Genomic DNA, 45360 nt, shown 5'->3' on the forward strand with positions numbered 1-45360 from the left:
AAAAAGTGCCAGCCGTTGCGGGGATCGGGGGGAAAATTCAGGTACTTTTTCCCTGAAAATTAGGTAATTGACTACCTCAAAATCGGTAAAACCCCACACCCCACACCCCACACCCCACACCCTGCCCCCAGGAAAAGCTTTTTCAGCAAACCCTACCTATTCTCAACAAGCTCTGCTTTTTGCTGTGAGCAGTTACGGGGTGTGGCAAGAGGCAGTGGAAGCTGATAGGCACATCGCCATTCTGGGCCATTACCGACCTGAACAAGGAAATTACAGATTTTTTCAAGCTAGGATCAAAGATTTTGTATCGAAAAATACAAAACTGGACAAAGTGACTGTTTAGGATGGTTTTTTTGAGAAGCTTAAGAACCGATCCATACGTCAAAGGAGTTTTCCATGCCCGAAACGCCACAAGAAGTCTTAAAAATGATTCAGGACAACAATATTAAGATTATTGACCTGAAATTTATTGATATGCCTGGTATCTGGCAACATTGCTCGTTCTACTACGACCAAATCGATGAAAGCTCTTTCAGCGATGGTGTTGCCTTCGATGGTTCCAGTATTCGCGGTTGGAAAGCAATTAACGAATCCGATATGGCCATGGTTCCCGATCCTACCACTGCTTGGATCGATCCCTTCTACAAGGAACCTACCCTAAGCATGATCTGTAGCATCAAAGAACCAAGAACCGGTGAATGGTATAGTCGTGATCCTCGCTCTATTGCTCAGAAAGCGATCGATTATCTGAGCAGTACCGGTTTAGGTGATACTGTATTTTTTGGACCAGAAGCAGAATTTTTCCTTTTTGATAGCGCTCGTTTTGACCAAACCGCCAACTCCGGCTATTACTACATGGATAGTGTCGAAGGTCGTTGGAATAGCGGTAAAGACGAAAAAGACGGAAATCTTGCCTATAAACCCGCCTACAAACAGGGTTATTTCCCCGTTAGTCCCACCGATACCTCTCAAGACATTCGCACGGAAATGCTCTTAACCATGGCCGACTGCGGAGTTCCCATTGAAAAACATCACCATGAAGTCGCTACCGGTGGTCAAAACGAGCTAGGGATTAAATTCTCTACCCTAGTACGGGCCGCCGACTACTTGATGACCTACAAATACTGTATTAAGAACGTGGCTAAGAAATACGGTAAAACCGTCACCTTTATGCCCAAACCCATCTTTGGCGATAACGGTTCCGGGATGCACGTTCACCAGTCTATCTGGAAAGATGGTCAACCCCTGTTCGCCGGGGATAAATACGCCGGACTCAGCCAAATGGCACTGTACTACATCGGTGGTTTGCTTAAACACGCTCCCGCACTCTTAGCTTTAACTAACCCCACCACCAACTCCTACAAGCGTCTCGTCCCCGGTTTTGAGGCCCCAGTAAACTTGGCCTACTCCCAAGGTAATCGCTCCGCTTCGATTCGGATTCCTTTATCGGGAAGCAACCCGAAAGCCAAACGTTTAGAATTCCGTTGTCCTGACGCGACTTCTAACCCCTACCTCGCTTTTGCAGCTATGCTCTGTGCTGGTATCGATGGGATTAAAAATCAAATTGAACCGGGAGAACCTCTCGATGTGGATATCTACGAACTCAGTCCCGAAGAATTGTCAAAAATACCCTCTACCCCCGGTTCTCTAGAAGCAGCTCTAGAAAGTCTCGAAAAAGATCACGCTTTCTTGACCGATTCTGGTGTTTTTACCGAAGACTTTATCCACAACTGGATCACCTACAAACTCGATAACGAAGTTAACCCGATGCGCTTACGTCCCCACCCCTACGAGTTCTCTCTCTACTACGATGTCTAAGGTTTGATTGATAATTAATCCTAGGGTAGGCTTTTGCCTGCCCTTTTTTTCGGAATCAGCAAGGGGTTGGGGGTTGAGCGGTAATAGGGAAGTGGGGAGTTTTTTGCCGTGAACAGTAAACAGTAATCAGTGAACTGAAAACTCGGCTCTTCTCGACTTTGTGTGATAATTTTTGCTTATGAAATCGTGAAATGTTTACTGGGAAAGACTTTTAGGACTATTTTGTTAAATAAACTATCAGTATAGACCTCGTTTCTACACAGAAACCAGAAGAGCCAAAACTCACATCTGATAACTGATAACTGATAACTGATAACCGCCCAATCAAACAACAATCTTAAGCTTGATCTCCTCAGTCGTCAACAGTGATACAATTGCCGTCATAGCTAGGGGTGTCTGGGATAATCAGGCTGAGAAAGACCCTTAGAACCTGAGACTGGGTAATTCCAGCGTAGGGAAGCTGTTTACAGAGGAAATAAAATTATGAGACAAGAATGGGTTGCCCCCCGGCGCGGACAAGCAAATGTATCGCAAATGCACTACGCCCGTCAGGGGATAATTACCGAAGAGATGACGTATGTGGCAAAACGGGAAAATCTCTCTCCCGAATTGATTCGCAGCGAAATCGCCCGAGGAAGACTGATTATTCCCGCTAATATCAATCACCTCAACCTCGAACCCATGGCGATCGGTATTGCTTCTAAGTGTAAAGTTAATGCTAATATCGGGGCTTCCCCTAACTCCTCGAATATTAACGAAGAACTGGAAAAATTACACCTAGCGGTCAAATACGGCGCGGATACGGTGATGGATCTTTCCACCGGTGGCGGTAATTTGGACGAAATTCGCACCGCGATTATCAATGCTTCTCCGGTCCCCATCGGTACTGTACCCATCTATCAAGCGGTGGAAAGCGTTCACGGCAATATTGAAAAGCTCACCCCCGAAGATTTCCTCCACATTATCGAAAAACACGCCCAGCAAGGGGTAGATTACATGACGATTCACGCGGGAATCCTCATCGAACACCTGCCTTTAGTCAAAACTCGTCTGACCGGGATTGTCTCCCGGGGCGGTGGTATTATTGCTAAGTGGATGCTGCACCACCACAAGCAAAATCCTCTCTACACCCATTTCGACGAAATTATCGAGATTTTCAAGCGTTATGACGTTTCTTTTAGTCTCGGTGACTCCCTACGTCCCGGTTGTACCCACGATGCTTCCGATGCAGCCCAATTAGCGGAATTGAAAACCCTCGGCCAACTGACGCGTCGCGCTTGGGAACACGATGTACAGGTGATGGTGGAAGGACCGGGCCATGTTCCCATGGACCAAATTGAGTTTAATGTGAAAAAACAGATGGAGGAGTGTAGCGAAGCACCTTTCTATGTTCTTGGTCCCCTTGTCACCGATATTGCCCCAGGGTACGATCATATCACTTCGGCGATCGGGGCGGCTCTGGCGGGTTGGTACGGGACGGCGATGTTATGTTATGTCACCCCGAAAGAACATCTCGGTTTACCCAACGCTGAAGATGTGCGAAATGGCTTAATTGCCTACAAAATAGCGGCTCATGCGGCAGATATCGCCCGTCATCGTCCGGGGGCGCGGGATCGTGATGACGAACTCTCCATCGCTCGTTATAATTTTGATTGGAATCGTCAATTTCAGTTATCTTTGGATCCCGATCGCGCTAAGGAATACCACGATGAGACTTTACCCGCAGATATCTATAAGACTGCGGAGTTTTGTTCGATGTGTGGACCGAAATTCTGTCCCATGCAAACTAAGGTCGATGCCGATGCAATTACGGAATTAGAGAAGTTTCTCGCTAGTCAGAATCAAGACAATTTAACCCCAGTTTAAAGGGGAGTTATGGGAAGGGCTGATTTGATTTCAGCCCCATTCCTAGGATAGAAGTCAAAATTATGGGAATAGCCGCCATTTTTTGACTAATTGACCCGTTTTTCTAGATATTGACCGATCATCAATTCTTGACCGGCGCGAGAGATAATAGTTTGTCGGGTGCGATATTGTTGACCGATGAGTTTAATTTCTTCTTCAAAGACAGAACCGGCGTATTCTGTTCTCAGACAGAGAGTAGAGGGGTTAGGAAAGGTATAAATGGCACTAACGGGTTTATCCGTCGCAAATCCCCGATCGCGATAGAGAATATTATCTAAAATACCGAATATAGTGGAACCGTTGGAGGGTTTTTTACTCTGGGGACGGAGATAATTACTTTGCCAAGTCACTTCCGTACCACCTAATAGAACTGTATCTTCCAGATTATGTAAACGGGCCAGTTGAATTAATGGTTCGCTGCCTTGGGGTAAATATTTAATCTCGATGGCGCTGATAACTTCTTGGGGTTCCGTTTCTTGGGTGAGGGTGTAATAACGTCTCTGGGATTGCCAGCGTCCTTCTGTCTGCTTAAAAAAGGCTAAAGCCAAAGTTTCTAGCGATAATTGGGCGGTTTGAATTAATGTCATAGAAATAAAACCTTTCCTGTTTTTTGGGAGAGCAGATTTGTTATCCTTTGTCAAGAGTTTGCCAGAGAACTGTTACACATCTTAATACAATTATAACTCTGCGGGGAAATTAAGTGGTAGGGCTGTTGAGGGAGATAATTGGGAAAAAGCCGCATAGATACAGCAGTTACAGGGAAAAAACGGGATAACATTGCTAAAACCTGCGAGCTTATCCTAGTTACTTCCATGTACCCCTATCTATCGATTAATTCTGTCAAATTGGCTACAGTGAGGCCGAGGTGATTCCCCCAACCCCCTTTTTTACCTGTTACTTTTCACCCGATCTGCCCAGTCTTGGTATTGTTAAAAATATAGAACCTCCGAACCAGGTCTCAACTCCGTGCAGTTAAAACAAGTAATCATTGCTCATAAGGCCAACCATCCCCAAAGTAAAGCATGGGCGGAAAAATGCGCTAAACAGTTAGAAGCCCGTCAGTGTAAAGTTTTAATGGGACCCAGTGGCTTTAAAGATAATCCCTATCCAGTATTTTTAGCCTCAGCATCGGAAAAAATCGATCTCGCCATCGTTTTGGGGGGAGATGGAACCATTTTAGCCGCCGCTCGCTATTTAGCTCACGAAGACATTCCAATTTTAGCGGTGAATGTCGGCGGCCATCTGGGATTTTTAACGGAACCTTTTGAGATTTTCCAAGATACGGAGACGGTCTGGGAGCGTTTACAATCGGACCACTATGCGGTACAACAACGGATGATGTTAAAGGCCAGAATCTATGAAGGGGATAAAAGAAACCCCCAGGCAGTGAGCGAGGCATTTTATGCCCTGAATGAGATGTGCGTGAAACCCGCTAGTATCGATAGGATGCCCACCTCAATCCTCGAAATCGAAGTGGACGGGGAAATAGTAGATCAGTACCAAGGAGACGGTTTATTAGTGGCTACTCCCACGGGGTCCACCTGTTACACCGCTTCCGCTAATGGCCCGATTATACACCCCGGCATGGAAGCGATCGCTGTCACCCCGATTTGTCCCTTGAGTCTCTCCAGTCGGCCGATTGTCATTCCCCCGGCATCTCTGGTCAGTATTTGGCCCCTGGGAGACTACGAATTAAATACTAAACTCTGGATGGATGGTGCTTTAGCCACTTCCATTTGGCCCGGGCAATGGGTGGGAGTTACTAAAGCTGAAAAATTCGCCCAATTTATTATCCTGCGGGAGAGCTATTCTTTTTATCAGACTCTACAGGAAAAATTGCAATGGGCTGGGGCGAGAATTCATTATGATGGCAATCGTCATAATTAGGGTTTGCGGCAAAAAGTTTTTCGTGGGGACAGGGTGTGGGGTGTAGGGTGTAGGGTTTTACCGATTTTGAGGGGGTCAATTACCTAATTTTCAGGGAAAAAGTCCCTGAATTTTCCCCCCAATCACTCCAAAGGTCGGCACTTTTTGAGGTCAAAAAAGTCTAAAAACCTTATCCAACAAGGTTTTTAGATTTATTGAACAAGCCCTAAGTATATCTTCTAAAATTGGTCATTACTTCCGATTTTATAAGTAAATCTAGGCTTTTGGGGGTAGAACCCCCCAAACCCAGCAGCGCATTTGCTGATTGTCGGTATTTCTGCAAGAGAGGGTCAAAAGCTGTCAAAATATTTGACAAAGTTGCCACTTTATGGTAGGAAGTTGGGTTATTATTACCGCGTAAATTTTAAATTTCATCCCATCCAGTTAAGCCGGAAGACATAACATAACTGGTAACGGTTGCTTCAAAAAAGTTAGCTTTGGTGTGGCCTTCTTTTTTGGTATCGGAGAAGCGTTCCAGATGGTTATAGGGACTTTTGTTATACTTTTCTTCCCTGTATAAAGGCTCAAGTCCGATCGCTTTTAGCCGAATATTAGCGAGGTATTTAGTGTACTGTTCGGTACTGTATTCGGTAATACCTAAAATGTCGTTGCCAACGATGTGATTTGTCCAGCGACATTCGTGTTTAACGGCACTATCGAACATCTCATAAATCTGTTCAACGGAATGGGGAAAAATTGCCATGGCTTCAGGAATAAGTTTTTGATACAAACGGACGTGACTTAATTCGTCCCGGTTGATCATTTTGAAAACGTCAGCGCTACCGGACATTAGCTGTCGAGAAGCGAGATTATAGAAAAATATAAAGCCGTTATAAAAATACAAACTCTCTAGCAAATAATCGGCGACAAGGGCGATAAAATAGCTTTCAGTAGTTTGTTTATCGATGTATTGCTGGTAGAGACTAGCAATAAATTCACAGCGATCCTTGAGAACTTTATCGGTGCGCCAAAAGTCATAAACTTCGCCTCTACGATCCGAGGGAATAATCGTTTCAATTAAGTATTGATAACTTTGATTGTGCATGGCTTCTTGAGAAATTTGTTCCGCCATACAAAGACTAATTTCTGGCGCGGTGACGCTACCTTTGAGGTGGGGAATATTACAGGTTTGCACGGAATCAAGAAAAGTTAGATAGGACAAAATACCATCATAAGCATATCTTTCTTCGTCGGTAAGATGCCCGTATTCAGTCACGTCTTGAGTGATATCTAAGCGTTGGGGGATCCAGAAATTTTCCCGCATTTGTTGATATAAACCCACCGCCCAGGTGTAGCGGACATCGTTTAATTGCATCAGGTTGGTGGTGTTACCAAACCAGATCGAACGGTTTTCGATCGCATCATCTCCCGACGGATTGAAGATCGGGGAAATGGGCATCGAATGGCAAGAATTAACCAAATGTAAGGACATGATTACTTGGATATTATGGCACTTTTAGGTTATAGTAGGTTTTTGGTAAAAAGTCAAATGTTTTGATTAGGGATAAATTCAAAATCTAGGGCTTCTGCCAAAGTAAATGGGCAATCCTTCGGGAATTTCTCCAAGTTTATCCCTGTTTCAATAGCGGCTTTTTGTCTGGCTTTATTATAGCATTTTTTAAAATCATCTTCTGTTAAAAAACTCTTAAGACTAGGGCTATTTTCTAAATCTTCTTCGATTCTCTCACGATGCTCAAAAAGAGTTAATGCCCAGCTTCTGGTTTGTTTTTCTGGCTCTTGTAAGTATTTTAGTAAATGCCATAAAATCACGATCAGATTGCTTTTTAATGCTTTCTGTTGACTGATAGACATAGATTTTATTTCGTCAATTAAATTCTCTAAATCTAAATCAGAAAATTGATGATTTTTCAGTGAATTAATGGTTTTATCTAACCAGAGATAGTAATCTTTTTCGTATAAGTTCTTTTCCATAATTATCCTCATTATTTTGATATTTCAGGAAACCAATCTTCATTTAACGCCTGTTCTATAGTGCAAATTGGAGCTAAACTGACCAAATTTTCAGCCATTCCCGATAATTCGATAAAAGAAATACGAGCTTCTTGAAAAGAGTTGTTAAAAATTTCAATCGGATAAGGCTGTAAACTAGGACTATCGGCAATAATTCTTTTTATGGCACGACGGAAATTCCTGATTTCATTTTTCCATCCTCTTTGATTATATTCTAATTCCGACTGCCAGTAAACCAGTTTCAGCAAATGTTCTAATAACCGAGTTAAATAACTTTCTAAACTTCGTTTCTCACTTTTCCCCATGCTGCTAATTTCTTCAATTAAATTCTCTAAATCTAAATCAGAAAATTGACGATTTTCTAGTAAAGATATGGTTTTCTCTATCCAGAGATAGTAATCTTTTTCGTATAAATCACTCTTCATTGCTTAATCCTCTCCGAGAAACTCAGGAAACCAATTTTCATCTAAAATTTGGTCGATTGATCCAATAGGTGTAGCACTTAAAAGTCTTTTATCGATGCCAGAACCTTCGACAAATAGATGGCAAGCATCCTCATAACATGGCTCAAGAATCTCGGTGAGGTAAGATGCTAAGTTTGTATTATAAGTTCCATCCTTTTTGTTGCTAATAATTCTTTTTATTTGAATGCGAAAATTTAAAATCTCACGTCGCCACTTGTTTTTATTGTAATCGCGCTTAGATTGCCAATAAGTTAATTTAAGTAAATGCTCCAAGAGTTTAGTTAGTAAACTCTCTAACTTCTGACGTTCTCTTCTGGACATATCTTTTATTTCTTCAATTAAATTTTCTAAATCCAACTCAGAAAACTGGCGATTTTCTAGTAAAGATATGGTTTTCTCTAACCAGAGATAGTAATCCTGTTCGTATAAAGTCTTATCCATAGCTGTGATTAGGTGATGAATAAGACTTATCTTAGCCTTAATTAGCGCAACTAGAACAACTATCGTCAGACTCTCGAAAATTGTCCTTTTGTACGGTGCGGACATAATAAATCGCTTTACACCCCAATTCCCACGCCATGATTAGAGTATCAAAGATATCTTTAGCAGTGAGACAACGGTTAGGTTCTGCGGGGAAATAAACCCCTTCATTGAGGTTGAATAATAACTCCATAGAAATCCCCGTATCAATCCATTCTTGCATAGTAGCGATCGCTTTTACCACCTGCTGCTGTTCGAGATTTTTATTCTCTGGATAAAACCAGAAAGCTTCTTCAATAAAAGGTGGCGCGATGGGAACAGTTCCCTTTGCCCATTTATCGTAGAAAAAGCGACTATAAACCGGCAAAACACTGGCAGTACATCCCTGTACCAAACTGGAGGAAGTATTAGGAGCAATGGCGGTAATATGGGAATTACGGATGCCAAATCGTTGAATATCTTCGGCTAATTGTTGCCATCTTTGCGGTTGCACCGCATTATTTAAAAACCATGCCACTGGTTTGGCACCGATTAATTTACCTTGACTCCATTCACTACCCAAGAAAGCTTGATAAGCACCACGTTCTTTGGCTAATTCCATCGAGGAATAGGTACACCAATAGCCAATTTCTTCAAATAAATTACTAATTTCTGACAGGTTATTGTAGGATAATTTTCGTTTCGCTAACCAGTCAGCCAATCCCATTGCCCCTACCCCAATAGTGCGATATTTATCGTTGTGGTTTTTAGCATTATCAAAGGGAGGATTAGTGATATCGATAGTATTGTCGAGAATCCTGACAGCGATTTGACAATTAGACTCGATTTCTTCCCCGTCGATGTTGGCTAAATTAAGGCTAACTAAATTACAACAATGGGCAGTTTTATCGGGGGTGACATTTGAGAAGCTCTCCGTGCATAAATTTACACCGGGGATATAGCCATCGTGTTTATTAGGATTAGCGCGATTGATGGTATCTTTGAAGGCAATGTAGGGCATTCCTGTTTCCACTTGGGAACGCATGATACTTTTAAATAAGTCCCGGGCATTGATTTTTTTATAGAGAACAATCTCTTTATCTAAATTAGCTTCTACTAAACGATAAGCCTCTTCAAATTCTTCCCCCCACAGTTCCGCTAATTCTATACCTAATTTTGTGCGAACTTCGTAGGGATCTACTAATGTCCACTCGGCTTTAGTTATCACCCGACGCATGAATTCATCGGTGATAACTAATTGGGGAAAAACATCATAAGCTTTGCGTCTTTGATCGCCGTTTTCTGTCTGCATTTCCAGAAATTCTGGCACATCTAAATGCCAGATGTCAACACCGATAGTTACTGCCCCGGCGCGTCTTCCCCCCTGATTTACTGCAATAGCTGTATCGTTGAGTAATTTAATCCAAGGAATAATCCCACCGGAAGCATTAGCTTTCCCCATTACCCAGCTACCAGTGGCGCGAATTCTACTCACATTCACCCCGACACCGCCACCATTTTTGGAGATGCGGGCAGCATTAGTAATCTCGCTGAAAATGCTTTCTAAACTGTCGTCAATGGAGAGGATAAAACAACTGGTTAGGGAACCTTTGGGTGTGCGTAAATTGGCTAAAATTGGGGTGGCAAGAGAGATTTTTCTTTGAGCAATTGCTTGATAAAATTTCTTAGCCCAGGGGAGTCTATTAGCCGGCTCTTCCACAGTGGCAAGCAGTAAGGAACAGGTTAATAATGCCTCTTGGGGTAACTCATTTTTGAGTAAATAACGGCTAGTGATTAACAATGCCCCAGCGTAATCATAATCGATATCCCAATCGGGATTAATCCAAGAACCAGCTTCTTTTAATTCTGCTTCGGAATAGATGAGAATCCTTTCGTCGTACAGCTGATTTTTAACTTGAGTTTTGACAGTTTTCTCGTAATTTCCGTATTGATAACCCCGCACTACTAATGTATCTTTCCACAGACTCCAAATATGCAATCTTCCGGCTACATAGCGCCAATCTGGTTCCTCGGGACTACACATTTCTAGGGCGCAATTGATTAAATTATCCTGTATTTCCCTAGTGGTAATCCCATCCCGCAGCCGTGTGGTTAAACCCGCTTCTAAGGCAATAGAATTGACTTTTTTGCCCTCACAAGCCCACTCTACCACGTCGCGAATTTTGCCGATATTTAAGCTTGTGGTGGAACCATCGCGCCGAATCACTCTAATTGCATGGCTGCCCATATTAGCTAAAGGGGTAGAACGAAAGGGTATTACTTCGTTATTTTTGTGAATGGAAACGGCAGTAGTCAAGGGCTTCGATTGCATAATTGGGAAATTGCGGCGTTAAAAAAACTTGACAAATTAATCTATTTGTACTAGAGTATTCTATCAGATTTTCGGGGAAAACACAACATCTAGCGTGTTAAATAATTTTATAACCCTATATGTAGTAGAGCGAGGATTGTTTTGTCCCCCAAAACAGTGTTTTCGATGACATTTTTCGCAAAAAATTCTCAATTTTCTCGGAAAGATAGTTTTTTTGTACGCTTGACAAAAAGTTTATTCTTTGATAGGAAAAACAGATTGACAAAATATTTCCGATCCCATTGTGCTTGACTGCTGAGGAGGTTGTGGTGAGACTTTATTTGTTCTTAACTTTTCGATAATCTAAGACAAGAGTGGATTAAAAGTCAAATTTCCTCCGAGAACCTCTGAGAGAGTAAATTTTCTCTTTTCGCTATTTAGTGGCTTACCGCTAGAATAATAGGACAAAAACGCTATATATAGCGTCTAGCCAGTAGAGGACAAGGATGAAATATTTAGAAGAATGGCGTGGTAGCGGGGTGGATGCGGAGTTAATCGCTCTCAATGTCACCGGTTTAGCGGGGCTATCTCCCAGTGAATACCTACTCTACTCCCAAGAATTACCGCGACGCAATGATGGCAGGGTTAGGGATAGTATTCTCAAGCGTTATGAACATACCAGTCAAGGAGGTTGGTGGTGTTCAGGAATTGACTTATTAACGGGCAATTATGACCCTTGGGGCTGTTTTAAGCCCGATTTTCCCCGTTTAAGCTTCGATAAGGCTAAACCGATTAAGTACGAACATCCTCCCCAAACCCCTACGGGAGTCTTTGCTTTGCGGGTTCCCCTGAAAATTTGGCAAAAGATAGCCCAACATATCAGTATTAATATTTTAACTGAAGAAGTGGATAATAAGCAAGAGGATCTCGGTTTTTGGTCCTGGGTAATTAAACATCCAGAGATACCTATTTGTCTTACGGAAGGAGCGAAAAAAGCGGGGGCATTACTAACAGCAGGTTATGTGACAATTGCCTTACCCGGGATTCACAATGGTTATCGTACTCCCAAGGACGAATTAGGGAGGAGAATCGGTAAATCTCATTTAATTCCGCAGCTAGAAAAATTAGCTAATTCAGGACGAAAGATTTATCTAGTTTTCGATCAAGAAACTAAACCGAAAACCCAGCAAGCGGTTAATTTAGCTTTACAGAGAATGGGTTATCTATTCAGTCAGGCTAACTGTGAGGTAAAGGTAGTTACTTGGGATGCTGCTGACGGTAAAGGGGTGGATGATTTACTAATCAATCGAGGAGAAGATTACTTTAAACAAGTCTATCAAAAAGCTACCTCTTGGGAAATTTGGAAAGCAGCGAATTTAAATAGTTTAACTCTCTCACCTCATCTAGAATTAAATAGCCGTTACTTGCCAGATATTTCTATTCCTACATCAGCGCATTTAATGGCGATTAAATCTGCTAAAGGTACGGGAAAAACTGAGTTTTTAGCCAAGATAGTTAAACAAGCTATTGCCAATCAACAAAAAGTTTTAGTTATTGGTCATCGAGTGAAACTGGTAGAGGAGTTATGTCAACGCTTTGGTTTAAACTATATCAGCAAAATTAGGGATAATCCTGCGGCACAAATTTACGGTTATGGTTTATGTATTGACTCTCTTCATCCCCAATCACAAGCTAAATTTCAAGCGGAAGATTGGCAAGGAGCTATTATTATTATCGATGAGATTGAACAGGTTCTATGGCATGGGTTAAATGGGGATACTTGTAAAACTAATCGCGTGGCAATTTTAAAATCCCTAAAGTCCTTGCTGCAAACTGTGGTCAGCAGTGGGGGTAAAGTCCTAGTTGCTGATGCTGATTTAAGTGATATTTCCCTAGATTATTTAACTTCTTTAGCTGCAATTAAACTAGAAACTTTCTTGATTAGTAACGAGTGGAAACCTAGTTATCAAGAAGCTTGGCGAGTTTATAACTACTCCGATAATACTCCCCAACGGCTAGTTAATGATTTAGTTAAACATATTAAAGACGGAGGAAAACCTTTTGTTTGTCTATCAGCACAAAAATTAACCAGTAAATGGGGAACAATTACCCTAGAATCCTATCTAAAAAAGCAATTTCCTCATAAGAAAGTTCTGCGGATAGACTCAGAGTCCTTGCAAGATTCTAGTCACGCTGCCTATCAAGCGATTGGCAATTTAAATCAGTTGTTGCTTAACTATGATATAGTTCTAGCTAGTCCCGCGATCGAAACGGGAATTAGTATTGATATTCAGCAGCACTTTTCTTCAGTTTGGTGTTTAGCACAGGGAATTCAGAATCCCACTTCTATCGCTCAATTTTTAGGGAGAATTAGAGAGAATATTCCTCGTTATATTTGGTCAGCAGTGTACGGATTTAATCAGGTGGGCAATGGGTCCACTTCTATCCCCAAACTTCTCACCTCTGGACACCGATTAACCGAGGTTAATATTCGCTTACTACACCAATCAGATTTAGAATCTCTGGAGGATTTAGATACAACTTTTCAAGCGGAATCTCTTCTTTGCTGGGCTAAAATGTCCGTGCGAGTCAATGCTTATATGCTTAATTATCGTCAGTCAATTCTAGGAATTTTACAAGCAGAAGGTCATAGAATTAAAGAACGAAATCAGGAAGAAGAACTAGACATAACTAATCAGTTAACGGAAGCAATTGAAGAAATTATGGAACATAATTATCGTTCTGAATGTGATGCGATTGCCAGCGCAGCTGAGATAACGGAATCAGAGTGTCGTCTGCTAAAAAAACAGTTAATTAAGTCAGTAAAAGAAAGGAGAATTCTTAGAAAATATGACCTATACAAACGCTATGGAATCCCCGTCACACCGCAATTAGTGATTAAAGATGATCAAGGATGGTATCAAGAACTACGCCTACATTACTTTTTGACAATTGGGCGACAATTTTTGTGTGATCGAGATGCTTTAATTGCGCGTAAACTGATAGAATCAGGTCACGGAAGTTTATTTATTCCCGATTTTAATAGTAGTCAATTAGGAGTGATTATCGGGACGTTAGAATTGTTGGGAATTCCCGTATTATTAGCTAATCCTGAAAGAGAATTAAATAATCATGATGCCGATTTACAAAAAATGGCGGAAATTGCCGTTAAAAACCGTAACGAGATTAAAACTATCACCAAGATTAACCTCGCTAATACTTCCCGTCCTCTGACGATTATTCGTAATTTTTTAAACTTGTTAGGTTATAAATTAACCGACAAGGGCAGCCAGAGAATTGCTAAAAAATTCCTAAAAGTTTATCAGATTGTTGCACCTTATGATGGTAGAGAACAAGTGTTTCAACAATGGTTATTTAGAGACGAAAAATGTGCGGGAAGTTCCGAGTTTTGGTATGAATAAGGTTCTTAGGGACTTGTTATACAATTAACCAAGGCAGGATTCCGTTTTTGTAACGGGGATTTATACCCCGCTCCAAAAACTTTTCCACTTAAAAGGCAAGGTTTTAGACCCAGTTTTTTTCGATAATTAATTAAAAGAATCCTCTAGGTTATTTTTCGGTACATTCAAAACAGGATTTTGGTCAAAGAAACCCCAAGACATAATCTTAAAACCTGCTGGATGTACGGTCATAATTGGCCATTCTTCCGGACGAGGAATATGGGTAACACCGTAGGTGTACCAGACGACTAAATCCTCATTGTCGAGAGATTCATTATCAGCAGTATATTGTGGTAAACCTCGACCTTTTTTGCCTTGATTGGGGTAATCTCCCGCTGCATAAAGTTCGTTCGCTTTGTAACGAGTTGCCCAAAAATGATGGGTAGCAAATTCACCCCGTTGACGAGAATTCGCTTGGAAATTGGGATAATAAATTGAATTTGTCGATGGCATTAACATATAACTTGTCGGCATTCCGAGGGAGTTTTTCTGATTCTTATTCATTACCATCCAAGCGCGACTTTCAGCTAAATTCACATCACGAATTGCCTCGGATTCTTGCTGAAGATTTCTTTCGGACATAGTGAAGGCATTACCAAAGGGATTCTTTTCTGGTGATAAAGTAGAAACCTTCATTTCAGTAACAGAATTTTTAACCCCATCCACATCGAAATCAAGACGAAAATTTAAGAAGTGCTGATGATTAATCGCTTCCACATTTGCCGCTACTAATGTCCCAAATTGGTCGCCATGATTATGAGCATTAGTGACATCATGAGTCGCTTTAGCTAACATAATTCCCGTTAAATCGCTGCGCTGTTCTAAAGTACCATCTTCATGAAAAATCCAGTTAATTCCATAGTCATAATTACCAATAGCAGCCACGGTACTAACCACTAATTGACGGGCGCGACGACCTTCAAAAGTTTCCGTGTTAAAATCATAATGTCGCCAGAGAATTCCCGCATCTTTTTCGTAAATACCTATGATATTTTCTCCGATATAAGGTTCCCCATTATCATCAGCAAACAAGGTATTTAACAAGACAGTATTTTCAGGAACATCATTACCTTTATCCAAGGGAGTCGATAGCCAACCAAAACGATATTCTCCCACATCAAAAGCACTACGAACCGCCCATTCTCGCGAGGTATCGGAGTAGGGAACTAGCATTTCTGACAGTCCTGCACGATACAAAATCATTCTATCTTTACCTTTATCATTGTAGGTAACTAGATAAAGAACTAACCCCTCTCTTGGGTGCATGAGATAACGAAATTTCCAATTTTGCCAGCTAACTTCGTTACCCTTAATCTGAAAAGTTGTCCCCTGCGGTTGTTGAATTCTTAAAGGTTTTAGGGCTTTTTGAAGGGGTGAAAGGGTTTTTTCATCGTAATCAAAATTGGCTTTTGAGAAAGGTACAATCCCAGTATCTCGCACTTCAAATACTTGGCGATTATTTAAATCTACCGTCACTGACAAACCTTCGATTGGTGCGCCATAATAATTATTACGATCCTTGCCTTTATAGTAAGTAATCCCGCGAATTAAGCGCTTTCCCGATGCTTGTTCTTTCTCGCTCATCATCCCAGTAGCCCAACCGTCAATGATGACGTTTTCAAAGTCAGTAATCCCGCGTTTTTTCATAGCTTCTTGCCAACGAATATCAGCTTTAGCTACTTGATCAAGAATTTCGTATTCTTCATCTAACAATGGTGGTTGTCCCGTCGATACTTCTTGCCATGAGATAATTTTACTCGCTTTGGTATCGACAATAGCCTCATAGGTTTTATTCAGTCTGGGTTCCAGAATTACTAAAAAAGCCTGACGAGGAATAGCATCTCCTTTTTTAAAGTTTAAAACAGTTTGCTTATCGGGTTCTTGTAAAGAAATATTAGGAAATCTGGCGAACTCTGTCAGGGATTTGTCTTTTTTCACCACAGTTACCGCCATTTTAATCTCATTTTCTGTGAGGGGATCGAGAGGATGGCTAATCCCCGGGGATTGGGCGAAAGTTTTCCCAAAAATTAAGATCACTCCGCAGCTGATTACAAATAAAATCGTCAGTGGTCGCCACCATGAGTATTTTTTCAGCATAGAAATCCCTCGATAAGGCTAAAAGATGGTCAATCCTAGACATGATAATCTGGGATGTCATAATTAACCTTATATCTTTTCAAAAAATTAAGATCGATGTCGGCAGTATTAGCGCAGCTTGATGCAGATTAAATTGTTAATTTTGCCACAATACAAGGCGTTGCTGAATCAAGCTATGAATGCCAACCGTGCCATCCTATCTAAAAGTTAGTTTGCCAGAAGCTTCCTATCTCAAATCAGCAACGCCAACCCCTGCCAACCGAAACCGATAGCAACTCCTCAACTACCAGCCAAAACAGCGATCCAAACGAGATTAAATCCAGTTAATAGAGTTCAGACTTGATAGGGATTACCCAAGCGATCCACAAAAACGTTGTAATCTAAGGGTAAACGCCCCGGATTAAGCCGTGGTTCCGCTGCGTAACCGATGGGAACGACAACAGCGATCGCCAGATCGGGATGATCGGCAGCACCGATCACAGCTTTTACCTTGTCCTCGATCCAACCGTTGAGAAAACAACTAGATAAACCGAGACTTTCGGCAGCTAAAACCAGATGAGTAGCGGCGATCATGGCATCTTTAATCGCATATTCCCGGTTTTTTTCGCCCAAATCCTTTTGAAATCCCGGGATTGCCTGTTTGAAATATTTTACCGTGCCTTCGCTCCAGGCACCTGTACTGAGAGCCTGTTCATAGATGGGAGTTAGATCTCCTCCTCCTGCGGCAGCATCGGCAGCAAAAACAAAAGTAACCGGCGCTTGGATAATTTGCTTTTGTCCCCAAGCGGCCTCGGCTAAAGCGGCCTTTTGTGCCTCATCTTGTACTAAAATAATTCGCCAATCTTGGATGTTGAAACTACTAGGTGCGGCAACGGTTAATTCTACTAGGGTTTTCAGCAGTTCCGGAGCGATCGGATCGGTGGTAAAATTTTTAATAGAACGACGTTGATTAATCGCCGTGGGAACATCGAGAGGCAAGGTCATAAAGTCAATGGATCAAGTTAAATACTTCTAATTATTATAAGGTCAGGTTATCAGCCCCAGCCTTCGGTGTGACAAAACAGAAATGGGGTGCATCTCACATTTGCAGAAATACCGACAATCAGCAATTATCAGTGACTTTTAAATGATGACAAATGTATCAGCATCTCCGTGTAAGCATCCCACCGAAAAACTAATGCGCTTCGGGGTTTGGGGGGTAGAAGCCCCCAAAAGCTGGGATTGAGTGATAAAATCGCAAGTAATGCCCAATTTTAAAAGAGAGTTTCCCCTGAAAAATCCCAACTTAGTAGATTGACAAAAATGAGATGCACCCACAGAAACAGTAAAACATCGGGGTTAAATTGTGGCAGTCAGGAAAAGATCGACTATACTGTTAAACTTAAACAGGTCATAACCCAATGACCATCTAGCTATCATCATGTCACCGCCACAAAGATCATTTTATGCTTTCTGAGCCGGAACCGAGCGACACCCTCACCACTGCCACCGTCAATATGGGCGATCAAACTACCGATATCAAGCCAATTTTAGCCTTAAAAGAGTTGGTCGCCAGTTTATATCGCGAACAAAACAAAGTTCAAAATCTCTTAAGTTCCCTCGGTTTTGCCCTGCGGAGTTTCAATAATTTAAACCAATTCCTCGATCTTACCCCCTTGATGGCCGCACGAGTGGCAGACGCGGAGGGTGGGGCGTTGATTTTGAGCAAAAATAACGGTCAAGTAGCCCTCGATCAACTCCATTGCCAAGATAATCAAATTAATGGGGAACTACGCCGACAATTAGAGGCAATTATCCGACAATTAAACCAAGAAGCGACACTTGAGAACAAAAATAATCGATCGCTTCTCGATAGTCTCGATCATCAGATCCGGCAAACTCTCGGACAGGGTACGCAGATTTATAGTACGCCTGTTTTGGTAAAAAATAGTGAGCGGGGACGTTTATACGTTTTCAGTCGCGATCCCGATTATGGTTGGACCCCCACCCGTCGTAAACTGTTGCAGCTAGTGGCCGATCAAACGGCGGTAGCTATAGCTAATAATGAATTAACGGTCGAATTACGGGCCAAGGAACGTCAGGATCGAGAGTTAGAAATCGCTTCCGAAATCCAAAATCGTCTTTTACCCCGGCAATGTCCGAAAATTCAGGGGGTAGAATTGGCAGCCCACTGCAAAACAGCCAATCGCGTTGGTGGCGATTATTATGATTTTATCCCCTGCAACTACGATCAATTTAAACCAGCAACGGAGGCGGAAAGGGAAGCTAGTACCGCTCCTTGGAGTATAGTCATCGGTGATGTTATGGGTAAAGGTGTCCCGGCAGGATTATTGATGACCATGACCCGGGGAATGTTGCGAGCGGAAGTGTTAAATCGTCACTCCCCGGCCCAGATTTTGCGTCATCTCAATCGGGTTATGTATGCCGATCTCGATAATTCTCATCGTTTCGTGACATTATTTTATTCCGAGTATGATCCCCTGACGCGCCGTCTTGGCTACAGTAATGCTGCCCATTATCCCACCCTCTGGTGGCGGGCTAAAACGGCAGAGTTAGAGTCTCTTGACACGGAAGGAACATTAGTGGGTTTAGAGGCCGATTCTATCTATGATGATGCCCAAGTGCAATTAGAAGCGGGAGATACGCTAATTTATTATACCGATGGCTTTACCGATGCAGTCAACTCGAAAGGGGAAAGATTTGATCAGAAAAATTGGCTATCGGCAGTTAAAGAAGCCTGTCAACAGTACACCGATCCCGAACAGATTCTAGAATATTTATTTGGAAAAGTGGCCGCTTTTACCGGTTTAGGAAATGACAGTAGTGACGATATGACTTTAGTAGTTATGCGAGTGAAATCGGAGGAATAAATCATCAATTAGCTCAATTCTCCTCTTGCCAAGGAGCAAATAAAGGCAATAAAGCTAACCCGGGTAAAGCGGCAATTACCGTGATTAAAAAGAACCACTGCCAACCGATCGCTGCAGCTAAAACTCCGGCGGGAGCCACCAAAATATCGCGACTAAAGGCCATTAAACTTGATAAAAGGGCGTACTGAGTAGCGGTAAAACGAGCATTACAAAGACTCATTAAAAAAGCCACAAAAGCGGCAGTGACTAAGCCACCACAGAAGTTTTCAATATTAATAGCTAAGACCATAAAAGGATAATTTTGCCCTAAATTTGCTAAAATAAAATAGACTAAATTACTAATAGCTTGCAAGCCGCCAAAAATCCAGAGCGATCGATTAATTCCCCAACGACTTAACAGGGAACCACCTAATAAAACTCCCACCATAGTTGCTATCATGCCCATGCCGCCTTGGATCGCCCCGATAGCGGTTTGACTGAAACCAGTTTTTAAGAGAAAAGGAGTCACCATATTATTAACTAAAGCATCCCCTAAACGATAGAGAACAATAAAGGCGAGAATGCTGATTCCTTGACCTATTTGATAGCGTTGAAAAAACTCTTGGAAAGGCAACCAAACCGCCTCTAAAAGGGTTTGAGGAGTATCATTCCTAGGGGGAGTAGCTGGGGCGAAAAAAGACCAAATAATCGTTAAAGCCATCAATCCAGCTAGGAAAAGATAGACAAGGGGCCAGGGAAATTGATCGGCTAAAATTAAAGCGATCGAACCAGTTAAAATTAAAGCCAAACGATAACCTAAAACCCCGATCGCTACCCCGGCACCCATCTCCCATTTTTCTAAAATATCTGTGCGATAGGCATCGTAGGCAATATCTTGAGTGGCACTAAAAAAAGCGATCAGTAGAGCATTAATTGCCAATAATTCCAAAGATTGTTTTGGTTGTTGAAAAGCCATAAAACCAATCGCTAAAGTTAAACAAATTTGAGCGATTAAAATCCAACCGCGACGACGACCAAGAAAAGGAGGAATATAGCGATCGAGCAAGGGAGACCAAAGAAATTTGAGAGAGTAGGGGAGGGTAACTAAACTAAATAAACCGATCGATTTCAGATCAACTCCTTCGGTGGTCATCCAAGCTTGCAGGGTGCGACTGGTGAGCAACAAGGGCAATCCGGAAGCAAAACCTAAGAATAACAAAGCCGCCATTTTTTGACTGCGGAACACTTGCAAATAAGCGGAAATTTCTTTGATCATAGAGAGGATAGGAGGATAGATTAGATTAAAGAATATAGTTAATTGACCCAAAAAGAAAGAGATTAGTTCTGACCGGCATCATTCCATCTTAACCATGGCCCGGCGATCAAAAAAAATTCCCGAAAAATAGCGGTCTTTCCCCCAGCGGGGGCTATAGGCAGTAGAATAGATGAGATTTTGATTCAGTAGTCTTGAAAAATTGCGGTCTTCTCCCTAAGATAGATGCTTGATTCCCCCAACTAAATCCCACCCCTATTTACCCTTCCCGGATAAGGACCGCCATCCCCATCTTCCCTCCCGACTCCTGTGATTAAAGTGGACTCCTGTTTTATCTCATACCTATTGTCTCATCCCTCCGACTCGGAAGCGACCGGTGACACTGCCGCCATTACCGTCGAGGTGCGTTTGGCCCAAAGCCAAGATCTCAAAAGCTTGGCGGAGATTCTCGCCGATAGTTTTCTCCCCACGGCCAATTATTGGTCTTTTCTGCGTCCTATCTTTAAATTAGGCATTTACGAGGACTTACGGGGACGATTGCGCGGTGATACCCCTTACTATCACTGTCTGGTAGTCAGTCAAACCAGCGTCACTGCTACGGGTTCTCAGGAAATTATTGTCGCTACGGCGGAAATCAGCTTAAAATCCAGTTCTTTTTTGGCTGTTCCCATTCCTTATATTTCTAATTTAGCCGTTAGTCCCGATCGCCGGCGTGCCGGTCTGGCCCGGAGATTGCTGCTCAAGTGTGAACAGATCGCTAGAGAATGGGGTTTTGAGGAACTTTCCCTCCATGTTCTCGATAATAACCTAGCGGCCCGGTCACTGTACTTAAGTAGCGGTTATCGTCTGCAAAAAACCGACGGTTGGTTGGTCAATTGGTTATTTAATCGACCACAAAAGTTATTTCTGCACAAAAAAATCAGCCAATGAGGAGATAGGAGACAGGAGTCAGGAGATTATTTTTATTTATTCTCCCCACTTCCCCACACCCCACACCCCACACCCTACACCCCACTCCCCACACCCCACCAGCAAACCCTAGTATAGATATTTCTGCAAAATTGCGATGCAGAACAACGATAAGGAAAAATTCTGCTATATTATCTGCTAACTCTCTAAAAAACCCAATTAGTTTAATAATCTTTTCCGGGTATCTGAGAAAACAAATAGTTGATCTCTTTAAATATGGTTTTAGGGAGATAATTAGTGACTGTGTGAGGCAATTTGTGGTTAATAAGACAAAATCAAGACTTAAAAGCGGAAAATCAGGGAAATTAGCAGCTAAACCTGTGAAAAAGCGGCGATTGTCCAGTAAATGGTTCCTGACAGCCCTAGGCTTAACTGGCTGCGCCCTAGTTTCCGCTACGGCGGGGGCTATGTTGGCTGTGTCTCTCTCCTCCACACCTTTGCGACAAGCTGCCCTTAGTCCCGAAGAAGCCGCCGCTTTTAACAATCAGCAGGCCATATCCTATGAAAATCTGCAACTTCCCGCCCTCAACCGTCCCGTTAATATTCTGGTGGTGGGTGCGAAAGTGTTGACATCCGATGTCAAGGAGGCACAAACCCCAGATTTGGGTTATCATGCCCCGGTTAATTCCTTGGAGGGTTTAACCGATACCATGCTGTTACTGCGTTTTGACCCCCAAAGACAGAAGTTAACCATGCTTTCCATCCCCCGGGATACCCGCACCGATATCGAGGGTTACGGGGAGAAAAAAATCAATCAAGCTAACGCCCTTGGGGGACCTGCTTTAACGGCGGAAACGGTTAGTCATCTTTTAGAGGGAGTCGCTATCGATCGCTATGTTCGCATTAATGTGCAGGGTGTGGAAAAATTAATTGATGCTTTGGGGGGAGTGACGATATATGTTCCCAAAGACATGAAGTACCAAGATTTTAGTCAACACCTCTACATTGACCTGAAAAAAGGGGAACAACACCTCAACGGCGAGAAATTCCTCCAGTTTGCCCGTTTTCGTTACGATGCTAAAGGCGATATCGGTCGTATCCAACGACAACAGCAATTAATGCGGTCTTTAGTGGAACAAACCCTAAAACCAGCAACTTTATTGAAAATTCCCGATATTATCGAGGTTATCCGCACCCATATCGATACTAATCTCAGTTTAGAGGAGTTACTCGCCCTAGCCGGTTTTGCCTCCAAAACTCAACGCGCTGATGTGCAAATGCTACTGCTACCAGGAGACTTTAATGGTGATGGTCGGCAAGGGATCAGTTATTGGTTGCCCAATCAAAGTAAAATTCAAGAGCTAGTGGCTCAACATTTTAACCACGGCTCTTTTATGGCTGACATTGAGGAAACCACGCAACCGACTCGCATAGCTGTGGAAGATAGCATCGATAATCCAGAAGCGGTGCAAACTCTAGTCAGATATCTGCACTCATTGGGTTATGAAAATGTTTTTGTCTCTAAGTCTTCATCGCCAATTCTAGAAACTACCAGAATTATTGCTCAAAAAGGGGATGATTCCCTGGCTGCTGCCCTGCATAATAGCCTTGGTGTCGGGGAAGTTTTGGTGGAAAGTACAGGGAATCTCGCTTCTGATGTGACGATTAAAATTGGTCAAGATTGGCAAGAAAAATCAGCTAATCTTTCTGATCTATCCCCTGGCAACTAAGAGAAAAATCAACTTTATCTGAGTTAGGAGTTACCCATTGACAAAAAACTCATCCATTATCAGTTATCATTGATTAATGATTGGTCACTGATTACTGATTACTTTTTACTCTCCCATGACTCCTTTTGTCGAGACACTGAAAACTCCTTTAACTAAGCAAAAAATCTCGGTTCTGCAAATTAATTTAGGGAAAAGATGTAACCTTGCTTGTAGCCATTGTCATGTGGAAGCTAGTCCAGTTCGCTCCGAAGAAATGACTCCAGAAGTGTGCGAACAAATTATCGAACTGATCGAAAGATTTCCCCAAATCAAAACCGTCGATATGACCGGTGGCGCTCCCGAAATGCTCTACGGTTTTAAACCAATTGTGGAAACCTCTAGAAAAGCAGGAAAAGAGGTAATTGTGCGCTCGAATTTAACTATTTATTTCGAGAAAGGATTTACTGATATTCCTGAATATTGCGCTGCCCATCAGCTGCGGGTGGTGGCTTCTTTACCCTGTTATCTTGCCGATAATGTGGATAAAATGCGCGGTCTGGGAGTCTATGATCGATCGATTGCTGCTTTACAATGGTTAAACCGTCTCGGTTACGCTCAAGAGCCGAATTTGATGGTCGATTTAGTCTATAATCCCCAGATTCCTAAGTCAGAGAATTTTTCTCTTACACCGGATCAGGTATCCCTAACACGGGATTACAAAAAGTTCTTGCAAGAACATTTTAATATTTCTTTTAACAATCTGTTGACTATCACTAACCTACCCATTGGAAGGACGCGCTTCCATCTGGAACACCAGCAACTCTATCAACCCTATCTTCAATTCCTCGAAGACCATTTTAATGGCGATACTGTCGAATATTTGATGTGTCGTAATCAGCTTTCGATCGATTATTTGGGTAATATCTATGACTGCGATTTTAATCAGATGGAGGCTCTTGCTGCTTGCACCAGTCAAGGCCGAAAATTAACCCTGCTAGATTTATTACAAGCGGGTAGTTTAGATGTAATTGCAGAGGTACAAACCGCTTCCTATTGCTACGGTTGCACTGCCGGCAGCGGTTCCAGTTGTGGGGGAGCTTTGACTTCAAACTGAACAAGTGTACTGGAAATAGTCAAAAGTTTGGCCGATGATTAGGGACCAGAAAAAACCGCCGATTCGATATCTTGGCGACTAAGGGAGTATTTAAAAGCGCGATTGATGTCACTGCCGTCATTGGCTGCCCGAAGGTAACGAACGGTGATTTCTTCGATATCGAGGCAGATTTCCGCTTTCCATGTCGGTTTTTCCACAGTCCAACAGTGGACATTCTCGGTATTTTTCCGACAACCTAACTTAACTAGCCATGCTTCGATCGCCGGTAAGGGATGATTATAGAGGGGAGTATCAGCAGTGGGAATCTTCATCGCATCTAAATCAAAAATAATTGGGCTACAGTGACAGCATTCTCTCCTCGAAGCATAGCAATAATCACCGCCAGTAACAAGCAGCCGAGCAGGGTGAGTGCCAAGATAAACAAAGCAAAAATCTCTCCCGAAGATAGGGGGCGATCAGTCGGATCGAGATAGGCGCTACGATTAGCTATGGGTTCATCGCCATCGGGGATGGTTTGGATGACATTCCAGCGCGAGTAACCTATCTGTAAATCATACAGGGAACGGCGATCGGGATTACTCAGGGTGGCATAAGCTTCGTTAAGACGCTGGAATTGAACCGTTGCCACTTCGGGGCTGAGTTCGGTAGTATCGGGGTGGTATCGTTTACTCAGTTCCCGATAGGCGCGTCGTACTTCGATCACCGAGGCACTCGGATGTAGTCCTAAAATGGCATAATAGGTATTGGCAAAGCGCGAGTTAGCGGCAATGACTCGCGAGGTGGTTTGGGAATTATCGCGCTCGAAGGTCACAAGATTTTTTACACTAAAAATTGGGTTTAAAGCCTCGCCCTTTTAGGGCGACTTTATGTGATGTATGATATTAAGAATAGCGGGCCGGGTAAGCAACCGCTCAAAAAACCCAGTCATCGCAGGATGAACGCACCTTGAAAACTAGAGTTATGGGGTTCTATAGGGGAATGCTCCTATAGGTAAAAGCTCTAAGCGTCAAGTACCAGAGAAACCAATTATTTTAGAGGTTTTGAACTGTATCGTAGGGCATACGAAAACAGGCTTCTGTAAGGGAGCGAAAGTCTGAGGAGAGAACCACCTCTGGGTGGGATTTCGCCAGGAATCTAATTCAAGTGGACTCGTTGAGCCAGAAATTCTCAGCAGTGATGCGAGAAGAATCCACGTCCGTTTACGGCGTGGGGTATGTCAAACTAAAAATTGTCTTAATATTCTAACCCTGTTGATCATGAAATCTCGTTATCGGCTGCGTCTTCAGATCTTTCTTGTCTTTCTCATTGTTGCTCTGACGAGTTTCTCTCCTTGGCTAACCCCTAGCGCCTATGCGGGGATCGATGACGATCGCCTTGATGGTAATATTTTTGTGGTCTATGCGGGTAATGGTTCCCTAGTACCACCGCGTTTAAATTTAGCAGAAACTTTTCAACGGAAAATTCCAGCTATTATTGTCTATTATCTGGATGATAGTAGTGATTGTAAGCGATTTGCGGCGATTGTCTCCCGTTTTCAAGAGTTTTACGGTCGCGCCGCCAGTATTATCCCCGTTAGTGTCGATTCTATCCCCTTAAAGTCTTCCTATCGTGCCGATGAACCGGGTTACTATTATCGCGGTGGGGTTCCCCAAACGGTGGTTTTAGACCAACAGGGTAAAGTCGTTTATGATGGTTTGGGCAATGTTAAATATGAAGATGTGGATGATGTCTTAAGAAAGGTTTTTGATCTTTTACCTCGATCGCAATCGGTAGAGTTAAAACGACGCTCTTTTAACGAGTTTAACGCTGAATTGCGCTAGTTACCTCCTTTTTTATCCTCAATTGAACCAAAAATAATCATTTAGAGATGCTGTCAGCAGCGTCTCTATCTTGTTTGTAGGAACAATAAAATTATTTACTTATTGCTTTTATTATCATTTAAGATTTATTTTAACCAATAAATGCTGGGCAATTCAGATTTTATCTGAAATAGCACTTGAAAAATATTCGCAATAGTGCCAGACTGGAAAAAGTTTGCTAACCTGATTATACTGAGAACAATAATCATTCTTATAGGTGTGAGAGACAGCAATGAAAATCAAGCAAAATTTCCTAACAGCAGCGATATTACTGGGTTTTTCTAGTCCGGTACTGGCTAATAGTCTCGAAAACCTCTCTAGTAACCCCATGGCACAGGTAACAAGTGTCAATCAATTGCGGGATGTTTCTCCCACCGCCTGGGCGTTTGAGGCCTTAAGAAGTCTCGTGGAGAGGTATGGTTGTATAGTAGGTTATCCTGACCGCACTTTTCGCGGTGAACGCGCTTTAACTCGTTGGGAATTTGCCGCCGGGTTGAATGCTTGCTTAAATACCCTAGAAAGATTGATTCAGGAAGGAGTAGCGGTATTAAAAGAAGATCTAGACAGAATTAAGCGATTAGTCAGCGAATTCGAGACAGAATTAGCGGCATTAGGGGCAAGGGTTGATAACTTAGAAAATCGAGTCGCTTTTCTGGAAAATAATCAATTTTCCACCACTACTAAATTAACTGGGGAAGTGGTGATGGCATTATATGGGGTAGCCACAGGAGAAAAAAACGGTGGTGAAGGGATTCCCCAAGTGCCAGCTTTTGGTTATCGGGCCCGTTTAGAATTAAATACTAGCTTCACAGGCAAAGATTTACTCTATACCCGTCTAGCAACGGGAAATATTGCCGATTTAGCCGATACCACCGGAACTTTTGAAAGTACCTTAGCTTTTACCCAACCGGACGGCAATGATTTATTGCTAGAAGTTTTAAACTACAGTTTCCCCCTAACGGAAAATATCCACCTCTGGTTAGAAGCGACGGGAGGTGCTAAAGATGACTTTACCAATACCCTCAACTTTTTGGATGGAGATGGCGCTAGTGGGGCGCTTTCCGCTTTTGGTACCCGCAATCCCCTTTATTTTGCTCCCGGACAAACTGGACTCGGTTTACAGGGTAATTATGGGGCTTTGCAATTCAGCGCCGGTTATCTTGCTGGGGATGCTAACGATCCTAACCCGGGTGCGGGTTTATTTAACGGTTCCTATACTGCCCTAGGGCAGCTGGGTTATGTTCCAAACGATAATTTTGGCATTGCTTTATCCTACTTTCATGGTTATAACCAATTAGATACGGGAACGGGAAGTCAGCGCTCGAATTTCCGATTTTTCACCGAAGAACTATTCGGGGAGGCTGTCCCGACCATTAATAATAGTTTGGGTTTACAATTTACTTGGCGAATTGTCGATGGTTTTGTCCTCGGTGGTTGGGGGGGTTACACAAAAGCTGTCACCCTTAGCACCTTAGATGGACAACTAGAACGCGGGGATTTAGATATCTGGAATTGGGCGGTAACTTTGGCTTTTCCTGATTTATTTAAGGAAGGAAATACGGCGGGTATTATTGTTGGTATGCAGCCCTGGGTGTCTAGTTCTAGTATTCGATTAAATGATGGTAGTTCCACTAATGATCCCGATACTTCCTTTCATATCGAAGGATTTTATGAGTGGAAACTCACCGATAATATTGCCCTGACTCCGGGGGTAATCGTGATTACTTCTCCTAACTCAAATAATAACAATTCCACCTTAGTTATCGGTACTATCCGCACGACTTTTACTTTCTGATTTATCTAGGCAGCTGGTCAGAAATAAAGATAAAGTATGACGGGATTTGACATCATTTCTCGACGGCCTGCTGCTGTTCCTGCATCTCGCACTCTCAACTAACTGAATTAAGGGGGCATTTATGGTATTTTTAGAGACAATTTAGCCTAATTTTGTAGGTTACTTTTTCGGTGGATTTAGAGGGTTTTAGTTTACGCTTCAGGGTTGAAGTTGTGGCGAAGAGGTCGAGGACGATTTGAGTAACACTGTTAAATGTGATTAAATAAACTACAATGAAAGTTGAAGATACACCTAGTTACCTAGTTAAGCCATGAAACAAGTTCTCAAAAATATTAAGGTATCGGAGATTCCTACACTAATCGCTCAGTTAGGTCTTTCTCCTGAACAAGAAGTTAATCTGACGATTGAGGAAAATTCAGAAAGTCTTATCTCAATTATGGATAAAGTCGGTAAAAAGGCTCAAGCTAAAGGTTTGACAGAAGATAAACTAACAGAACTATTAGTAGATGAATCCTAATCGAGTTGTTATAGATACCAATGTTTTTATTAGTGCTTTACTCAATCCCCTAGGAACACCCAAAAAAGTAATCAATATAGCAGTCAGTCAATTTACTATTCTCCAGAGCGAGGCAACTTATCAAGAATTGGCAACGAGAATAAGTAAAAAGAAATTTGACAAATATTTAGAAAAAGATGATAGGTTAGATTTCTTGTCGTCTCTTAAAAATAGGAGCTTATTTGTTGATATATTGCATGAAACGAGAGTTTGTTCCGATTTAGATGATAATAAATTCTTAGAATTAGCCGTGTCTGGAATGGCACAATACATCATAACAGGCGATAACGATCTTTTAATTCTCAATACTTATCAAGGGATTCCAATTATCAATCCAGCAGAGTTTGTCGCCTTTTTCTAGTGTCACTGAGAATTTTTTGAGGGACGAATGCAAAAAAATACCCCCCTCAAGATTGAATGAAGGGGTATTTATGGTATTTTTAGAAGCAATTTAGCCTACTTGTGTCGTTTACTTTTTAATGGCGATACAATGAAGTTACCACCACTTAATGAAACCTCTATGAGCCTCATCCTTCCTACTGAACTTCTGCAAACAGTCCAAATGACTGAAGCTCAAATGCTCACGGAAATCGCTATCATGCTCTATCAGCAGCAACGTCTTCAATTTGAACAAGCAGCCGAACTAACGGGAATGGCGATCGATGATTTCTACCAATTGCTAGTATCGCGTAATATCCTCACTCCACCCACTGACCCCGACGACGAACCAAAAGAACTCATCCTCACCAGTCTTTGTATTTCTCTTCAGCAAGCTAAAGAGGGCCAAGTACATCCCATCTCTGAACTGTGGGATGGCATAGATGACTGAAAAAATTCCCCCCATTAAGCTTCTTTTCTCCGATCAATTCAAGGATCGACTTCGCATCCTCGCCAAACGCTATCGGAGCATTCGTACTGATATACAACCCCTAATTGATGACCTTCAGATAGGCAAATTCATCGGCGATAAAATACCAGGAATAGGCTACACTGTCTTTAAAGTTCGCCTCAAAAACAGTGATATTCAAAAGGGCAAAAGTAGCGGCTATCGTGTTATCTATCAACTTAAAGACAATAGTTGTGTTTTGATGATCCTCATCTATGCCAAATCTGACCAAACAGACATCACAGCGCAGCAAATTCAAGACATCATTAATAAGTTTGACAATTTTTATTTTTAGAAGTATTAATAGATGCCAAAAATAAACCCCCTCAAGATTGAATGAAGGGACATCGATGGTATTTTTAGAGGCAATTTAGCCTACTTTTGTGGTTTATTTTTCAGTGGATTTAGGGGGTTTTAGTTGGCAACTGATAATAAAGCTTCTTCTATTGGCTTTGGTAACTCAATAGCATGAAACCGATTCACAGAAAAAGCGTAATCTTCACCACTTTCATCAATAACCCGAATTAGACTGTTTATTTCTGCTGTCTCATCAGGGATAACGCGGTATATTTTGCCAACTTCTAGTGAAGCTTCGTAGCCTTCATTATTGAGACAAACTGCGAACTTATTTGTTGGAGATGACTCTATTTTCATGGTCAATCGAGAAAGGGTAACTTGAGCTTAAATTCTTTTTTGCCGATGCCATGAGCTTCATACCAATGGACTTCAGCTAACCTTACTATACCATTGGGAAGCTGAACTTGGGCTATGCCCTTTAATTTTCTCCATTTACCTTTGCCATACTGTTTTTGCAACCGTTCCCGATTACGAATTCCTGTTCCTGTGGCAATAATCTCGATATTCGTGATATCGCTGATAATCTCAAAGTCCACGATCGAGCAAGCAATCTTAAAGAGTGGCCTTTCATTATAGCATCTATTGCCAAAAAAGAGATATAAAAAAACAAACCCCCCTCAAGATTGATTGAAGGAGTATTGATGGTATTTTTAGAGGCAATTTAGCCTACTTTTGTGGTTTCTTTTTCAGTGGATTGGGAGGGTTTTAGTTGGCAACTGATAATAAAGCCTCTTCTATTGGCTTTGGTAACTCAATAGCATAAAACCGATTCTTAATGTGTAAAATGTGTAAGGGGAAGAGACGCAAAAAATAAACCCCCTCAACTGACTAAATGAAGGGGGTTATGATATCATTCCAATAGGAAGGGATAGATAGGGTTATAGCCATGAGTATTGATATCTCCGATGAAATTCTCAGTGCAACACGCATGACTGAAGCTGAGATGAGGCAGGAAATTGCGGTCATGCTCTTTCAAAAAGAGAAGCTCACCCTTGCTCAAGCGAGTCGATTTGCAGGAATGAATCGTATTGCTTTTCAACACCTACTTGCAAGTCGTCAAATTCCGGTACACTACGATGTCGAAGATTTTGAACAGGATATTAAGAACTTGCGGGAGATGGGAAGATTGTGATTGTTGTCAGTGATACATCCCCTATCAACAATCTTGCCGCCATTAATCAACTTCATCTGCTACAACAACTTTACCAAATAGTTTTTATTCCTGAAGCAGTTTATCGAGAATTAACTGAGCCTGATTTTCTGGTAGCAGGTTCAATAGAAGTCCAAACCTTAGATTGGATTCAAACTCGAACGGTAACTAACCGCACGGTGATTAAAGCTCTTGCAGATGAACTAGATAAGGGAGAAGCTGAGGCTATTGCTTTAGCACTTGAGTTGGGAGCAGATCAAGTTTTGATTGATGAGCGTCGTGGTCGTAGAATTGCTGCTAGACTTAATCTTCGATACACAGGAATTCTGGGCATTTTAGTTGAGGCGAAGAATCGAGGGTTAATCTCTGAGGTGAAACCCTTGCTAGACGCTTTGATCAATCAAGCAGGATTTTGGGTGGCTGCACCTTTATACAGCAGTGTTTTACAGATTGTTGATGAAGAAAAAAATAAACCCCCTCAAGATTGATTGAAGGGGCATTTATGGTATTTTTAGAAGCAATTTAGCCTACTTTTGTGGTTTCTTTTTCTGATGGTTTGGATGGTTTTAGTTTGCGCTTAAGGGTTGAAGCTGCGCTAGAGCCGAAGGTGATGATACTCAAACTGTTATTTTTTGTACTGTAGATTTTTTGGTTATTTCCTTAGGATGTCTGAACAATTGACCTTCATTTTGGTAGAAAACTTCATAATCCGGGGCCAGTTCAAGACGTAACTGTTTCCATAAACTAATTCCTTCTTGTTTAAAATCCATTTCAGCTTGCTGATTAGGAAAATCTGATAAAGGTGGATAGTCTTGATTTAAAGTCTTATCGTAAGTATCCTGCCATGCGTTTAAACGCTGAATAGTTGCTTGACTTAATGGCAATTCTTCAGGAGCAATGTTATCAATTTCATCTACTCCCCAAATTGGGTAACTTCCATAATCTGCCCACAGTTTGATTCTGATTGCCATAACTATCATTCCTGAATAAGTTTGTTAATTAATCGAGTTGGAGTTGGATTAGCACTCACTAAGTAACCATTATGACTAATTTCTAGAGAAACATACTGAATAATTCCATTGATTTCTACTTGATAAATTATGCGACTTTTTCCTTGTATGCCAATAATTTTTCCCTCACTAATAGCTGTTACAATTAAATCGGGAATTTGTTCTTCAGTAATACCTCTCTGGAGAAAATCTTCTCGATGATTTTCTAGAATATGCAGCAATCCAGAACCTTTGTCACCTGCTTTTCCAGTTTCTAGAAAAACAATTTTCCCGCTAGGATCTTGAGTAATTATGATAATATTTTCTGGGGTATGTTTGATTGCTGCTTTTTTAAGTTCAGCAATCAGGAGTTTTTTCTGATCGTTGTTCGGATTCGAGCTCATTGCCGATTATAGCTCAAGATTGCGTAAGTTGATCTAGTTTACTCATCCCTCAATTATACAATAAAACCCCCTCAAGATTGAATGAAGGGGCATTGATGGTATTTTTAGAGACAATTTAGCCTACTTTTGTGGTTTCTTTTTCTGATGGTTTGGATGATTTTATTTGGCGCTTGAGGGTTGCACCAGCGCCGAGGGTGCCGAGGGCTGCAAGACCAATAATAGAACTGGGTTCAGGAACATTAACACTGATACGTGCGCCGAAGATAGTACCGCTATACGCGCCGCCAGCATCTCTTTGGTAAACATAAAGCCAGTTTAGTCCTGGGTTTAACAAACCCTCAATTCCAGATTGGGAAGCAGAATATTCTGGAAAACGACCCGCACCGCTGAAACTACTACTAAGAGGAGTACCGTTAATATATACTCCAATGGGGTTGGGATCAGGAAATCCTGGAATAAATTCTCCCAAAATATCATCTACTGCCCAATACATCTCGATCGCAGCGTTGTTGATGGTTGGTTCAGGTATGGTAAAAGGATAGGCATACAGCACCGAAGCTGCTGGAGAACCATAAAAAGTCGGTGACGGGCCGACCTCCCAGTTAATCCATCGCGCATTGGGAGCGCTTGGGAGAGAAGGAATCCAAGGAGGGGGAGCAAAGGGAAAATCTGCAACTACCTTGGCAGAACCGCATATATCGAGGCCGGAACAACCTATCCCTTGCGCTTTGAGAAAATCAGCGGCGGTGAAGGGAGGCGACAGTGGACTTACAGGTACTCCCAATGTCCAGTAGGTAATGTTGGTATCTGTTTGACTTGGTGTTCCGGGATTTCCACTCACTTGGCCACTGTTTAGAACTATTGTAGAAGCTTGAACTTGATTTGGTAAAACTGCCGTTACTAGGGTAGCGATGGCGAAGATCCCCAAGAAACTATGGGTAAATTTGCTATTCATCAAACAACTCTCCAATTCGGTTTATATAATTCTGGTTCTAATTTCCTGCCCACAGCTGTATGCTCAGCTAAAATTTATAAATCTTTATATTCTCCTCCCTTCAGATTTTGGGGTTTTTGGGGAGTTCAAGAGCTTGAAATTGTACAATAAGGTTGTACAAATCTCCCCTAAAAATCATGTTAAGCAAAGAAACCACCTACTCTCAAGCGAGGATGAATTTAGCCAGTATCTTGGATCAGGTGTGTGACGAATCTCAAATTATCGTCATTAAGCGTCGCAATCAGAAAAATGTGGCGTTAATTGCTGAAGATGAGCTTTCCAGTTTATTAGAGTGTGTTTATTTATTGCGATCGCCAGAAAATGCCCAGCGCTTATTTCGCTCTTTAGCATGGACCCAGACAGAAGATGCAACTCCTCAAACATTAGCTGAATTGAAAGAGGAGTTAGGAATTGAGTCCTAAAAGAGAAAATAAGCCAGATAAACCTCAAAACAATCCTATTCATGGTTATTTGCCCGTTTTTAGTCCTGATTTCAAAGCAGATTTAGCTTGGTGGTATCGGAACGAACCGAAAAAAGGCGATAAAATTTTAGACTTAGTGGCAGATATTTTGGATGGCGATCCGTTTACAGGATTGGGTAAACCCGAACCTCTTAAGTATATTGCTGCCGACACTTGGTCACGACGGATCGATTTAGAGCATCGTTTGGTTTATAAAGTCACAGGAAATAAGGTTTATTTTTTACAAGCTCGCTATCATTATCAATCAGGCTAAACTCAGACAAACCCATTAAGAACTGTTACAGGAGAAAGGGGACAAAGAACGTAGAGGGGGACAGTGAAACAACAAACATTTTCTACTCCAAGTCTGTAGCCTAAGCTACAATTTAATAAATATTTACATTCCTCCTTTCTCCTGTCGATCCTAGACATCAACCTAAAAGTCGGCACTTAAAGGGGTACGGGGGAAAGGAATCACATCGCGAATATTGGTCATTCCCGTCATGAATTGTACCAGACGCTCGAATCCTAAACCAAAACCGGCGTGGGGAACGGAACCGTAGCGACGCATATCCAAATACCACCACAAATCATCGGGATTCATTCCCTGTTCCTGCATTCTTTGGATTAATACATCTAATCGTTCTTCCCGTTGGGAACCGCCGATAATTTCGCCGATCTTGGGGGCTAAAATATCCATAGCGGAAACAGTTTTATTATTGTCATCTAGACGCATATAAAAAGCTTTGATCGTCTTGGGATAATTGGTGACAATCACGGGTTTTTTAAATAGTTCCTCCGCTAGATAACGTTCGTGTTCTGACTGTAAATCTACGCCCCATTCTACCGGAAACTCGAACTGACGATCGGCTTTTTCTAATAACTCGATCGCTTCGCTGTAGGTAATCCGGCCAAACTCACTATTAACGATATTCTCGGCCGTACTTAACACCGTTTTATCGATACGTTCGTTAAAAAACTGCAAATCTTCGGGACAATTTTCTAAAACGAATTTAAAGATATATTTGAGAAAAGCTTCCGCTAAATCCTGATCTCCTTCCAAGTCACAAAAAGCCATTTCCGGTTCCACCATCCAAAACTCGGCCAGATGACGGGAAGTATTAGAATTTTCGGCGCGAAAAGTCGGGCCAAAAGTGTAAACATTAGATAGGGCCATGGCCATTACTTCCGCTTGTAATTGTCCACTGACGGTTAAATAGGCCCGTTTACCAAAGAAATCCTCGGCAAAATTGGCGGGTTTTTTTAAATCTAAACTGGTGACAGTAAATAATTCTCCCGCACCTTCGCAGTCGTTAGCGGTAATAATGGGAGTATGTACCCAAATAAAGCCCTTTTCTTGGAAAAAACTGTGGATAGCGGTGGCGCAAGCGTTTCTAACCCGCATTACTGCCCCTAGGGTGTTGGTTCTTGCTCGCAGATGGGCAATAGTTCTTAGGAATTCAAAGGAATGACGTTTCTTTTGTAGGGGATAATCCGGGGGACAGTCACCATAAAGGGTGATTTCGGCCGCTTTTAACTCGATATTTTGCCCTTTACCCGGGGAAGGAACCAAATTTCCCGAAACAGCGATCGATGCTCCCGTACTAATTGCTTTTAGTACATTTTCATAATCGGGTAAAGTCGGTTCGAGGATAACTTGTAAGTTGGCCAGGGATGAGCCATCATTAACTTCCAGGAAAGTAAATTCTTTTAATTCTCGTTTTGTTCTCACCCAACCCTGCACGGTGACGGATTGATCCGGTTGTCCTGTCTGAAAGATTTCCTTGATTCTGCTAGTCATCGCGTATCCCTATGTTAGAACCAAAGAGTATTTTAGGATAGAAAGTCCAGATCAGGCTAAAATCAATCTCGAACAGGTGTCATGCTTCTGGTGGAAAAATTATTAAGTAAGCCCAAAAGCCGTAAATTAGCGATTTTTTTGGCTTTTATCGGCAGCATTCTCGCTTTACCCTTTCCTATCGCTGGTATTCATAAATTCTATCTCGGTCAACCTCTCTGGGGAATTATTTATCTTCTCCTCTGGCAAACTCCGATTCCCCGGGTGGCTTGCGCGATCGATGCAGTGTGGTATTTAATCCAAGATAACCAATTTTTGGCTAACTATTTTCCCACTGCCACCGCTGCTGCCACTGTACCCAGTTTAGAGCCTAAACAAGTAGAGGCGATCGGGGCAGCTTTAAGGGAATTAGAGCGCCTCCGGCAAGAAGGATTAATTTCTGAGTACGAATTTGAAGAAAAACGGCGACAATTACTATAATGACACCCCAAAACTGGTTAGGGCGCACTTTTAACCCTTTAAAAGCCAAAATTAGCAATGATCCCTATTATCGCTTTCGTTCCCTCGATGAGATCGCTATGGCGGCACAATTGGGCATTAAAATTAATGTCAGTCAAGCGGGTGTGGATGATTGGCTGCGATTGCCGGGGATATCCATCCATCAAGCGCGGATGTTGGTGGAATTGTCGGGTATGGGGGTAGAATTGCTTTGTCTTGAAGATCTAGCGGCTGCTTTGAGTGTTCCTGTGGCTAGATTGAAAGCTTGGGAACCGATTCTAGAATTTGCCTATTATAGTCGGGAAAGTCACCTCGCACCCCCTAAAATCAATCCTAACACCGCTTCGATCGAGCAGTTAACTACCCTGCCCCTAATCAGCGATAATTTGGCAGCTGCCATTGTTAAAAATAGAGAAGAACAGGGATTATTTAAGAATATTGTGGATTTTAAAGGGCGTTTATCCCTAGACGCTCAGGAAATCTCCCAATTAATGCACTTTTTCCAGTTTTAATCCCAAATCCTCAGAACAGGAGACAGGAGATAGGAGGCAGGTTTTAGGTGTTGGGGGTTGGGGTTTTGGGGTTTTGGGGTTTTGGGGTTTTAGTTCAATTTCCCCACTTCCCCACTTCCCCACTTTCCCATTTCCCCACTTCCCCACACCCCACACCCCACTTCCCAGTAAATCTAAATGTCTTCAGATTCCTCCGCATCACTAGGGGGAACTAGGGCTACCGCAGCGATCGCATCGTCCTCATCGAGTTTTTGTACCCGGATACCTCCGGCCGATCGCGATTGGGGAGTAATAGCATCGACGGATTGACGGATAATAATACCCCGTTCGGTGATAATCATAAATTCCTCGTGGGGGTTAACAACGTGCAGAGCCGCTAATTTATCGTTCTTTTTGCGGAATTTAATCACTCTGACTCCTAATCCCGCCCGATTTTGCAACCGGAGGAGGGTAACGGGAACCCGTTTTCCCAGTCCTGCCATGGTAATCGCTAACACCCAGGGGCCATTATTAGCCACTTCGGGGTTAATTTCTTCGCTTTCGTCCTCGGTTTCTTCTTCGTTAGATTCAGCGATTTGGGCGACAATTTGACTAGGAAGGATGTCCATACTAATTAATTCGTCACCTGAGCGCAATTTCATCGATTTTACGCCTTTAGTTGCCCTTCCCAAGGAGCGCAATTGTTGACTATCGGCCTTAAAATGAATGGCCATCCCCTGACGAGAACCGATAATGACGCTGTCTTCCTCTTTGGCCAAGCGAACCCAACGCAGTTGATCACCGTCTTCGAGAGAAATGGCGATTAAACCGTTCGATCGAATATTACTAAAGGCAGCGAGGGCGGTTTTCTTGATAAATCCCTTTTGTGTGAGCATAATCAGGTAATTATCTTCGCTGAACTCGCTGACTGCCACCACCGAGGTAATTTTCTCCCCTTTGGGAATCTCTAACAGTTGCACGATGGGAACGCCGCGAGCGGTACGGGAACCGGTGGGGATATGATAGGCATTGAGACTATAGACAACCCCGCGATCGGTGAAAAAGAGAACGCTATCGTGATCGCGGCAGGTGATAAAGTGATCGATGCCGTCGTCTTCTTTCATTTTCGCCCCAGCTTTGCCCCTTGTTGCCCGATTTTGGGACTCAAAGGTATTAACGGGCATTCTTTTGATGTAACCCTGTTCGGTGACGAGAATTAAGGCCTGTTCGTTGGCAATCAGGTCAGTTTCGGCGATTTCTCCTTCCCGTTGTTCAATATGAGTGCGACGCGGGGTAGCGTGAATCGTTTTGATCTGTTGCAGTTCTTCCTCGATAATGCTGTCGATCCGTTCTTTTCTGGCTAAAATATCCTGAAGATCGCCGATTTTTGTCAGTAATTCCCCGTGTTCTTGCTGAATTTTCTCCGATTCTAGGGCGGTTAACCGTCGCAGCTGCATTTGTAGGATTGCGTCCGCTTGCACCTCTGAGAGGCCAAAATTCTGCACTAATCCCTCTTTTGCACTAGCTGTGTCGGCAGCACTGCGAATCAGGGCAATGACTGCATCGAGACTAGCGAGGGCAATTAGTAAACCCTGAAGGATATGATCCCTTTCCTCGGCCTTGCGGAGTTCATAACGGGTACGACGGGTGATCACTTCTACCCGAAAATCGAGGAAAACGCGGAGAAACTCCCTTAAAGTCAGTAATCTCGGTTCGTTATCGACTAATGCCAACATATTCGCCCCAAAATTCGACTGGAGGGGCGTTTGTTTATAAAGATTGTTGAGGACGACGCGAGGATAGGCATCTCGTTTCAGTTCGATCACTACCCGGATGCCGTCGCGATCGCTTTCGTCCCGCACATCGGAAATACCGTCTATTTTGCGATCATTGACCAAATCGGCGATTTTTTCGATTAATGCCGCTTTATTGGTTTGATAGGGCAGTTCGGTGATGATAATAGCATCTCGATCGGGTCTTCCCCTTTGTTCGATGGTTTCAAAGGAGGCGACTCCCCGCAGGGTAATGGAACCCCGGCCGGTGGTGTAAGCTTCCTGAATACCGTCTCTACCGAGGATATGCCCCCCGGTGGGAAAGTCCGGCCCCGGGATATAACGCTGTAATTCCGTATCGGTGAGATCGGGGTTATGGATGAGGGCAACGGTTCCATCGATAATCTCGGCCAGGTTGTGGGGGGGGATATTGGTGGCCATACCGACGGCGATGCCGGATGAGCCATTAATTAGCAGTTGCGGGACTCTAGAGGGCAAAACCACGGGTTCCTGTTGGGAACCATCGAAGTTATCGGCGAAATCGACGGTTTCTGACTCGATATCCTGTAGTAGGGCGTTGGTGGCCAGGGTGTGCAGACGACACTCGGTATAACGCATGGCTGCTGGGGGATCGTTATCGATCGATCCGAAGTTACCATGACCGTTAATCAGGGGATCGCGCATGGAGAAATCCTGGGCCATGCGGACGAGAGCATCGTAAACGGCAGTATCCCCGTGGGGATGGTATTTTCCTAATACTTCCCCGACGACTCTAGCGCATTTCCGGAAGGGGCGATCGGGGGTTAATCCTAGTTCGTACATCGCATAAAGAATGCGCCGGTGTACGGGTTTCAGTCCGTCCCTAGCGTCGGGCAAGGCGCGCCCAACGATGACGCTCATGGCGTATTCTAGGTAGGAACGGGACATTTCATTGCTTAAGTCTGTGGGGACGATATGATCCTGGGCGGCGGTCATAGGGGGGTTAACTCCAATAACAAGGCAAAAAAAGCGTTTTTGTGAGTAAATTCGCTAAAAATCGGGTTTTTACCCTTTTGATGTGCAAAATATGCCCATTTGTACGACTATTTTACCATAAAATCCCTCTTTTTTGGGGTTTAGAACAGTGTCAAGTTAGCAGTGATCGCAGGTTTCTTGGCTGGGATGGACGGGTTAATGGTTTGCTATCCTCTTGACAGAGATTGCAGAAAGTCGAGAAGATCTTTAAAAGAAGGACAACAAGTGGCACAAAGTTCTAAATTTAGCTTTTGGGCTAGTTCAAGATTCATGTTGGTACTATAACGGGGTTTTCTATTTTCACCGATTGACAATTTGATCAATTCTTCTTTCGGTTTGATAATTAGGTGAGGGTTTGGGTGAGCTTTTCCCTTGCCTCGTCCCACATATTTAACAACTTCTGGATCAGACCAAAACCAAGCCTCTAGTTCTTCTATTGGTATGCAGATATATTTCCTGATACCATTAATATTAGAACAGCTTAATTCTAAGTGATCTCGCAATTGTTTTTCATCGTTAAGAGAGTTATTCTTGGGATTACGATCTAAATCATGAACAATGATAAAAGCATCACATCCTTCCCTTGTCATCACTTTAAGTTTTGCTGACAGTTTTCTCTTTAATGTACTAGAGGATTTAGATGCCCAAGATTTTGTCCTAGTATTTGTCCCCAGCACGCGATGGATAATTTGACGAAACACATCGCAGTCCGTCTCATCTTCGGCAATTATGGCGATCAAGTTACTACTCATCGAGAATACCACTGTAAATCCAGTCTCCTAAATCTCCTTCTTCACAGAGGTACTCGACAACTTTTTCAATCTCTCCTTCTTCTAGTTTCCTAACACTTGTCCGTCCCTGGTTACGATAAACTAAGCTAATATTTTCTGGCTTTGTCCAAGCTACTACTTGTGGTGAATGAGTTGATATAATTAAATTTTCATCCCAAGTATAGGATTTAATTTCATTTAATAATTTTGCTAACATTGCGGGATGTATTTGTGTTTCTGGCTCCTCAATTATGGTTGTTGCATTAGGATAGTGAGCAATTATTTCGATAAGAATTGATAAAACTCGCAATGTGCCATCGGAGAGTAATCCAATATTGACTCCATCTAATAATACTGAAGCGATGTACTCTTCGTCTTTATCTTGGCCTGTCTGTCCAGAATGCTCACTCAAAACGAACTTCTGCACAGTGATTTTCTTGGCAAGTCTTATTCGTTGACAAACATTTTCTAGTTCATCAAAATCATCCGTACCCACCCAACGAAATATTCTCCGAGCTAGAGTATCTGCTAGATCAAATCGACTGGCAGAAATCTTCTTACTTGTCACCTTTAATAAGGAAGGCTGTCGTCTTGATGTGCGACGGATAGGAGCTTTGCCAAGAAGACGAATCCCTTTTAAAATAGCATAAACCCACTGCATTTCTGGAGGTAAATTTAGCGATGAATTTCCAGGTATATTTGACTGTCGCAGCGAGGTAGTATTGCCAAGAATAGCAAATATTGGCTCACCATTATTATTAAAGCTTGTTAGTCCAAATTCGGTTTTCCAGAGAAGTTCTTGATCTCCATCAATATACTGACAATAATCATTCCAAGAAAAGGAATTTTCCAAGGAATTATCGTTAGTGGTATCATCTATGTCTGTATCTAGATCGTCCATAGAAAAGGGGATGATTAGCTCATACCTGTATCCTAAGCGCCGGTTAGTCGGTGTTAGAATTTCAACCTGCAAAATTGAGGGAATGCTATCACTATCAATCATCCGAGAGCCGATCGATCTACCGATAGCACAGGATGAGATGGCTTCAAATCCTTCTAGGATAGCGGATTTCCCCGCACCGTTTCTCCCCACTAATACCCCAACTTGGTTAACTAGGGATAGGGAAACTGGACCACCTAGCACACCCCAACCATCGAGGGTAAAAGATAATAGTCTAGGCTGGTTCATATTAAAACAATTCTAGTTTTTGGGACCATACAGGGCTTTATTAGTTAATTATATCCAATCTATCTGATCTTCCCTCAGTTTTCTGGGCTGGTGGCTGGCGATCGCAGATGAAGACCACTTTTAGCAGTTTTTCCCTCGATAATTTAGGATAAAATAAAAATGCGATCGAGAGTTAATATCATAGCCCTATTGGCAGCTCAAGAATCGATGATAATTGAGATTAATGATCCCTTAACTCCAGCGAAGACTATTAACCTGATTTTCCCAGCCCAAAAATTCCCCCAAAATGCTTACTCCTCTCCTCTGGCAAAGTGCCAATCCCCACCCCGATAATCTGGAGAATTTCCAAATTATTAGCCAATGGTGGCAAGATTTAAATCTTAAGGAAGTCTTCTGGCAACAGCGTTTAATTCCCGATACTGGCTCTCTGGAAGATATTAATTGGGAGCAGCAAGGTTTTGATGAAAAATTTAGCATTCAAATGCCCCAAATTCGGGGGATTACCCTCTATTGGCATAAATCAACTTTTGCTGACGAAAGAAGCATGACACCTAAACAATTAATTTTAGATCGGGAACAGGAGCAATTAGACATTTATCCCCAATCCCAAGCTAGTTTAGTTATTCGGGTGACGAAACCCCATCTGGTTTATCAAAAATTCGAGCTAAAAAATCCTCTTCTGGTCGGCAAAAAAGCGGAAAGTGAATATATTTTACTGTTCAGGGATAAAGAACAGCAAATAGAAGTTAAAATTAATCTCAGTCCTGAAAATTATCGGCAATTTCTAGAAACCATGACTGAGGATCAATAAATAATGTGGCAGGGAAACCTAGAACTAATTTACACGCAAAAAAATCTCGCAACCCAGATTAATCACGTCTATGCTACCGCCCCTTTAAAAGTACAAAGACCTTTTTATCCCGAAGGAAAAAATCTTTGTCATACGGTGATTTTACACACGGCGGGGGGAATAGTTGGGGGTGATGTTCTTCAACAAAAAATTCATCTCCAATCCGCTACTAATGCCCTGATCACCACTGCTTCTGCTGGAAAAGTTTACCAGAGTAACGGTCAGATGGCTCAACAATTAATCGAGATTAAAATCGATGACAATGCCGGGTTAGAATGGCTACCCCAAGAAACAATTATCTTTAATGGTGCGGTATTTCGCCAACATTTACGAGTGGATTTAGGGGAAAATAGCAGTTGGTTGGGATGGGAAATTACCCGTTTTGGTCGCAGTGCGCGAGGCGAGAAATTTTTAGCGGGAGAATGGCACTCTAATTGGGAAATTTGGCGATCTGGACAACCTTTATGGCTCGATCGATCCTTCCTATTGGGTGGTAAAATGATCCAGGGATTTTCCGGTTTAAATGATAGCGCCCTGATCGGTACTTTAGTTTATATCGGTCAACCGGTGGGCAGAAATTTAATTGAGAAAGTGAGAGATTTTTCCCTAGAAGGAGAGATGGGAGTTACTAGCACTTTAGGAGATGGTCTTTTATGTCGTTATCGGGGTAATTCTAGCGGTGAAGTGCGACAATGGTTTCAGCAGGTTTGGCAAATTTTAAGGCGAGAAATGAGCGATCGAGAGGCAATTATTCCGCGAGTTTGGTTATCTTGGTAAAAGCGGTCAATTTGACTTTTTTCAAGTCACTTGAATGCCTGTATCGGTGATTGGGGCTATCCAAAATTGTAGATCGGGAGCGACGAGAATTTCCCGGGCCTCTTTAACGATAGTTTCCGCCACTTCCTGAGATGAACAGAGGGTAAAAACCGTCGGGCCGGATCCCGACATCATCGTTCCCAAGCCGCCTAAATCCCCTAGAACCTGTCTTAACTCGGCTACGAGGGTAAATTCGGGTAAAACCACCTTTTCGAGGTCATTATGGATAAATTTGCCGATAGCGGCCGGTTTTTTCTGGGCGATCGCTTGTACCAAAGCCCCGGAACTCACCTGCTGACGGCGGTGATGAAAGTCCTCTGGAGAAGACAGATAGGTATCTTGAAATTTTTGTCGATAGCTTTGGTAGGCCCAGGGTGTAGAAACGGATAAATGATCGTATTTGGCTAAAATCACCCATAATCCAGTGAGAGGAGCGATAGGATCGAGAATTTCTCCCCTTCCCGTACAGATAACCGTTCCTCCTGTCACACAAAAGGAAGTATCGGACCCCAATCTTGCCGCTAAAGTTTCTAATTCCGGACGGGTTAACCCTAATTCCCAGATTAAATCGATGCCGACTAACACCGCCGCCGCGTTGGTGGAACCCCCCGCTAAACCGGCAGCCACGGGAATATATTTCTCGATGGTGATATCGATACCGCCGTAATTGGCAAAGACGCGGGGGAATTCCTTCGCCATCAAAGTGGCGGCCTGATGGGCGAGATTACTGCTATCTTGGGGGACGAGGGGATGAGAGCAAAAGAGGCGGAATTCCTGCAATCCGTTGGGCCGGAGAGTGATGCGATCGCATAATCCCACCGTCTGCATCACCATCACTAACTCGTGGAAACCATCAGGGCGATCGCCAACGATTTCTAGATATAAATTAATTTTAGCGGGGGCTAGAACGGTATAACTGTGCATTTGTCAAGGAAAAAAATCTAAAATTTTGGCAATTGACCTAATTTTTCCGCCAAGTCAATCCATTGCGATAAACTGAGGTCTTCGGCGCGAGCGAGGGGATTAATCTCTAATTGTGTCAGGATTTGGCTTAATCGATCGCTATCTAGACAATTTTTTAGATTATTGCGTAACATTTTGCGCCGGTTGGCAAAACCCCAGCTAATTAAAGTGGATAAAAAGGCTGGATTGCTGACATTATTCGGCAAAACACGGGGTAAAAGCTGAATTACCGCCGAATCCACCTGGGGAGGTGGGGAAAAGGCCCGCCGGGGTACATCACAAATCCATTGACAATCGGCAAGGTATTGAATGCGGACGCTGAGAGCGCTGTAAGCTTTGGTAGAGGGGACAGCGACTAATCTTTCGGCGACTTCTTTCTGGACTAAGAGGGTAATACTCTGGTAAGGGGGGGTGAAGGGATGGGCGATCGAACCGAGCAGCTTTTCGAGAATCGGACCGGTGATATTATAGGGAATATTAGCCACTACTTTATTAACCGGCGGCAGTTGCTCCGGTTTAAGGGCAAGAAAGTCGCCCGGGATGAGATGAAAGTTATCTTGTTGGCCAAATTTTTTGTTTAAAATTGTCCATAGATCTCGATCGATTTCTACAGCGACAACCAATTGAGCGCCATCGAGAAGACGACGGGTTAAAATGCCTGTACCCGGTCCGATTTCTAATACCCGATCCTCGGATTGTAAATTAGCAGCGCCGATGATGCGATCGAGTATCGATTCATCTTTTAACCAATGTTGTCCAAAACGTTTACGCGGTTGAATTTTCATCCCTTTATTTTAAAGTCAGAGGGTTGTCCTCAACAATAACACCCCTGAAAATATGGGCCATGCGATCGATAACCGCATCAATTATCATAGAGCCTAGGCAAAGATAGCAAAAAAATTAGAGACAATGTCAGATTTGAACGATGTTTTCGCAATTGTAGCCGGAGCGGTTCCCGGGGCGTTATCTCGTTATCATATTACCGAATGGACAAAAGCAAAATTCGGCTTGCGCTTTCCCTATGGAACCTTTATTATTAATTTAACTGGCTGTCTAGCTATCGGCTTTTTTTGGGCTATTTTACCCAGTTTTACCTTTTATTCCCACCAACTAGATTTAATGGTTAGAACGGGATTTTTAGGAGCTTATACCACCTTTTCTACCTATAGTTTAGATATCTTGATTCTCTGGCGCAATCAGCAAAATTTTCTCAGTCTTTTTTTTGCCGTTGCTAGTATCATTTTCGGATTGATTGCCGTGAGAATCGGGGCAGCTATTGCCCAAGTTTTTCTAGGTTAAGTAGGTAGGCGTTAAAAACTATCAGATCCCCCCGCCTATCGGCACCCCCCTTATTAAGCTGTCCTTTAGTCACATCTTTCTTAACATTTCAAACCTTTGTAGCACAAGGCTTTCAAGACTCGGTTAACAATTTGTAATATTCCTTGTTGACACCCTTACTGACAAAGAAAAAACTGAAATCAA

The 45360-nt window shown here is 42.6% G+C and carries 45 protein-coding genes and 1 riboswitch; of the genes, 23 read left to right on the forward strand and 22 right to left on the reverse strand.

Features of this window, described 5'->3' with window-relative positions; all coding sequences use genetic code 11:
- The first annotated feature begins 396 nt into the window (after positions 1-396).
- Together glnA and thiC are read left to right on the forward strand one after the other, a co-directional pair.
- Complete coding sequence (glnA, locus tag IM496_RS20340; RefSeq protein WP_194014717.1) at positions 397-1818, forward strand: type I glutamate--ammonia ligase; 1422 nt, start codon at positions 397-399, stop codon at positions 1816-1818.
- A gap of 378 nt (positions 1819-2196) precedes the next feature.
- Positions 2197-2293, forward strand: a riboswitch (TPP riboswitch).
- Positions 2294-2301: 8 nt separating this feature from the next.
- Positions 2302-3684: a phosphomethylpyrimidine synthase gene (gene thiC / locus IM496_RS20345; RefSeq protein ID WP_002736411.1), complete on the forward strand. Its 1383-nt coding sequence runs from the start codon at positions 2302-2304 to the stop codon at positions 3682-3684.
- Positions 3685-3770: 86 nt separating this feature from the next.
- On the opposite strand, the gene IM496_RS20350 is transcribed toward thiC, so the two are convergent.
- The gene (locus IM496_RS20350) at positions 3771-4310 is read right to left on the reverse strand and encodes a phycobiliprotein lyase (protein ID WP_159290762.1); all 540 of its coding nucleotides are present in this window, start codon (positions 4308-4310) and stop codon (positions 3771-3773) included.
- 379 nt (positions 4311-4689) lie between these two features.
- Here IM496_RS20350 and IM496_RS20355 point away from each other — a divergent pair, with 379 nt between their 5' ends.
- Positions 4690-5610, forward strand: coding sequence for an NAD(+) kinase (locus IM496_RS20355; RefSeq protein WP_008206349.1), 921 nt, complete (start codon positions 4690-4692; stop codon positions 5608-5610).
- A gap of 403 nt (positions 5611-6013) precedes the next feature.
- Here IM496_RS20355 and IM496_RS20360 read toward each other — a convergent pair whose 3' ends face one another.
- Genes IM496_RS20360 through IM496_RS20380 form a run of 5 tightly spaced genes read right to left on the reverse strand, consistent with a single transcriptional unit; the run spans position 6014 to position 10875 of the window.
- Positions 6014-7081: a ribonucleotide-diphosphate reductase subunit beta gene (locus IM496_RS20360; RefSeq protein WP_194014713.1), complete on the reverse strand. Its 1068-nt coding sequence runs from the start codon at positions 7079-7081 to the stop codon at positions 6014-6016.
- Positions 7082-7134: 53 nt separating this feature from the next.
- Positions 7135-7581, reverse strand: coding sequence for a DUF29 domain-containing protein (locus tag IM496_RS20365; protein ID WP_287663076.1), 447 nt, complete (start codon positions 7579-7581; stop codon positions 7135-7137).
- A gap of 11 nt (positions 7582-7592) precedes the next feature.
- Positions 7593-8045, reverse strand: coding sequence for a DUF29 domain-containing protein (locus tag IM496_RS20370; protein ID WP_287663077.1), 453 nt, complete (start codon positions 8043-8045; stop codon positions 7593-7595).
- Between the two features lie 3 nt (positions 8046-8048).
- A complete protein-coding gene (locus IM496_RS20375) occupies positions 8049-8525 on the reverse strand; it encodes a DUF29 domain-containing protein (protein ID WP_159251557.1) in 477 nt (158 codons plus the stop codon).
- Between the two features lie 37 nt (positions 8526-8562).
- Positions 8563-10875 (reverse strand): ribonucleoside-diphosphate reductase subunit alpha, encoded by a 2313-nt coding sequence (locus tag IM496_RS20380; RefSeq protein WP_287663079.1) that lies wholly within the window; start codon positions 10873-10875, stop codon positions 8563-8565.
- A gap of 485 nt (positions 10876-11360) precedes the next feature.
- Here IM496_RS20380 and IM496_RS20385 point away from each other — a divergent pair, with 485 nt between their 5' ends.
- A complete protein-coding gene (locus IM496_RS20385; protein WP_287663080.1) occupies positions 11361-14276 on the forward strand; it encodes a plasmid replication protein, CyRepA1 family in 2916 nt (971 codons plus the stop codon).
- Between the two features lie 126 nt (positions 14277-14402).
- Here the strand turns inward: IM496_RS20385 and IM496_RS20390 are convergent, their stop codons facing one another.
- A complete protein-coding gene (locus IM496_RS20390) occupies positions 14403-16412 on the reverse strand; it encodes a primary-amine oxidase (RefSeq protein WP_287663081.1) in 2010 nt (669 codons plus the stop codon).
- Between the two features lie 333 nt (positions 16413-16745).
- Positions 16746-17396 carry a nitroreductase family protein gene (locus IM496_RS20395; RefSeq protein ID WP_194014725.1) on the reverse strand — a complete coding sequence of 217 codons (651 nt, stop codon included), beginning with the start codon at positions 17394-17396 and terminating at the stop codon, positions 16746-16748.
- Positions 17397-17857: 461 nt separating this feature from the next.
- Here IM496_RS20395 and IM496_RS20400 point away from each other — a divergent pair, with 461 nt between their 5' ends.
- Positions 17858-19282, forward strand: a complete 1425-nt coding sequence (locus IM496_RS20400; RefSeq protein WP_194014723.1) for a PP2C family protein-serine/threonine phosphatase — start codon at positions 17858-17860, stop codon at positions 19280-19282.
- Positions 19283-19295: 13 nt separating this feature from the next.
- Here the strand turns inward: IM496_RS20400 and IM496_RS20405 are convergent, their stop codons facing one another.
- Complete coding sequence (locus IM496_RS20405; protein ID WP_194014721.1) at positions 19296-20537, reverse strand: AmpG family muropeptide MFS transporter; 1242 nt, start codon at positions 20535-20537, stop codon at positions 19296-19298.
- Between the two features lie 306 nt (positions 20538-20843).
- Here IM496_RS20405 and IM496_RS20410 point away from each other — a divergent pair, with 306 nt between their 5' ends.
- The 3 genes from IM496_RS20410 (at position 20844) to arsS (ending at position 24266) form a co-directional block, all read left to right on the forward strand.
- Positions 20844-21464 (forward strand): GNAT family N-acetyltransferase, encoded by a 621-nt coding sequence (locus IM496_RS20410; RefSeq protein ID WP_194014719.1) that lies wholly within the window; start codon positions 20844-20846, stop codon positions 21462-21464.
- 296 nt (positions 21465-21760) lie between these two features.
- On the forward strand, positions 21761-23173 hold the full coding sequence (locus IM496_RS20415; protein ID WP_287663083.1) for an LCP family protein: 1413 nt from the start codon (positions 21761-21763) through the stop codon (positions 23171-23173).
- 115 nt (positions 23174-23288) lie between these two features.
- On the forward strand, positions 23289-24266 hold the full coding sequence (gene arsS, locus IM496_RS20420) for an arsenosugar biosynthesis radical SAM (seleno)protein ArsS (protein WP_287663084.1): 978 nt from the start codon (positions 23289-23291) through the stop codon (positions 24264-24266).
- A 38-nt stretch (positions 24267-24304) separates the two neighbouring features.
- On the opposite strand, the gene IM496_RS20425 is transcribed toward arsS, so the two are convergent.
- Entirely contained in the window at positions 24305-24577 is a 273-nt protein-coding gene (locus tag IM496_RS20425) for a DUF3143 domain-containing protein (protein ID WP_052275248.1), read from the reverse strand.
- 5 nt (positions 24578-24582) lie between these two features.
- Positions 24583-25077, reverse strand: a complete 495-nt coding sequence (locus IM496_RS20430) for a J domain-containing protein (RefSeq protein WP_194014927.1) — start codon at positions 25075-25077, stop codon at positions 24583-24585.
- Between the two features lie 445 nt (positions 25078-25522).
- On the opposite strand from IM496_RS20430, the gene IM496_RS20435 reads away from it, so the two are divergent.
- The 6 genes from IM496_RS20435 (at position 25523) to IM496_RS20460 (ending at position 29657) form a co-directional block, all read left to right on the forward strand.
- Positions 25523-26086 carry a thylakoid membrane photosystem I accumulation factor gene (locus tag IM496_RS20435; protein WP_194014924.1) on the forward strand — a complete coding sequence of 188 codons (564 nt, stop codon included), beginning with the start codon at positions 25523-25525 and terminating at the stop codon, positions 26084-26086.
- 271 nt (positions 26087-26357) lie between these two features.
- Positions 26358-27920 carry an iron uptake porin gene (locus IM496_RS20440; protein ID WP_194014923.1) on the forward strand — a complete coding sequence of 521 codons (1563 nt, stop codon included), beginning with the start codon at positions 26358-26360 and terminating at the stop codon, positions 27918-27920.
- 310 nt (positions 27921-28230) lie between these two features.
- Positions 28231-28437: a hypothetical protein gene (locus IM496_RS20445; RefSeq protein ID WP_002763776.1), complete on the forward strand. Its 207-nt coding sequence runs from the start codon at positions 28231-28233 to the stop codon at positions 28435-28437.
- Positions 28427-28837 (forward strand): putative toxin-antitoxin system toxin component, PIN family, encoded by a 411-nt coding sequence (locus tag IM496_RS20450; protein WP_194014921.1) that lies wholly within the window; start codon positions 28427-28429, stop codon positions 28835-28837. Before IM496_RS20445 ends, IM496_RS20450 begins: the two co-directional genes overlap by 11 nt.
- Positions 28838-28966: 129 nt before the next feature.
- Positions 28967-29305: a UPF0175 family protein gene (locus IM496_RS20455; protein WP_353737650.1), complete on the forward strand. Its 339-nt coding sequence runs from the start codon at positions 28967-28969 to the stop codon at positions 29303-29305.
- Positions 29298-29657: a type II toxin-antitoxin system RelE/ParE family toxin gene (locus IM496_RS20460; protein ID WP_194014917.1), complete on the forward strand. Its 360-nt coding sequence runs from the start codon at positions 29298-29300 to the stop codon at positions 29655-29657. The genes IM496_RS20455 and IM496_RS20460 overlap by 8 nt, the downstream gene beginning before the upstream one ends.
- Positions 29658-29776: 119 nt before the next feature.
- Here IM496_RS20460 and IM496_RS20465 read toward each other — a convergent pair whose 3' ends face one another.
- Together IM496_RS20465 and IM496_RS20470 are read right to left on the reverse strand one after the other, a co-directional pair.
- Positions 29777-30016 (reverse strand): hypothetical protein, encoded by a 240-nt coding sequence (locus IM496_RS20465; RefSeq protein ID WP_002751846.1) that lies wholly within the window; start codon positions 30014-30016, stop codon positions 29777-29779.
- 2 nt (positions 30017-30018) lie between these two features.
- Positions 30019-30255, reverse strand: coding sequence for a hypothetical protein (locus IM496_RS20470; protein ID WP_004161776.1), 237 nt, complete (start codon positions 30253-30255; stop codon positions 30019-30021).
- A 350-nt stretch (positions 30256-30605) separates the two neighbouring features.
- On the opposite strand from IM496_RS20470, the gene IM496_RS20475 reads away from it, so the two are divergent.
- Entirely contained in the window at positions 30606-30851 is a 246-nt protein-coding gene (locus IM496_RS20475; protein ID WP_002748168.1) for a UPF0175 family protein, read from the forward strand.
- Complete coding sequence (locus tag IM496_RS20480; protein WP_287663087.1) at positions 30848-31357, forward strand: PIN domain-containing protein; 510 nt, start codon at positions 30848-30850, stop codon at positions 31355-31357. Before IM496_RS20475 ends, IM496_RS20480 begins: the two co-directional genes overlap by 4 nt.
- Positions 31358-31486: 129 nt before the next feature.
- Here the strand turns inward: IM496_RS20480 and IM496_RS20490 are convergent, their stop codons facing one another.
- The 3 genes from IM496_RS20490 to IM496_RS20500 all read right to left on the reverse strand — a co-directional run bounded on the left by IM496_RS20490 (position 31487) and on the right by IM496_RS20500 (position 33217).
- Positions 31487-31840 (reverse strand): immunity protein CdiI family protein, encoded by a 354-nt coding sequence (locus tag IM496_RS20490; protein WP_194014912.1) that lies wholly within the window; start codon positions 31838-31840, stop codon positions 31487-31489.
- Positions 31841-31845: 5 nt separating this feature from the next.
- A complete protein-coding gene (locus tag IM496_RS20495) occupies positions 31846-32262 on the reverse strand; it encodes a hypothetical protein (RefSeq protein ID WP_287663089.1) in 417 nt (138 codons plus the stop codon).
- 115 nt (positions 32263-32377) lie between these two features.
- Positions 32378-33217: a PEP-CTERM sorting domain-containing protein gene (locus IM496_RS20500; protein WP_287663091.1), complete on the reverse strand. Its 840-nt coding sequence runs from the start codon at positions 33215-33217 to the stop codon at positions 32378-32380.
- 176 nt (positions 33218-33393) lie between these two features.
- On the opposite strand from IM496_RS20500, the gene IM496_RS20505 reads away from it, so the two are divergent.
- Both IM496_RS20505 and IM496_RS20510 read left to right on the forward strand, forming a co-directional pair.
- Positions 33394-33678: a type II toxin-antitoxin system Phd/YefM family antitoxin gene (locus tag IM496_RS20505; protein ID WP_012264090.1), complete on the forward strand. Its 285-nt coding sequence runs from the start codon at positions 33394-33396 to the stop codon at positions 33676-33678.
- On the forward strand, positions 33668-33991 hold the full coding sequence (locus IM496_RS20510) for a Txe/YoeB family addiction module toxin (protein ID WP_079207250.1): 324 nt from the start codon (positions 33668-33670) through the stop codon (positions 33989-33991). The genes IM496_RS20505 and IM496_RS20510 overlap by 11 nt, the downstream gene beginning before the upstream one ends.
- Positions 33992-34153: 162 nt before the next feature.
- Here the strand turns inward: IM496_RS20510 and asnS are convergent, their stop codons facing one another.
- Complete coding sequence (gene asnS / locus IM496_RS20515) at positions 34154-35518, reverse strand: asparagine--tRNA ligase (protein WP_287663092.1); 1365 nt, start codon at positions 35516-35518, stop codon at positions 34154-34156.
- An 81-nt stretch (positions 35519-35599) separates the two neighbouring features.
- Here asnS and IM496_RS20520 point away from each other — a divergent pair, with 81 nt between their 5' ends.
- Both IM496_RS20520 and IM496_RS20525 read left to right on the forward strand, forming a co-directional pair.
- Positions 35600-35995 carry an NINE protein gene (locus tag IM496_RS20520; RefSeq protein ID WP_002759086.1) on the forward strand — a complete coding sequence of 132 codons (396 nt, stop codon included), beginning with the start codon at positions 35600-35602 and terminating at the stop codon, positions 35993-35995.
- Positions 35995-36525 (forward strand): ComEA family DNA-binding protein, encoded by a 531-nt coding sequence (locus tag IM496_RS20525; protein WP_287663093.1) that lies wholly within the window; start codon positions 35995-35997, stop codon positions 36523-36525. Before IM496_RS20520 ends, IM496_RS20525 begins: the two co-directional genes overlap by 1 nt.
- Before the next feature lie 173 nt (positions 36526-36698).
- Here the strand turns inward: IM496_RS20525 and gyrA are convergent, their stop codons facing one another.
- From gyrA to IM496_RS20540, 3 genes are all read right to left on the reverse strand, one after another.
- Positions 36699-39251 (reverse strand): DNA gyrase subunit A, encoded by a 2553-nt coding sequence (gyrA, locus tag IM496_RS20530; protein WP_287663094.1) that lies wholly within the window; start codon positions 39249-39251, stop codon positions 36699-36701.
- A gap of 206 nt (positions 39252-39457) precedes the next feature.
- Positions 39458-40042 (reverse strand): DUF4276 family protein, encoded by a 585-nt coding sequence (locus IM496_RS20535; RefSeq protein WP_002777835.1) that lies wholly within the window; start codon positions 40040-40042, stop codon positions 39458-39460.
- Positions 40035-41249 carry an AAA family ATPase gene (locus tag IM496_RS20540; RefSeq protein WP_287663095.1) on the reverse strand — a complete coding sequence of 405 codons (1215 nt, stop codon included), beginning with the start codon at positions 41247-41249 and terminating at the stop codon, positions 40035-40037. The genes IM496_RS20535 and IM496_RS20540 overlap by 8 nt, the downstream gene beginning before the upstream one ends.
- A gap of 286 nt (positions 41250-41535) precedes the next feature.
- On the opposite strand from IM496_RS20540, the gene IM496_RS20545 reads away from it, so the two are divergent.
- Positions 41536-42060 carry a hypothetical protein gene (locus IM496_RS20545; protein WP_287663096.1) on the forward strand — a complete coding sequence of 175 codons (525 nt, stop codon included), beginning with the start codon at positions 41536-41538 and terminating at the stop codon, positions 42058-42060.
- 3 nt (positions 42061-42063) lie between these two features.
- Complete coding sequence (locus IM496_RS20550; RefSeq protein WP_194017256.1) at positions 42064-42876, forward strand: urease accessory protein UreD; 813 nt, start codon at positions 42064-42066, stop codon at positions 42874-42876.
- Between the two features lie 21 nt (positions 42877-42897).
- On the opposite strand, the gene ispE is transcribed toward IM496_RS20550, so the two are convergent.
- Positions 42898-43839 (reverse strand): 4-(cytidine 5'-diphospho)-2-C-methyl-D-erythritol kinase, encoded by a 942-nt coding sequence (ispE, locus tag IM496_RS20555; RefSeq protein ID WP_194017258.1) that lies wholly within the window; start codon positions 43837-43839, stop codon positions 42898-42900.
- 17 nt (positions 43840-43856) lie between these two features.
- Positions 43857-44663, reverse strand: coding sequence for a 16S rRNA (adenine(1518)-N(6)/adenine(1519)-N(6))-dimethyltransferase RsmA (gene rsmA / locus IM496_RS20560; protein WP_194017260.1), 807 nt, complete (start codon positions 44661-44663; stop codon positions 43857-43859).
- Between the two features lie 124 nt (positions 44664-44787).
- Between rsmA and crcB the strand changes: the two genes are divergently transcribed.
- The gene (crcB, locus tag IM496_RS20565; RefSeq protein WP_194017262.1) at positions 44788-45177 is read left to right on the forward strand and encodes a fluoride efflux transporter CrcB; all 390 of its coding nucleotides are present in this window, start codon (positions 44788-44790) and stop codon (positions 45175-45177) included.
- The last annotated feature ends 183 nt before the right edge of the window (positions 45178-45360 follow it).

The sequence above is a fragment of the Microcystis sp. M049S2 genome (assembly GCF_020245625.1).
Classification (GTDB): domain Bacteria; phylum Cyanobacteriota; class Cyanobacteriia; order Cyanobacteriales; family Microcystaceae; genus Microcystis; species Microcystis ichthyoblabe_A.

Coding starts and splice junctions, on each gene's coding strand:
- IM496_RS20445 (WP_002763776.1), top strand. CDS start 28,231: ATGAAACAAGTTCTCAAAAATATTAAGGTATCGGAGATTCCTACACTA.
- rsmA (WP_194017260.1), bottom strand. CDS start 44,663: ATGAAAATTCAACCGCGTAAACGTTTTGGACAACATTGGTTAAAAGAT.
- arsS (WP_287663084.1), top strand. CDS start 23,289: ATGACTCCTTTTGTCGAGACACTGAAAACTCCTTTAACTAAGCAAAAA.
- gyrA (WP_287663094.1), bottom strand. CDS start 39,251: ATGACCGCCGCCCAGGATCATATCGTCCCCACAGACTTAAGCAATGAA.
- IM496_RS20545 (WP_287663096.1), top strand. CDS start 41,536: ATGCTTACTCCTCTCCTCTGGCAAAGTGCCAATCCCCACCCCGATAAT.
- IM496_RS20385 (WP_287663080.1), top strand. CDS start 11,361: ATGAAATATTTAGAAGAATGGCGTGGTAGCGGGGTGGATGCGGAGTTA.
- IM496_RS20365 (WP_287663076.1), bottom strand. CDS start 7,581: ATGGAAAAGAACTTATACGAAAAAGATTACTATCTCTGGTTAGATAAA.
- crcB (WP_194017262.1), top strand. CDS start 44,788: ATGTCAGATTTGAACGATGTTTTCGCAATTGTAGCCGGAGCGGTTCCC.
- IM496_RS20455 (WP_353737650.1), top strand. CDS start 28,967: ATGAAGTTACCACCACTTAATGAAACCTCTATGAGCCTCATCCTTCCT.
- IM496_RS20450 (WP_194014921.1), top strand. CDS start 28,427: ATGAATCCTAATCGAGTTGTTATAGATACCAATGTTTTTATTAGTGCT.
- IM496_RS20495 (WP_287663089.1), bottom strand. CDS start 32,262: ATGAGCTCGAATCCGAACAACGATCAGAAAAAACTCCTGATTGCTGAA.
- IM496_RS20535 (WP_002777835.1), bottom strand. CDS start 40,042: ATGAGTAGTAACTTGATCGCCATAATTGCCGAAGATGAGACGGACTGC.
- IM496_RS20520 (WP_002759086.1), top strand. CDS start 35,600: ATGCTTCTGGTGGAAAAATTATTAAGTAAGCCCAAAAGCCGTAAATTA.
- IM496_RS20500 (WP_287663091.1), bottom strand. CDS start 33,217: ATGAATAGCAAATTTACCCATAGTTTCTTGGGGATCTTCGCCATCGCT.
- IM496_RS20435 (WP_194014924.1), top strand. CDS start 25,523: ATGAAATCTCGTTATCGGCTGCGTCTTCAGATCTTTCTTGTCTTTCTC.
- IM496_RS20395 (WP_194014725.1), bottom strand. CDS start 17,396: ATGACCTTGCCTCTCGATGTTCCCACGGCGATTAATCAACGTCGTTCT.
- IM496_RS20400 (WP_194014723.1), top strand. CDS start 17,858: ATGCTTTCTGAGCCGGAACCGAGCGACACCCTCACCACTGCCACCGTC.
- IM496_RS20505 (WP_012264090.1), top strand. CDS start 33,394: ATGTTAAGCAAAGAAACCACCTACTCTCAAGCGAGGATGAATTTAGCC.
- IM496_RS20460 (WP_194014917.1), top strand. CDS start 29,298: ATGACTGAAAAAATTCCCCCCATTAAGCTTCTTTTCTCCGATCAATTC.
- IM496_RS20465 (WP_002751846.1), bottom strand. CDS start 30,016: ATGAAAATAGAGTCATCTCCAACAAATAAGTTCGCAGTTTGTCTCAAT.
- IM496_RS20380 (WP_287663079.1), bottom strand. CDS start 10,875: ATGCAATCGAAGCCCTTGACTACTGCCGTTTCCATTCACAAAAATAAC.
- IM496_RS20490 (WP_194014912.1), bottom strand. CDS start 31,840: ATGGCAATCAGAATCAAACTGTGGGCAGATTATGGAAGTTACCCAATT.
- IM496_RS20425 (WP_052275248.1), bottom strand. CDS start 24,577: ATGAAGATTCCCACTGCTGATACTCCCCTCTATAATCATCCCTTACCG.
- IM496_RS20440 (WP_194014923.1), top strand. CDS start 26,358: ATGAAAATCAAGCAAAATTTCCTAACAGCAGCGATATTACTGGGTTTT.
- IM496_RS20475 (WP_002748168.1), top strand. CDS start 30,606: ATGAGTATTGATATCTCCGATGAAATTCTCAGTGCAACACGCATGACT.
- IM496_RS20360 (WP_194014713.1), bottom strand. CDS start 7,081: ATGTCCTTACATTTGGTTAATTCTTGCCATTCGATGCCCATTTCCCCG.
- thiC (WP_002736411.1), top strand. CDS start 2,302: ATGAGACAAGAATGGGTTGCCCCCCGGCGCGGACAAGCAAATGTATCG.
- glnA (WP_194014717.1), top strand. CDS start 397: ATGCCCGAAACGCCACAAGAAGTCTTAAAAATGATTCAGGACAACAAT.
- ispE (WP_194017258.1), bottom strand. CDS start 43,839: ATGCACAGTTATACCGTTCTAGCCCCCGCTAAAATTAATTTATATCTA.
- IM496_RS20525 (WP_287663093.1), top strand. CDS start 35,995: ATGACACCCCAAAACTGGTTAGGGCGCACTTTTAACCCTTTAAAAGCC.
- IM496_RS20550 (WP_194017256.1), top strand. CDS start 42,064: ATGTGGCAGGGAAACCTAGAACTAATTTACACGCAAAAAAATCTCGCA.
- IM496_RS20540 (WP_287663095.1), bottom strand. CDS start 41,249: ATGAACCAGCCTAGACTATTATCTTTTACCCTCGATGGTTGGGGTGTG.
- IM496_RS20405 (WP_194014721.1), bottom strand. CDS start 20,537: ATGATCAAAGAAATTTCCGCTTATTTGCAAGTGTTCCGCAGTCAAAAA.
- IM496_RS20390 (WP_287663081.1), bottom strand. CDS start 16,412: ATGCTGAAAAAATACTCATGGTGGCGACCACTGACGATTTTATTTGTA.
- IM496_RS20370 (WP_287663077.1), bottom strand. CDS start 8,045: ATGAAGAGTGATTTATACGAAAAAGATTACTATCTCTGGATAGAGAAA.
- IM496_RS20375 (WP_159251557.1), bottom strand. CDS start 8,525: ATGGATAAGACTTTATACGAACAGGATTACTATCTCTGGTTAGAGAAA.
- IM496_RS20350 (WP_159290762.1), bottom strand. CDS start 4,310: ATGACATTAATTCAAACCGCCCAATTATCGCTAGAAACTTTGGCTTTA.
- asnS (WP_287663092.1), bottom strand. CDS start 35,518: ATGACTAGCAGAATCAAGGAAATCTTTCAGACAGGACAACCGGATCAA.